The organism is Wolbachia endosymbiont (group B) of Erebia ligea (assembly GCF_947179575.1).
GTDB classification, from domain to species: domain Bacteria; phylum Pseudomonadota; class Alphaproteobacteria; order Rickettsiales; family Anaplasmataceae; genus Wolbachia; species Wolbachia pipientis_C.
In genome coordinates, this window is sequence record NZ_CAMXBW010000004.1 from 115344 (window position 1) to 173014 (window position 57671).

At 34.2% G+C, this 57671-nt stretch carries 53 protein-coding genes, 3 tRNA genes and 2 pseudogenes (2 of these 58 cut by a window edge); 30 read left to right on the forward strand and 28 right to left on the reverse strand.

Annotation, left to right across the window (positions count from 1 at the left end):
- A protein-coding gene (gene recG / locus OM962_RS06835) for an ATP-dependent DNA helicase RecG (protein WP_264331245.1) crosses the window boundary here: on the forward strand, nucleotides 1–913 show its end. It extends 1127 nt beyond the left edge of the window; the window shows 913 of its 2040 coding nt (coding positions 1128–2040); its start codon lies beyond the left edge, outside the window; the stop codon is at nucleotides 911–913.
- Between the two features lie 257 nt (nucleotides 914–1170).
- Here the strand turns inward: recG and tnpC (OM962_RS06840) are convergent, their stop codons facing one another.
- The 6 genes from tnpC (OM962_RS06840) to OM962_RS06865 all read right to left on the reverse strand — a co-directional run bounded on the left by tnpC (OM962_RS06840) (nucleotide 1171) and on the right by OM962_RS06865 (nucleotide 8811).
- Nucleotides 1171–2523 (reverse strand): IS66 family transposase, encoded by a 1353-nt coding sequence (gene tnpC, locus OM962_RS06840; RefSeq protein WP_264330459.1) that lies wholly within the window; start codon nucleotides 2521–2523, stop codon nucleotides 1171–1173.
- 111 nt (nucleotides 2524–2634) lie between these two features.
- Nucleotides 2635–3177 (reverse strand): hypothetical protein, encoded by a 543-nt coding sequence (locus OM962_RS06845; protein ID WP_264331246.1) that lies wholly within the window; start codon nucleotides 3175–3177, stop codon nucleotides 2635–2637.
- A gap of 83 nt (nucleotides 3178–3260) precedes the next feature.
- Nucleotides 3261–3788 (reverse strand): phospholipase D family nuclease, encoded by a 528-nt coding sequence (locus tag OM962_RS06850; RefSeq protein ID WP_264331247.1) that lies wholly within the window; start codon nucleotides 3786–3788, stop codon nucleotides 3261–3263.
- A 40-nt stretch (nucleotides 3789–3828) separates the two neighbouring features.
- On the reverse strand, nucleotides 3829–5316 hold the full coding sequence (locus OM962_RS06855; protein WP_006015485.1) for a UbiD family decarboxylase: 1488 nt from the start codon (nucleotides 5314–5316) through the stop codon (nucleotides 3829–3831).
- Between the two features lie 47 nt (nucleotides 5317–5363).
- Nucleotides 5364–7247 carry a DUF3857 domain-containing protein gene (locus OM962_RS06860; protein WP_264331248.1) on the reverse strand — a complete coding sequence of 628 codons (1884 nt, stop codon included), beginning with the start codon at nucleotides 7245–7247 and terminating at the stop codon, nucleotides 5364–5366.
- A gap of 94 nt (nucleotides 7248–7341) precedes the next feature.
- Nucleotides 7342–8811, reverse strand: a complete 1470-nt coding sequence (locus tag OM962_RS06865; RefSeq protein WP_264331249.1) for an AAA family ATPase — start codon at nucleotides 8809–8811, stop codon at nucleotides 7342–7344.
- Between the two features lie 246 nt (nucleotides 8812–9057).
- On the opposite strand from OM962_RS06865, the gene OM962_RS06870 reads away from it, so the two are divergent.
- The 4 genes from OM962_RS06870 (at nucleotide 9058) to OM962_RS06885 (ending at nucleotide 11990) form a co-directional block, all read left to right on the forward strand.
- A complete protein-coding gene (locus OM962_RS06870; protein WP_264331250.1) occupies nucleotides 9058–9798 on the forward strand; it encodes a DsbA family protein in 741 nt (246 codons plus the stop codon).
- A 268-nt stretch (nucleotides 9799–10066) separates the two neighbouring features.
- Nucleotides 10067–10261 (forward strand): OTU domain-containing protein, encoded by a 195-nt coding sequence (locus OM962_RS06875; protein WP_264331251.1) that lies wholly within the window; start codon nucleotides 10067–10069, stop codon nucleotides 10259–10261.
- 251 nt (nucleotides 10262–10512) lie between these two features.
- Nucleotides 10513–11238 carry an ankyrin repeat domain-containing protein gene (locus OM962_RS06880; protein WP_264331252.1) on the forward strand — a complete coding sequence of 242 codons (726 nt, stop codon included), beginning with the start codon at nucleotides 10513–10515 and terminating at the stop codon, nucleotides 11236–11238.
- Nucleotides 11239–11396: 158 nt separating this feature from the next.
- The gene (locus tag OM962_RS06885) at nucleotides 11397–11990 is read left to right on the forward strand and encodes a TIGR02217 family protein (protein WP_264331253.1); all 594 of its coding nucleotides are present in this window, start codon (nucleotides 11397–11399) and stop codon (nucleotides 11988–11990) included.
- A gap of 73 nt (nucleotides 11991–12063) precedes the next feature.
- On the opposite strand, the gene OM962_RS06890 is transcribed toward OM962_RS06885, so the two are convergent.
- From OM962_RS06890 to OM962_RS06900, 3 genes are all read right to left on the reverse strand, one after another.
- Nucleotides 12064–12852, reverse strand: a complete 789-nt coding sequence (locus OM962_RS06890) for a hypothetical protein (protein WP_264331254.1) — start codon at nucleotides 12850–12852, stop codon at nucleotides 12064–12066.
- A gap of 136 nt (nucleotides 12853–12988) precedes the next feature.
- Nucleotides 12989–13762 carry a hypothetical protein gene (locus OM962_RS06895; RefSeq protein WP_264331255.1) on the reverse strand — a complete coding sequence of 258 codons (774 nt, stop codon included), beginning with the start codon at nucleotides 13760–13762 and terminating at the stop codon, nucleotides 12989–12991.
- Nucleotides 13763–13978: 216 nt separating this feature from the next.
- Nucleotides 13979–16657, reverse strand: coding sequence for a 2-oxoglutarate dehydrogenase E1 component (locus OM962_RS06900; RefSeq protein WP_264331256.1), 2679 nt, complete (start codon nucleotides 16655–16657; stop codon nucleotides 13979–13981).
- A 392-nt stretch (nucleotides 16658–17049) separates the two neighbouring features.
- Here OM962_RS06900 and OM962_RS06905 point away from each other — a divergent pair, with 392 nt between their 5' ends.
- The gene (locus tag OM962_RS06905; RefSeq protein ID WP_264331257.1) at nucleotides 17050–18414 is read left to right on the forward strand and encodes a hypothetical protein; all 1365 of its coding nucleotides are present in this window, start codon (nucleotides 17050–17052) and stop codon (nucleotides 18412–18414) included.
- 7 nt (nucleotides 18415–18421) lie between these two features.
- On the opposite strand, the gene trpS is transcribed toward OM962_RS06905, so the two are convergent.
- The 5 genes from trpS to OM962_RS06930 all read right to left on the reverse strand — a co-directional run bounded on the left by trpS (nucleotide 18422) and on the right by OM962_RS06930 (nucleotide 23304).
- Complete coding sequence (gene trpS, locus OM962_RS06910; protein WP_264331258.1) at nucleotides 18422–19420, reverse strand: tryptophan--tRNA ligase; 999 nt, start codon at nucleotides 19418–19420, stop codon at nucleotides 18422–18424.
- A 15-nt stretch (nucleotides 19421–19435) separates the two neighbouring features.
- Nucleotides 19436–19996, reverse strand: a complete 561-nt coding sequence (locus OM962_RS06915; RefSeq protein WP_010402249.1) for a nucleotide exchange factor GrpE — start codon at nucleotides 19994–19996, stop codon at nucleotides 19436–19438.
- A 62-nt stretch (nucleotides 19997–20058) separates the two neighbouring features.
- On the reverse strand, nucleotides 20059–21045 hold the full coding sequence (locus tag OM962_RS06920) for a polyprenyl synthetase family protein (protein ID WP_264331259.1): 987 nt from the start codon (nucleotides 21043–21045) through the stop codon (nucleotides 20059–20061).
- A gap of 10 nt (nucleotides 21046–21055) precedes the next feature.
- Entirely contained in the window at nucleotides 21056–21370 is a 315-nt protein-coding gene (gene rpsP, locus OM962_RS06925) for a 30S ribosomal protein S16 (RefSeq protein ID WP_006015540.1), read from the reverse strand.
- A gap of 134 nt (nucleotides 21371–21504) precedes the next feature.
- Nucleotides 21505–23304, reverse strand: coding sequence for a peptidylprolyl isomerase (locus OM962_RS06930; protein ID WP_264331260.1), 1800 nt, complete (start codon nucleotides 23302–23304; stop codon nucleotides 21505–21507).
- A 189-nt stretch (nucleotides 23305–23493) separates the two neighbouring features.
- Between OM962_RS06930 and OM962_RS06935 the strand changes: the two are divergent.
- The 3 genes and pseudogenes from OM962_RS06935 (at nucleotide 23494) to rho (ending at nucleotide 26585) form a co-directional block, all read left to right on the forward strand.
- Nucleotides 23494–24264, forward strand: a pseudogene (locus OM962_RS06935) (IS5 family transposase).
- Between the two features lie 114 nt (nucleotides 24265–24378).
- Nucleotides 24379–24984, forward strand: a complete 606-nt coding sequence (locus tag OM962_RS06940; RefSeq protein ID WP_007301964.1) for a cell cycle transcriptional regulator TrcR — start codon at nucleotides 24379–24381, stop codon at nucleotides 24982–24984.
- A 194-nt stretch (nucleotides 24985–25178) separates the two neighbouring features.
- A complete protein-coding gene (rho, locus tag OM962_RS06945) occupies nucleotides 25179–26585 on the forward strand; it encodes a transcription termination factor Rho (RefSeq protein ID WP_264331261.1) in 1407 nt (468 codons plus the stop codon).
- Nucleotides 26586–26673: 88 nt separating this feature from the next.
- Here the strand turns inward: rho and guaB are convergent, their stop codons facing one another.
- Together guaB and rsmA are read right to left on the reverse strand one after the other, a co-directional pair.
- The gene (guaB, locus tag OM962_RS06950; RefSeq protein WP_264331262.1) at nucleotides 26674–28161 is read right to left on the reverse strand and encodes an IMP dehydrogenase; all 1488 of its coding nucleotides are present in this window, start codon (nucleotides 28159–28161) and stop codon (nucleotides 26674–26676) included.
- 123 nt (nucleotides 28162–28284) lie between these two features.
- Complete coding sequence (rsmA, locus tag OM962_RS06955) at nucleotides 28285–29079, reverse strand: 16S rRNA (adenine(1518)-N(6)/adenine(1519)-N(6))-dimethyltransferase RsmA (RefSeq protein WP_264331263.1); 795 nt, start codon at nucleotides 29077–29079, stop codon at nucleotides 28285–28287.
- A 77-nt stretch (nucleotides 29080–29156) separates the two neighbouring features.
- On the opposite strand from rsmA, the gene OM962_RS06960 reads away from it, so the two are divergent.
- From OM962_RS06960 to OM962_RS06975, 4 genes are all read left to right on the forward strand, one after another.
- A tRNA-Thr gene (locus OM962_RS06960) sits at nucleotides 29157–29229 on the forward strand.
- A 24-nt stretch (nucleotides 29230–29253) separates the two neighbouring features.
- Nucleotides 29254–29976, forward strand: coding sequence for a triosephosphate isomerase (locus tag OM962_RS06965; protein WP_264331264.1), 723 nt, complete (start codon nucleotides 29254–29256; stop codon nucleotides 29974–29976).
- Between the two features lie 137 nt (nucleotides 29977–30113).
- Nucleotides 30114–31646 (forward strand): Mur ligase family protein, encoded by a 1533-nt coding sequence (locus tag OM962_RS06970; RefSeq protein WP_264331265.1) that lies wholly within the window; start codon nucleotides 30114–30116, stop codon nucleotides 31644–31646.
- Nucleotides 31647–31664: 18 nt separating this feature from the next.
- On the forward strand, nucleotides 31665–32255 hold the full coding sequence (locus OM962_RS06975) for a COQ9 family protein (RefSeq protein ID WP_264331266.1): 591 nt from the start codon (nucleotides 31665–31667) through the stop codon (nucleotides 32253–32255).
- Nucleotides 32256–32393: 138 nt separating this feature from the next.
- On the opposite strand, the gene OM962_RS06980 is transcribed toward OM962_RS06975, so the two are convergent.
- Entirely contained in the window at nucleotides 32394–32867 is a 474-nt protein-coding gene (locus OM962_RS06980) for a transposase (RefSeq protein ID WP_264331267.1), read from the reverse strand.
- Nucleotides 32813–34165, reverse strand: a complete 1353-nt coding sequence (gene tnpC / locus OM962_RS06985; RefSeq protein ID WP_264330462.1) for an IS66 family transposase — start codon at nucleotides 34163–34165, stop codon at nucleotides 32813–32815. Before tnpC (OM962_RS06985) ends, OM962_RS06980 begins: the two co-directional genes overlap by 55 nt.
- Nucleotides 34166–34542: 377 nt before the next feature.
- On the opposite strand from tnpC (OM962_RS06985), the gene OM962_RS06990 reads away from it, so the two are divergent.
- The 3 genes from OM962_RS06990 to OM962_RS07000 all read left to right on the forward strand — a co-directional run bounded on the left by OM962_RS06990 (nucleotide 34543) and on the right by OM962_RS07000 (nucleotide 37113).
- Nucleotides 34543–35337: a hypothetical protein gene (locus OM962_RS06990; protein ID WP_264330726.1), complete on the forward strand. Its 795-nt coding sequence runs from the start codon at nucleotides 34543–34545 to the stop codon at nucleotides 35335–35337.
- A 77-nt stretch (nucleotides 35338–35414) separates the two neighbouring features.
- Nucleotides 35415–36767, forward strand: coding sequence for an IS66 family transposase (tnpC, locus tag OM962_RS06995; RefSeq protein ID WP_264330459.1), 1353 nt, complete (start codon nucleotides 35415–35417; stop codon nucleotides 36765–36767).
- 85 nt (nucleotides 36768–36852) lie between these two features.
- Nucleotides 36853–37113, forward strand: coding sequence for a hypothetical protein (locus OM962_RS07000; protein WP_264331268.1), 261 nt, complete (start codon nucleotides 36853–36855; stop codon nucleotides 37111–37113).
- A gap of 136 nt (nucleotides 37114–37249) precedes the next feature.
- Here the strand turns inward: OM962_RS07000 and OM962_RS07005 are convergent, their stop codons facing one another.
- The 3 genes from OM962_RS07005 to OM962_RS07015 form a co-directional block, all read right to left on the reverse strand.
- Nucleotides 37250–37621 carry a helix-turn-helix domain-containing protein gene (locus OM962_RS07005; RefSeq protein ID WP_041582616.1) on the reverse strand — a complete coding sequence of 124 codons (372 nt, stop codon included), beginning with the start codon at nucleotides 37619–37621 and terminating at the stop codon, nucleotides 37250–37252.
- A gap of 34 nt (nucleotides 37622–37655) precedes the next feature.
- Nucleotides 37656–37988 (reverse strand): helix-turn-helix domain-containing protein, encoded by a 333-nt coding sequence (locus OM962_RS07010; RefSeq protein WP_041582615.1) that lies wholly within the window; start codon nucleotides 37986–37988, stop codon nucleotides 37656–37658.
- Between the two features lie 103 nt (nucleotides 37989–38091).
- Nucleotides 38092–38751 (reverse strand): JAB domain-containing protein, encoded by a 660-nt coding sequence (locus tag OM962_RS07015; RefSeq protein WP_264331269.1) that lies wholly within the window; start codon nucleotides 38749–38751, stop codon nucleotides 38092–38094.
- Nucleotides 38752–39078: 327 nt separating this feature from the next.
- On the opposite strand from OM962_RS07015, the gene OM962_RS07020 reads away from it, so the two are divergent.
- Together OM962_RS07020 and OM962_RS07025 are read left to right on the forward strand one after the other, a co-directional pair.
- On the forward strand, nucleotides 39079–39915 hold the full coding sequence (locus tag OM962_RS07020) for a polysaccharide deacetylase family protein (RefSeq protein ID WP_319606768.1): 837 nt from the start codon (nucleotides 39079–39081) through the stop codon (nucleotides 39913–39915).
- Complete coding sequence (locus OM962_RS07025; protein WP_264331271.1) at nucleotides 39870–41426, forward strand: penicillin-binding transpeptidase domain-containing protein; 1557 nt, start codon at nucleotides 39870–39872, stop codon at nucleotides 41424–41426. The genes OM962_RS07020 and OM962_RS07025 overlap by 46 nt, the downstream gene beginning before the upstream one ends.
- 99 nt (nucleotides 41427–41525) lie before the next feature.
- Here the strand turns inward: OM962_RS07025 and lon are convergent, their stop codons facing one another.
- The 5 genes from lon to OM962_RS07050 form a co-directional block, all read right to left on the reverse strand.
- A complete protein-coding gene (gene lon / locus OM962_RS07030) occupies nucleotides 41526–43982 on the reverse strand; it encodes an endopeptidase La (RefSeq protein WP_264331272.1) in 2457 nt (818 codons plus the stop codon).
- A 15-nt stretch (nucleotides 43983–43997) separates the two neighbouring features.
- A complete protein-coding gene (gene clpX, locus OM962_RS07035; protein WP_264331273.1) occupies nucleotides 43998–45275 on the reverse strand; it encodes an ATP-dependent Clp protease ATP-binding subunit ClpX in 1278 nt (425 codons plus the stop codon).
- On the reverse strand, nucleotides 45275–45901 hold the full coding sequence (gene clpP, locus OM962_RS07040; RefSeq protein ID WP_039950743.1) for an ATP-dependent Clp endopeptidase proteolytic subunit ClpP: 627 nt from the start codon (nucleotides 45899–45901) through the stop codon (nucleotides 45275–45277). The genes clpX and clpP overlap by 1 nt, the downstream gene beginning before the upstream one ends.
- Nucleotides 45902–45912: 11 nt before the next feature.
- The gene (tig, locus tag OM962_RS07045) at nucleotides 45913–47256 is read right to left on the reverse strand and encodes a trigger factor (protein WP_264331274.1); all 1344 of its coding nucleotides are present in this window, start codon (nucleotides 47254–47256) and stop codon (nucleotides 45913–45915) included.
- A gap of 155 nt (nucleotides 47257–47411) precedes the next feature.
- Nucleotides 47412–47493, reverse strand: a tRNA-Leu gene (locus OM962_RS07050).
- A gap of 256 nt (nucleotides 47494–47749) precedes the next feature.
- Between OM962_RS07050 and OM962_RS07055 the strand changes: the two genes are divergently transcribed.
- Nucleotides 47750–48349, forward strand: a complete 600-nt coding sequence (locus tag OM962_RS07055) for a BON domain-containing protein (protein ID WP_264331275.1) — start codon at nucleotides 47750–47752, stop codon at nucleotides 48347–48349.
- 206 nt (nucleotides 48350–48555) lie between these two features.
- Here OM962_RS07055 and OM962_RS07060 read toward each other — a convergent pair.
- Together OM962_RS07060 and prmC are read right to left on the reverse strand one after the other, a co-directional pair.
- A pseudogene (locus OM962_RS07060) lies at nucleotides 48556–48980 on the reverse strand (transposase); the annotation flags it as partial.
- Nucleotides 48981–49059: 79 nt separating this feature from the next.
- Nucleotides 49060–49911: a peptide chain release factor N(5)-glutamine methyltransferase gene (gene prmC, locus OM962_RS07065; RefSeq protein WP_019236648.1), complete on the reverse strand. Its 852-nt coding sequence runs from the start codon at nucleotides 49909–49911 to the stop codon at nucleotides 49060–49062.
- A gap of 433 nt (nucleotides 49912–50344) precedes the next feature.
- Between prmC and rpsL the strand changes: the two genes are divergently transcribed.
- From rpsL to rplL, 11 genes are all read left to right on the forward strand, one after another.
- A complete protein-coding gene (gene rpsL / locus OM962_RS07070) occupies nucleotides 50345–50719 on the forward strand; it encodes a 30S ribosomal protein S12 (RefSeq protein WP_010406837.1) in 375 nt (124 codons plus the stop codon).
- Between the two features lie 5 nt (nucleotides 50720–50724).
- Nucleotides 50725–51201: a 30S ribosomal protein S7 gene (gene rpsG / locus OM962_RS07075; protein ID WP_264331276.1), complete on the forward strand. Its 477-nt coding sequence runs from the start codon at nucleotides 50725–50727 to the stop codon at nucleotides 51199–51201.
- 21 nt (nucleotides 51202–51222) lie between these two features.
- Nucleotides 51223–53298 carry an elongation factor G gene (gene fusA / locus OM962_RS07080; RefSeq protein ID WP_264331277.1) on the forward strand — a complete coding sequence of 692 codons (2076 nt, stop codon included), beginning with the start codon at nucleotides 51223–51225 and terminating at the stop codon, nucleotides 53296–53298.
- Nucleotides 53299–53310: 12 nt separating this feature from the next.
- Nucleotides 53311–54483: an elongation factor Tu gene (tuf, locus tag OM962_RS07085; RefSeq protein WP_007301992.1), complete on the forward strand. Its 1173-nt coding sequence runs from the start codon at nucleotides 53311–53313 to the stop codon at nucleotides 54481–54483.
- 12 nt (nucleotides 54484–54495) lie between these two features.
- Nucleotides 54496–54568: transfer RNA gene (locus OM962_RS07090), tRNA-Trp, on the forward strand.
- A 19-nt stretch (nucleotides 54569–54587) separates the two neighbouring features.
- Complete coding sequence (secE, locus tag OM962_RS07095; RefSeq protein WP_264331333.1) at nucleotides 54588–54788, forward strand: preprotein translocase subunit SecE; 201 nt, start codon at nucleotides 54588–54590, stop codon at nucleotides 54786–54788.
- A complete protein-coding gene (gene nusG / locus OM962_RS07100; RefSeq protein ID WP_319606769.1) occupies nucleotides 54778–55614 on the forward strand; it encodes a transcription termination/antitermination protein NusG in 837 nt (278 codons plus the stop codon). The genes secE and nusG overlap by 11 nt, the downstream gene beginning before the upstream one ends.
- Before the next feature lie 2 nt (nucleotides 55615–55616).
- Nucleotides 55617–56057, forward strand: coding sequence for a 50S ribosomal protein L11 (locus tag OM962_RS07105; protein WP_143689749.1), 441 nt, complete (start codon nucleotides 55617–55619; stop codon nucleotides 56055–56057).
- A gap of 4 nt (nucleotides 56058–56061) precedes the next feature.
- Nucleotides 56062–56715, forward strand: coding sequence for a 50S ribosomal protein L1 (rplA, locus tag OM962_RS07110; RefSeq protein ID WP_264331279.1), 654 nt, complete (start codon nucleotides 56062–56064; stop codon nucleotides 56713–56715).
- 12 nt (nucleotides 56716–56727) lie between these two features.
- Entirely contained in the window at nucleotides 56728–57246 is a 519-nt protein-coding gene (gene rplJ / locus OM962_RS07115; protein WP_006014692.1) for a 50S ribosomal protein L10, read from the forward strand.
- Nucleotides 57247–57272: 26 nt separating this feature from the next.
- A protein-coding gene (gene rplL / locus OM962_RS07120; protein ID WP_264719581.1) for a 50S ribosomal protein L7/L12 crosses the window boundary here: on the forward strand, nucleotides 57273–57671 show its 5' portion. It continues 3 nt past the right edge of the window; the window shows 399 of its 402 coding nt (coding positions 1–399); its start codon is at nucleotides 57273–57275; the stop codon falls past the right edge of the window.

The window sequence follows — 57671 nt, forward strand, 5'->3', positions numbered from 1 at the left end:
ATTTCAAGCCAACGTTACATTTAAAAATTTAGGACTCGCAGTCATAGACGAACAACAGCGATTTGGAGTGATGCAGAGGAATCGGTTGGTAGGAAAAGGAGAAAATACCGATATACTTTTTGTTACTGCAACTCCCATTCCAAGAACCTTGCAGCAAGCTATGTATGGTGATGTTGAATGTTCTATTTTAAGGGAAAAACCAAAATCTAGATTGCCAATAAAAACCGTTATTATGAACGTTAAAAAAGTACCAGATATTATTCAAAGACTGAAAGATGCTATAAATAGAGGCGAAAAAGCATATTGGATTTGTCCATATATAGAAGAAAACGAAGAACTCAATATTGCCGCAGCAGAAATGCGCTTTCAGGAACTACAAAAGACATTTTTTGATAGAGTTGGAATAATACACGGAAAACTAACTCAAGAGCAGAAAGATCAAGTGATGTTTTCCTTCAAGAGGAATGAATTTTCTCTGCTTGTTGCAACTACTGTGATAGAAGTTGGTATAGATGTACCAGATGCAACTATTATGATTATAGAGAATGCAGAGCAGTTCGGGTTATCGCAATTACATCAGTTAAGAGGTAGAGTAGGACGAGGAAGTAAACCGTCTTTTTGTGTACTGTTATATGACAATCTCAGTAAAAGTTCGTATTCAAAGTTAAAGATTATGTGTGAGTCACAAGATGGATTTTATATTGCTGAAAAGGATATGATGCTGAGGGGTAGCGGAGATATTCTAGGCACAAAACAATCAGGGTGCATGGAGTTTAAATTTGCTGATTTATATGAGGACAGAGAATTGCTCAACCTTGCATATAATAGTGAAAAAGGTACAATAGCTAATTTTGAATTACTGCTTGATATATTTGAATATAGAAGTAGACTACATTTTTCAAAATTTCAGTAATCTTTCAAGCCATAACCCTCATGAGTAGAAATTCCTTGACAGACGGGAGTATTTAACAAACCATATGCGTCAAGTTAAGGAAAAATAAGAGTGAAGAAGAAGTTTTTACCATAAGAATAAATTGTGCAGAGTTAATAGCAGGCCCTGTAAACAAAATGTTAGCAGGTCAAATTAATCAAGGGCAGGAAGTATAAAAATGGAAAAAAAGCGGTAACTTAGCCTAATGACAATAAATAGTATCCGTTCAGAGGTGTGGTTTAAGAAACAACAGCTAGCAGGTTTTGAAAAGGGTTTAATTCCTTTTGTTTCCAAGTCAGATACAACGAAATTATCCGCTCAAGAAATCTATTCCCTCGCTCTGACTGTGCAAAATATGAATTCTTACGATAGACAACATAATGCCGTATCTGTCGCTCAACATGGTTATTCGTTAATGGAATATTCTCTGGGTCATCCAAAAATGTCCACATCATTGACTCGGATTTTATAATACCCTTTACCGTTCGTGAAGCTCCTTTTGCTTCAAGTATATAAGATATTTTTATCATGCAGTACTGTATGTATCTTCGTAATTCTTTAGCTTGCTTAGTGAACTTTGAAATACTAATTTCATTTTCTGACAAAGCGTTTTTTAATACAAACAATCCATTAGCTGCGTCTTTTAAACAATGGCCAAGTCTCATTACTTCACTATTCCAACTATGAGATAACCTCTCGAAATTTCTCAATAAGTGAGCCCAACAAATTTGTCGTTTTTCATCACTGAAGTGGTTGTAAACTGCATATCTGTCAGTAATTACCAGGTTTTTGTAATCACAAAATGCACTATTCTTTAAAAATTTCATTCCTCTTGTATCTGCTAACTTCATAAGACTTGCTTTATTGTTGGCAAACATCCAGCACCATCCCAATTTGCCTTTGTTGTAGTGACTGGTTTCATCAATATGCAAAATTTCGCTTGCTTTTATTTCTTCCTCTATTTGTTCATAGGCTTCTTTACATTTTGACGAAACCCTTGCTTCACTATTGGACACACTACCAACACTTATACTCATGTTAAAGATGTCTTTCATAATATTCGCTATTTCTCGCTTTGAATTCTTATAAAACCCACTTAGTGATGCAACTACTGACTTAACTCTAGGACCAAAGGTATCCGGTGTAACTCCTTCTGGTAATTTGCTACTCCTTCTTTTTCCGCATTTACGACAGCGACCATGTTCTAATTGATACTCAACTACGTAAGGCTTAATTTCTGGTAAATCAACTTTTTGATAGACATATGGTTTTTCCGATATTGCGATTTCTTCACCACACTCGCATCTATTTGGTAACTCTACCTTCACCACCTCATCTGCTTCCATTTTAGCTCGGCAATTCCCCTTATGTCCAACTTGACCACCTATCTTCCTGCCGCCCTCTGACTTATCTTCTGGTGTGTCTTTTTTTATTTTGTACAGCTCTTTTGAACTTGGTAAAGATGAATTCCTTGAGTTTAAGCCGAGTCTCTCTCTTAGTTCAGCATTCTCTATTTCTAAGATTTTATTTTTTTCTTCAATCTTTGCTACTTTCTGCTCTAAGTTTTTACATAACTCTACAATACTGATCAACAATTGAAGCATCTAGCCTTACTTTACTATCAACATTTTGTGTTATTACTACTTTAATATATTATGTCAATTGTTTTTTATCCTTGCCACACCTCTGAACGGATACCTCTATTAAAACATATTTTTAAACTTTTCCCAAAACCCTGGTTTATTATCATTAACCTTTGTGAAGGCTATGTTTAAACTGTATCTCGGATCGTTTGGCACATCATATCTAATATTCAGTATTGAAACTTTGTTTTTATTATGAACAGAAACATCGTCATATGATAACTTTGTCGTGTAGCACTTTATATGCTTTTGCTTGTCATATACTATATTACCTGATTCCCCTTCTAGTTCTACAAATTTAGTTTTTTTCTGACATTCTTTTATTTTTATTAGATCCTCGTTTAGTGATATTGAAACTGGTAGTGTATTCCCAGCATACTCTTTAGCTAAAAGCTCACTTTGAGGATACATTTTTATTTCCCTTCCAAAAGGTGAGTCTATAAAATTATTGCTCCAAAATTTGTCTCCAGAATGTACATATTCGTCAGTAGCATACGGTACACCACCATAATTGCATTGAACTTTGTAATCTCCAACACCATTATTTTGAAAAAAATCATGAATGGCAGCGTAACTATCAGCAGCATCATTTATGTAATCCATTACCTACCCCTTAAAACCTTTTAATTTATTATATCACAAGAAATTACATCTATCAATAAAAAGACTTTTTTGATATCAAGTATCTAGGGAGCATATTGATAGGATTGTGACATTCGTACTTCCCAGTTCTTCACATACTGCTGGACTAATTCAGGATAATTTTCAATAATTAATAAATTTTCAGCGTTTCCCTTTTCAGCTGTCTTACTGAGGTTAAACGATCCTGTGATGACTTTTTGATTATCAACAATTATTACCTTATTATGAGCAATTTTTGGCTTATTATCGATCCAAATCGGTATTCCATTTGAAAACAATTCGCTTATGACACTATATTTTGAATGGAGTTGTGATTTATCTAAGACAACTTTAACATCAACACCACGCTCTTTGGCGTTAATCAAAGATTTTGCAACTGTTCCAAGAGTAAATGTATATTCTTGAACTAAGATAGATTCTTTAGATTGGTCTATCTCGCTGATTATCGGTACAGCACAGTCTTCTTCAGGTGAGAAGCAAACTGTTGCTTTTGGGCAAGACGAGGATATAGGACCCGCATAGTAATACAGAGAAAAACATGCCGACAAAAATAAAAGATATAAAAGCCTCACAAACCACACCTAAATACACGGCGGTAGTCTACATCATAGCTCAATCATCTGTCAACCCATATTCCTTCCACTTCTCTGTAACTTTCTTTATTATTTCCTCGCTCATTTCAATTTTTCTTCCCCATTCTCGTTTGGTTTCAGGTGGAAGTTTGTTTGTTGCATCAAACCCTATTTTACCTCCGAGACCACTTTCAGGGGAAGCAAAATCTAAATAATCAATTGGGGCATTCTCTATCGTAATTGTATCACGCACAGGGTCCATTCTTGTTGACATTGCCCACATCACTTCCTTCCAATCACGTATATTTATATCATCATCAACAACTATGATAAATTTGGTATATAAAAACTGTTTGAGAAAAGAGAGTATGCCCATAACAATTCTTTTTGCATGCCCTGGATAAGCCTTTTTTATCGATACTACCGCTATTCTATATGAACAACCTTCTGGGGGCAGATAAAAATCTACTATCTCCGGAAACTGATTGATGAGAATCGGCACAAAGATTTCGTTGAGTGCTTCACCAAGAATTGATGGTTCATCAGGTGGTTTGCCAGTAAAAGTGCTGAGATAAATTGGATCTTTGCGCATTGTAATTGCAGTGATGTTAAACTCAGGAAACTGTTCAACAGCATTATAGTAACCGGTATGGTCTCCATATGGCCCTTCATCTTGGTAATTATCCAAACTTACATATCCTTCCAAAACAATTTCTGCATGAGCTGGAACCTGAAGAGGAATAGTTTTACAATTTACAAGCTCAAGTGGTTTTTTTCGCAGCAGCCCGGCAAATTGGTATTCTGATAAAGTCTCCGGCACCGGAGTTACTGCAGCAATAATCGTTGCAGGATCGCTACCAATCACAGCAGCCGCAGGAAACTTCATATTTTGCCCCCTCTCCTTCCACCGTTTATGGTGACCTGCACCACCACGATGTGCAAGCCAGCGCATGAGAGTCGTTTTTTTATTCACAACCTGCATACGATATATTCCAAGATTAAAATTATCTTGCTTGTCTGCTGTTGGTCCTTTTGTTACCACAAGTGGCCAAGTGATAATCGGTGCAGGCTCGTTTGGCCAGCATGTCTGAATAGGTAGCAAACTAAGATCCACCTTATCCCCAGTTAGCACCACCTCTTGACATGGAGCTTTGCTTACAACTTTGCTCCGCATCGACAATACAACTTTTAGTAGAGGAAACATTTTCACAGCATCTTTGAAGGTTTTTGGTGGCTCAGGTGATCGCAAAAATGCTAGAAGTTTACCCAGATCCCTTAATTCATCAGAATTTATACCAAGTCCGAATGCAATTCTCTCAATAGTACCAAATAAATTCACTAAAACGGGAATTGAATTTTTGCCATTTTCTGTGACAACATTTTCAAAGATGATAGCTGGTCCCTTGTTTGACAAAACCCTACGATGAATTTCTGTCATTTCAAGAATAGTTGAAACTTCTTTTTTAATTCTAATTAGATCTTTTTTTTCTTCTAATGCTCTGATGAAGTCGCGTAAGTTATTGTACATATTTTAAAAATTTTAAGCCTTTTAAGAAGTGCTTTTCCCAGCACAACTCATTCACTTATTATTATAGAGGCTCTAGAAAAATTATTCTCCAATTCGCTTTTTAAGTTTTTATATTCAGCAGTCTTTAATTCTTCATTGGTAATAAAGCTTTTCTTTATGGTTATTAAATTGCTAAATTCGGTTCCATCATTTTTATATTTACAGAACCTATTTACATATAACCAAGGAGAATCTATTTCAAAATTCAAATTTTCACAGTTTTTAATTTTGATATCTTTTATTATCATATGGCTTTCCTTAGTTTTAGGAACACCAATAAAAAGGTCTGACACTTGGTCAGAAGCTGTATTGACAACATCATTAAGCCAATTATCTCCTAAATTCAAAGCTGGCCCTAAATTTGTCTTAAAAATCTTATTTTTTTGCTGAAACTCATATTTGATTGTAAGATCCTCTACATTACGCAAGGTAAGGTCAGGCAATTCTAAGAACTTCTTTTCTTCTTCATCAAGATATACTCCACTAATCATACGAAAAACAGAATCTCTTAACTGCTCATCTGAATAATATAATCCAACACCTGTTAAGCCTAAGGCTGCTTCCCCTTGCACGGTAAGCTGGCCATATTCATTTACAACGTTATCTTCTATAATTAATTCACTATGGGATATCACTTTTGAATTTTCACCTTGTACAGCAGGAATCTTTATGTAATCTGCTTCCTCAGAATCGAGTACTAGAGCGTTCCTATCAGCAATGTCTGGGAAAATACCCTGTGCCATACTGACAGTGTTAGTTGGATCAATCCAATATATTTTTCCATCTCTATTTATTACTCTGAGCATCACATGATTAAAATTACCCATATTAGGTAATGCTTCAGGATTAGAAGTGCTAGTAGTTCCTCTCATAACTAAAATAGGTTGAACTTTATAACCAAGTTCTTGTAAAATAGCAGCCGTGCTAGCAGAAAAGTCTTTGCAATCCCCAACTTGAGAATCAGCAATTTTCTCCAAATCTCTCGGAAAAAATTTTCCTGACACTGTACGCCAGTCTCCCATGTACTGAACTTTTTCATTCAATAAAGAAGTAACTGCATTAATTTTCTCCTCATCGGTACTCTCATTGTCAGCAAATTCTGCTATAGCTTCAAAAGTTGCAGGAAGCGGCTGATTGATAACGCTATGATATCCAGGAGCTAATTTTTTAGCTAAATCCTCCCATTCAGATAAGCTTGAAAGTGATACCCAAGTGTTGTGTTTTATGTTCAATATTCCATTATGTGGTTCATTTGTTGTGTTTTCATAAACTGCTTTCTTTAAAGCAATGCTTATAGAGTGTATATCATCATTTTTTTCCTCAGCGATTTCTAATACTTCTCTTGGATCATTAACTTTAATCTCCAGGGGTAATTCAGAATTGATTTTAGTATTTTCTGCTTGTAAATAATCCCCATGATAAGAAAAGCTCAAGCCATAAAAATTATCAACAGGAACCTTTTTGTTAACTTGTTTATACCTTAAATATACTTCTGTACCAATTTCTATTTTAGGAAACGATATAGTTACTTGCCTTAGCTGATCGAAGCCTTTACTAGGACTAGCTAGCGGTTTATCCTCTATCATGTCTTCAGTGACTATATATTCCTCTCCGTTATAAGCTGTTTTAGCTTCTAAAACAGTCAAATCTGCACTATCATCATTGTAGATTAAACTATACAGAGAAAATCTATCACGCCCAGACTCCTTGAGTATTTTTGCTTGAAGCTCTACTTCCGTTTCATAGGTACCATCTCTATTAACATTAATGTTAACATTAGAAAACTTAACCTCGACAGAAGCATCTTCGTACTTGCTCCACCTTGCTTCAGCTGTCGAAGCTACAAAAAATGCTAACATTGCTAAGTTAAGGATAGTTTTTAAAAACCTCATTATTATAACCAAATAAAATACCTATATACCGTATTACTAATTTTAACTTAAAATTTGCAATTGCACAAATATTGTAGATGCAATCTAAAATTACTCAAAACAAATCTTCTAGTGTAATCACATGATGTATCGTATCTTTTAGATATTGATTTTCAAGAGCTCCATTTGCAGCAATTAGTACCCAAAATATCTGTTTCCTTGACTTTGTTCTTTCTCTATAAACTGCCTCCTTTCCTTTTAATTGTTCAATAAATTCCTTTGTTATTGGGTAAGGTTTATCGCTATATTTTATTTCACAGAGCATTGTATACCCATCTTCTCGATCAAAAACTAAGTCAATCTGAGCACCACTTTCTTTACTGTTCTTCTCTGGATGATGTTGCCAATCTCCACATATGACTCCTATATGTTCTATATCTAATTTTCTTCTAATCTTATTGGCATGTTTAAAACACACCGCTTCAAATGTTTGCCCTATCCATGTTAGCCAAACTGGTTTCTTTATCGCGAATTCCCAGTAATGAACATCACTTATTATCGCTCTTTTTGTTACTTCTTTAAACGGCTCAATCCATATTAGATAAAATAATATATATTCATCAACTACCCTATAATATACTCCTCTTTTTCCCTTATTCAGTGGCAAAAAACCATCAATAAATCCTGCTTCTTCTAAACTCCTTAATTTAGCAGTTAAGCGACCACCCTCAGTAGTTTTAGTTGCTTTTATAAGTTCTTTTCTACTGATTCCTTTTGGCTTTTTTGCAATTGCGCGAATAATGCTTAGATACGCTTCTGGTTCTTCATATAAAGAATGAAATAGCATATCAAACTCATCAAATAATAAACCATCCTTCTGAAAGCAGATCATATTAATGTTTTGTGTTGCTGATAGCCCCTTACTTACTTCTTTGAGATAATGTGGTATTCCTCCCATAGCCATATAGATCTGTAGTATTTGTTGGTGGTTAAGATTAACCCCTAAATATCTCAGATACTCTTTAGCTTCACGTAAGTTAAAAGGCTGCAAAGGTATCCTTGCAGTAATACGATTATGTAATCCCCCCTTACTATAGATTAAGTTTTCCAACATCCAAGAAGCTGCTGAACCACATACAACCAAGATAAGTTTCTTTCGATATGTCCAACGTGTATTCCAAAAATATTCCAATGCTTTGAGAAAACCAGATTTTCTTGCCGCGAGCCATGGCAACTCATCAAAAAATAAAACAACTTGTTCATCTTCATGCGTATTGTGATCAACAGCAAGTGTGAGTTGTTGTAGGGCATCCATCCAGTTTTTAGGCAAAGCCATCCTTGCACCTTTATAAAAAGTATGTGATAACGACTGTGTAAAAATTGTAAGCTGCTCCTGCAGAGTACCATCATTAAGGCCAGTCTGTTCAAATAAAATATCGGCATGCTTACTGAAAAATTGTTTTATTAGATATGTCTTACCCACACGACGCCGACCGTAAATTGCAATAAACTCAGCAGATTGGGAAAGAAGCTTATTTTCTAGAATGGCTATTTCTTTCTCTCTACCAATTATTGGTTCGCTCATATAATTTACCGCCGTGTTTGTCAGCATTATATGCGGCGGTTATAAAATAATCAACTTTTTTACCGCCGCGGTTACAATTGTTATACGCGGCGGTAAGTAAATTTCTCAAATGCCTTATTCTACACAAGTTTTCGTTACTTAATATCATCAGATTCTCTGATATAACATATATAAAGTTTGCATTTCTTGATAAAAATGTTTTAACATTGAGCATTTCTTTAATATTTGTATTCTTTAAGTAAGTGTATGTCTAAAATACCATTTTTATTGATTTTTATATTTGCAGTAGCAAGTTTACCAGTAATAAACAATTGGCTTTCATACCCCAGTCCAATCTTAAACGATGACCATATAAGTGAGAGATTAGATGACTACATCAGTAAAAATTTTGATAAGATCATAAAAACTCTCCAGGAAGAGTCAGCTAAAAATAGTTATGCTAATGCAACCAAAAATAAAATTTCTCAGCATAAAAATGAAATATTCGACTCCACTTATCCTTACTCAGGAAATGAAAATAGCAATGTCATAGCTGTAGGGTTCTTTGACTATTCTTGTGGCTATTGTAAGGCAATAAAGAATGACATAAAACAGTTGATCAATGATGGCAAAATTAAATATATCTTTAGGGATGCTCCAATACTTGGTAACAACTCCTTAAAGGCAGCAAAAGGTGCTTTAGCAACTTATTTTATCGATAAAGAAAAGTACTTAGATTTTCACTATGCTGCACTAGATCACAGAGGAGAATTTTCAGACAAAACTATATTAGGTATAGTGAAAAATATAGGGGTTAACGAGAACGATTTTAATAACTCTATGAAAAATAATGCAGAAAAAATTGAGCAAATGATAAACAACAGCAAACTTTTAGTAAGGGATTTAGGAGTAGGCGGTACACCTTTTTTGATAATAGGAGATAGTCTTTTTGTAGGAAAAACTGATTTGAATATATTACGCAAAAAAGTGGATGAGTTAAAAGATTAATAAATTTCCTGCTTGACAGCACAAGAGAGTTTAAGTATAATTAAGATATACTAAGTAACAATATGATAGGCTACATATTAGTTCAAGAAAAGTAGGTGATGTTTGCTTGCAACACAGCACGGCCTTAAGTAACTAGCCTTCCTAGGCTGGTTAATCTATTAAAATACAATTATTATTTTGGAGTTATAACACGAGAGATTCTCACTATGTAAGAGAGCCAATTGCTCTTTTTCAAAAAATCAAAGAAAATAAAAAATCAAGTGATTTATTGCATAATCTAAAGAGCGCTTATCCTGAAAAGCTAAAAATCGGGGCTGCTATAAAGACAGGGGATTGCTTTTTTGACTCTGTGGCTCAAGGATTGAACGAGTTAAATATAAAACCAGATCATTATTTTACTGCAAAATCATTGATTATGCTAGAGCAAACAAAAAGTCAGATCAGTGGGTTTATAACGCGGTAATAAGAGATGCTGGAGAGTATTTCGTACCTCAAAAAGATCCGGATGGAGAAGTAATAAGCAAAAATGGACTTAATAAGCAAGACAACGTGAAGTCTTTTTTCAAATATTTAGAGTACATTACTAATACACATACAGCTAATGCACCTATATGGGGTCGTCCAAACGTTGAAGGGAGAATGATATGTGACAAGTATGAATTTGATATAATTTATTATTATTTTTAATAAACTAACCTTACTAAGAAGGACAATATGATGGATAACACAAATTTAAATTCAACAACTCTTGAAATAAAGATTGATAAAAAGATAGCTAAGCGTTTTAAATATGCTTTAGAATGCTCACAAGCTACAGCAAAGGTGGAAGTATATAAAATTCTGCTTCATTTTGTAAAAAATTCTAATAAGCAATCACTAAAAGATGTAATAGAGCATTTAAATGAGACAATACGGAATAAAGGGTCGATAGATCAATATGAAGAACTTGATACACTACTAAATTTTCAAGACAATGAAGGAAATACGTTGTTGCACTACGCAGCTTTGCATAATAAACCTAACGATATACCGACTCTTATGCAGTGTGGTGCAAACTGTCTAATCAAAAATACAGATGGTAAGACTCCATTAGATTTCGCTCAAGGAGATACAAAAACAAAACTAATTGAAAGTATGAAAGACCAAGCTCAATTGAAAGAAGGAAGCTCTATATATGATGCTTTAGGGCGTACATTTGCTGTCAGTCTTCTTGCTTTTATTGCATTTGGATTGTGTGCATGCATTGCAGCAGAGTGTGATGTAGTAAGTTTTCCTAGTGCTATATTAGGTGCAATCATAGCATCTCCTCTTGTTGGCATAGCTGCTGGACTAATTATATATTTCTTAGATCATGATTGTAAACAAGCTGGAGCGATATCAACACTTCTGCAAGAATTTGAAATGTCTGAAAAGACACCATTATTACAACCTTCTGTGTAGTAATAATATTACTGATTTCTTTTTTCACTAACCCTACATTTACTTCATCTTTTAATAGTATCTAGATTTCTAGATACTATTACATGTTTGTTGTAACTTGCATAAATCACACTTTTTTTTAGCTAAAACATCTCAACTTTATTTTTACAGGAGGAAATATGTCATTTACAGAAATTAGATTTCCAGAAAATATATCTTATGGTTCCACTGGAGGACCGGAATTTTCCACTGACATTGTAACAACACATAATGGTTGTGAACAGCGCAATATTAATTGGTCTCGTGCACGTGCCAGGTATAACATAGCTTATGGAGTTAGGTCAAACGAGCAGCTAACAGAACTCATAACATTTTTTCAGGCACGAAAAGGTAAAGCTATAGGGTTTCGCTTTAAGGATTGGTCAGACTTTACAGTTATCAATCAAGAAATTGGCATAGGAGACGATAAAAAAACGATCTTTCAACTGATGAAAACTTACATAAGTGGAAAAGACAAGCATACACGAACTATTAAAAAGCCAGTGCATGATACAATAAAAATTTACCTAAATGGTGTAGAGATAGAAAAATATTCAGTAAATTATTCAACTGGAGAAATAGAATTTATGAAACCACCAGCAAAAGGCACAATAATCACCGCAAGCTTCGAATTTGATGTACCAGTACGCTTTGATACAGATTACCTAAATGCTTCTATTGACAACTACAGCAGTAACAGTTGGAATAATATTCCCTTAGTGGAAGTGAAATAAGTTAAAGTATGCTCCATAAAAGTTAAGCGATACTGAGGCTCATATTTAAATGAACCTCAGCATATTTTAAAGCCTATCGCCCATTACAATGTTGGTGAGTCTTCACACTTGAAATTTCAGGAGATTCTAATTTAGTGCTTTCTTTTTCCTGTAAAACAGAAAGTTTTAATAACTCCTTTAGAGCTAATTTTTCAAGCGTTGTATCATCTTGATTTAAGATTTTATCTAGCATGTTTTTTTCCTGTAAGCGATTAACATAATTTCTAGCTTCCTCATTCAGACCCCCTATTGTGTTGACACAAGATAATACTAAATCTGAATTCTTCATTGCTAAAATTCCATTTAGGAAAATATCTAATTTTGCTTTATCCTTAGTTAAATCTTTAACTAATTTCTTTCTGATATTATCATTACTCATAACAAGTGTGGGATAAGAACGAGATTGATTAGTAAGTATAGAATCCTCCAAAGGTACTCCCTTCATGCCAGGTTGAGAATAGTGAATTATACTACATACAATAACTTCTGAAAAATTATCTATAGTATGATAACCAAAACCCTTGTAACAGCTTGCTAGCAAAGAAAAAAGACGTATTATACTTGTACCTCTATCTTTCATTTCCTCAAAAAGCTTCCCATCTTTTATTAGTTTATGCAAAATGTAATACATAGCTTGACAACCTGAATCGTAAAGACAAAACATACTACTTTTTTCAAAAATAGCCTTAGCTAATTCAATAGATTTTTTATCCTCATCTATAAAAGCTTTTTTATTTCTATTTAACTGTATGATTTCCTCTCTTCTCTCGCTATCTAACTTTATTATTTTCTTTATTAACATTTCAAATGTTTCTGTGTTCATATATATCTTGTATCAATTAATATTAATACTTAATATATCAACTATTTTAAGAAAAGAAAATGAAAATCTTAATAAAGATTATATTTTTTTAATACTGAAGCTCTATACTTAAATGAGCCTCAGCATATTTTAAAACCTATCGCCCATTACAATGTTCCACACTCGAAATTTGAGGAAATTCTAATTTAGTGTTTTCTCTTTCTTGTAAAATAGAAAGTTTTAATAATTCTTTTAGAACTAACTTTACAAGTGTTGTATCATTTTCCTTAAAGAGGTAGTCCATCCTATTGGTTTTCTGTATGTGATTGACAAAATTTCTAGCTTCCTCATTAAAAGCACCCATTGTATTAATACAGGATAATACTAAATCTGAATTCTTCATTGCTAAAATTCCATTTAGGAAAATATCTAATTTTGCTTTATCCTTAGTTAAATCTTTAACTAATCTCTTTCTGATATCATCATTGTCAAACAAAACATACTCTAGGTATGAAGCAGACTCAATAAGTATAAAGTCTTCTAAAGGTAATAGTTCTAAATCGTTTCCAACATAAGTCAATATGTTGAACTCAGTAATACACCCCTTTTTACTCACAACACAGTACTTGGGAAGATTACGATACATTGATAGCAAAGAAATAAGACTTATTATACTTGTACCTCTATCTTTCATTTCCTCTAGAAGCTTTTTATCATTTATTAGTTTGTGCAAAATGTAATCTGTAGCAGAACCTGGTTTGCGAAAACGAAACATATTATTTTCTGCAAAAATAGCCTTAGCCAATTCGATAGACTTTTTATCCTCATCTATAAAAGCCTTTTTGTTTCTATTTAACTTTATGATCTCAGCTTTACTATTTCTGTGTAGTCTAGTTTGCCCTATTAACCTCTCAAATGTTTCTGTCTTCATGTATATCTCATATTAATTAATATTAATATTTACTGTATTAACTACTTTGAGAAAAATAAATGAAAATCTTAATAAATATTATACTTTTATAAAAAAATAAAAGTCTTTTTATATTTGTATGAGTATACAAGCAGTTTGATTGTTGTGATATATTTTCTATCGCACCCGGCTGCAGTGCCAAATATTAAGAACAATGTTCGCTTGCTAGCTTTCGCTTCAATATCTGCAAGATTGTACCTGCACAACTTGCTTCAAAATTTCTGCTTGTTGTTGAGCATGGACATTAGCATAACCGCATGCAGGAGATGCAGCAGCGGGTCTCGCAATACACTTAGGCCTTTTTGCTTGAGTGTCTAGATTAGATAGAACCTCTTCTATTAACGGATTAACAAAAAACCATCCTCCCATATTTTTTGGTTCCTCTTGACACCATATAATTTCAGCGTTCTTATATTTTTCGAGTTCATTGTTTAGTTTATCGGCCGGGAATGGATAGAATTGTTCTAAACGCATTACTGCTATATCGTTTATTTTTTGTGCTTCAAGCATTTCAATTATGTCGTAATAAACTTTACCACTACATATTACGACTTTACGTATTTTATCACTTGCAACTAAACCTGTTCTACACTCTGGAATTACCGTAAGAAATTTTCCTTCAAAGTCAGAAAGGTTAGAAACTGCCATTTTATGACGCAATAGTGACTTAGGTGTAAACACCACTAAAGGCTTACGAAAATCTCGATTAATTTGTCGGCGTAAAACATGAAAATAATTCGCAGGAGTAGAGCAATTAACCACCTGCATATTATCCTCTGCACAGAGTTGCAAAAACCTCTCTATACGAGCAGAACTATGCTCAGGCCCCTGCCCTTCATAACCATGAGGCAAAAGTAAAACTAGACCACTTGATCGCAACCACTTTGTTTCTGCTGATGCAATAAACTGGTCGATCATGATTTGCGCACCATTTGCAAAATCACCAAATTGCCCTTCCCAGAGCACCAGTGAATATGGAGAGTCAAGGCTATATCCATATTCAAAACCCATCACAGCATACTCAGAGAGTGCGCTATCTATAACTTCAAAGCGAGCTTGCTTCTCACTTATGTTGTTTAGCGGAATAAACTCTTCCTCCGTTACTTGATCAACAAGCCTTGAATGACGGTGCGAGAAGGTACCACGACCAGAATCTTGTCCTGACAAGCGCACTCCTATTTCTTCTTTAAGCAATGACGCAAATGCAAGACTTTCACCAGTGGCCCAGTCTATGTTGCTACCGGAATTTATACTGTCTATTCTACCATCAAGTATTCTTCTGACTTTATTATTGAGATTAAAACTACTTGGAATATTGCTATTTATGTGTACACCTAATTTTTTTAGCTCATCTGGTGAAACACCAGAGTCCGTATAATATTCACTCAAATCGTTCAACTTTGCTCTTCTTAATTTCGACCACACTCCATCAAACCAGTCAGCTTTTTTTGGAGTGTAAGCCACTGACTCAGCAAGACTTTTATCCAACCTTACCCTAAATTCGCTGCGCAATTTACTTACTTCATCACTAATTAGGACTTTCTCTGCAGCCAGCTTCTCTTCGTAAATTGTTCCCGGAGTTTTATGCCTTGATATTGCTTTATACATAAGTGGCTGAGTAAAATTTGGTTCATCGCCTTCATTATGGCCATATTTGCGGTAGCATATTATGTCAATCACCACATCCTTTTTAAATTTCTGCACATACTCCATTGCCAAACTCGCGGCAAAACTCACGGCTTCTGGATTATCTCCATTAACATGAAATATTGGAGCTTCTATTGATTTTGCTACATCAGTACAATAAAAAGAAGAGCGTGCACAACGAGGATTCGCAGTAAAACCAACTTGGTTATTGATGACAATATGCACGATACCACCAACTTTATAACCTTCAATGTTGCTCAAAGTCAGAGTTTCAGCAACCACTCCCTGCCCGATAAAAGCTGCATCACCATGAATTGATATTCCAAGCACAGATCTCGTATTTTGTTTTGCCCTTACTCTTCCAGCTAGAACAGGATTTACCGCCTCAAGGTGAGATGGGTTAGGACATAAACTTAAGTGTATTTTTTTACCACCAGCAAGTGCTCGATCAGAAGAGTAACCAAGGTGATATTTGACATCACCAGACACCTCAAGACCACTTGGATATGCAAGGTTGCCTTGAAATTCAGACAGCATTGCCGCATAATCTTTTCCCATCACTTTGGTTAGAACATTGAGCCGTCCTCGGTGGGCCATACCAAGAACTATTTCTTCAATACCAAAAGCTGCAGAATCACTAATAACTCTTTCAATTGCAACAATGGCTGACTCCCCACCTTCGATAGAAAAACGCTTATATCCAGGAAATTTCATATGGAGAAATTGCTCGAACATCTCAGATTCGATCAAGTGCCTCAGTATTTCTTTTTTATCCTGAGGGCTTAGCGTATAGACCTGATTTTCAATTTTCTCCTGCAGCCAAACTCTTTCCTCATAAGAGGAAATATGCATAAATTCAAAACCGATATTCTTGCAGTAAATATCTCTGTAGATTCTAGTGTCACCTGTAGGAGAAAGATTCAAGTATTCTTGATAATCTATTTCCTGATTTACATTCAGTGATAATGGATTTAAGTCTGCAAAAAAGTGACCATAAGATCTGAAAAAATTTGCTAAATCATCAGCATCTACCTTAGCTTCATTCTGTGCTCTGCAGGGTTCTGCTTTATTAACTTCTAAATTGCTCGAAAAAATTCTGTACCAATCTTCTCCAATTGATTTATCGCCTTGCAAGTAACGGCTATAAATTTCTTCCACAAATTCGACATTATCGCCATAAAAACAGGAGTTATTTTTAAAACTGGACATAATCACTACAAAAGTATCAAATACTTATGAGTATAACTTAAGTTTTTTAAAAAAGAACTCCTTTAGTTTCTAATTATTAAGTTATACAAACACTGTAATCTGAGTTTTCCAGAAAGGGTGTCATTCTAGACTGACATCTAATCTTTCCATAAATGCTGTATTTCAACATAAAACAACTATACTCATCAATTTGTGCCCAATCATAATTCCTAGGTTCCAGTGTTAGCTACTTGTTTTTTGGATTTCTATACTATTGCTGATTGAAGATTATTGAAATTTTTTTGCACATTAAGGAACGCAAGCGTTTATGAGTCAGAGGATAAGTCATATAACATTTATTCGGTCTTAATACTTTGAATTTATATTTGAGTAAACGATAAACAGTAATTGGTATGAGTGATCTATTTAAAAGTGACAATTATGATAAAAATCTCAATTCTTTGATAAGAGTCATAAAGCTGAAGGATACAAAAAAAATTAATGAACAATATGATGAAACACTGAAAGATTTATCTCAAGCTCTGAAGAATTTTACAAACAACGCAAAAGATGTAGCTAAGTTTGTTATATATAGTGACTTGAATAATTATGTAGAACCTTTGAGCACAAAGCCACTCGGTTTTATTGGAACATTAAAAGGAATATTAGATAGAGTCTTGGGAAAAGATATTCCAACTAATGATAATGACATAAAAAATTTTGTTGGTGATGAATTATCAGGTTTCACTATAGAAAAAGCAGCCGAGTACTCAAATATTTTAAGTACAATTAATCTATTCAAGAAAGGACTTAAAGAAATTTTAGATTCGAAGCAGAGTGGAAAAAACAATAAAGAACATAAATCATATGAAGTAAGCTCAAAAAATAAAACAACATCAAAGCAGAAGGAAGATACTTTCAAGCTGCAAAAAGGAAAACAGCCGGCAGGAAAATCAGGTATGAAGAAAATAAAACGGCCAACAACGGCACCTCCACCACCTCCTACTGACTCAAAAAAGGTACACTTTAAACCAGAAATAGAGAATGTATCTCCTGAAGATTCAGGCTATGAAAGTTCATTAAGTGAAGAGTCTGGACATGAGGAAATATCAAATTATCAAGAGAAAAAGAGTAAAGCGTCAACGAAAGATTCGCGGCACTCAAAGTTGCCTAAAGAGGAGCCAATTTATGCAACAATACCTAAGGAACATATAGAAGCAAAAAGAGAAAATAGAAAGAAACAGGCTCCAGTGCCAAATGCTACCAATCAAGAAGCTAGGCAAGAAACTAAAAAAGATAAATCTGAAATACTGCCAAAGCCTAAAAACCTAGGCAGTGCTGATCAACAAGTGAGCACGAAAACAAGAATAGTAGGAGTGATTCCCAAAAAATCAGCTAAAAGTAGCCCAACAGTACCGCTAAAAAAAGCTACTGATAAAGCAGTACCAGAAGTAAAAGCGGTTATTATAAAAGAAGAAGTAAATAGCAAGAAGGACGGTAGAGTAAAGTCAATAGTAGAAAAATTTGAGCAAAATCAAGTTGCTAAGAGCAAAGCCACCCCTGCAACACAAGCAGATATCGGTATGAAGAAAGATCCTGCACCATCGCAAAAAACTGCCTCCCAATCTCACTCATTTCCGTTAGGAAATAAAAGATCTAAAATGAACCCCATAACAGCAAAGTCCGATTCTAAACTTCCGGTTAGTAAAAAACCTCTTCTCACTCATGTTAGTGTAAAGAAAATAGCTGCACGATTTGAAAGCCATGGGAAGAAATAGTTGTAACCTATTGAACAAACCCTATAATATCCTTGATCTTTTTTATATTGTTATTTGCAATTTCTGCTGCTTTTTCTGTACCTTGTTTTAATATTTTATGTAAATGAAGCTGATCTTTTAGAAGAATATTCATCTTCTCGCGTATGGGTGATATAACGCTGATGATTAAGTCAGCTAACTCTTTTTTAAAGTTCTTCATGTCATGTTTATTCACTTTTTCACACACTTTTTCTACATTTAAATCACTAAGCACTGAATAAATGTTTACCAAATTGTTTACTTCTGGACGGCACTTTAAAGTAGCAAAATCAAAGCCTAGAATTGAATCTGTTTTTGCTTTTTCTATTTTCTTGACAATTAAGTCATTTGTATCGTTAAGGTTAATGCATGAATATTCTGAAGGATCAGATTTGCTCATCTTGCTTGCTCCATCTCTTAAGCTCATTATCCTTGATGTACAATCCAAAGTTAAGATTTCAGGTATGATGAAATGACTACATTCATAATGATTGTTAAAAGCTGATGCAATATCACGTGCAAGTTCTAAATGCTGTTTTTGATCATCGCCAACAGGAACATATTTAGTTTGATACAGCAATATATCCGCAGCCATAAGTACTGGGTAGCTATATAACCCAAGAGAAGCTTTTTGTTTATCGCTTCCAGCCTTATCTTTAAATTGAGTCATACGATTAAGCCAACCAATTGGTGTATAGCACCCTAGCAGCCAGCCCAATTCTGCATGACCACTAACTGCGGATTGATTGAAAATAATCGACTTTTCCGGATCTATTCCACATGCAATATAAGTTGCTGCTGCTTTAAAAATATTATTTTTTAATTCATTTGCGGGAAGCTTATTTGCTGTGATTGCATGCAGATCAACAACACAAAAAAGAGATTTATATTTATCCTGCAAGCCTATCCACTGCTTAATTGCACCAAGATAATTGCCCAAGTGTAATACTCCACTTGGCTGAATACCTGAGAAGACAACTTCTGTCATACCTTGAGTGTTTTATTAGTTACTTTCGCAATCAGCAGATTTTTTAGAAAGAATAACCATTGCAGGACGAAGCAACCTATTTTTAATGGTATAACCAGTTTGTAGTACTTCTACAATAGTGCCAGGCTCTTTTTCATTATCTTCTCTTTCCACAACAGCTTGATGTAAATTGCTGTCAAAAGAGTTACCTATTGGATCTATTTCTTCTATTCCATGTTTTTTTAGATCACTCACAATCTTTTGGTGCGCCACTTTTATTCCTTCATGAATAGGATCATCATCTTTCAAGTTTTCCATTGCTTTTTTTAAATTGTCACAAGAGTCGATCATATCACGTGCAAATTTCGTGACTGCATAATCACTTGCATCGCTAATTTGCTTTTGCATTATACGTTTAACGTTTTCATTATCCGCAACAGCGCGACGTAAATGATCTTCAAGCTGAACTGCACGTTCTTTTAATATATTAAGCTCTTCACTTAAATCACCTGTTTGCTGATCTTCTTGATCATCCCCTTTTCGTTTACTGACCATATCGGCAAATTTCTTTTTTTTCTCTTTATTACTATCTGACATATCATTCACCCTTACAAACTTAATAAATATATAACAATCAATCTAAAAATATCAAGCGTTAGCTATCCTTGTCTTTCTATGCTTGCATTTAAAAAGTCAATCAAAGCAGTTTTATAAAGAGAATCAGAAAAAGTATCAATATTACTTTGCGCCATATTAATATAGTGTTTAGCTTCTTCCATAGAAACATGAATGGCATTATGATGATTAATATATTGTAATGCTTGGTCAAAATTGTGTCTAGCTGAAGAAAAAGATTTCTCCCAGAATTTTTGTTCTGATGGGCTGCCTTTTTCATATGCTATAATAGAAGGTAAAGTAACTTTACCTTCAAAGAAATCTTTTCCAAGTTGCTTTCCTAAAGTGCCTTGATTAGCAGTATAATCTAGCACGTCATCAATTATTTGGAATGCCATACCAAAATTAAACCCGAAATTCCTTAGCCTCTCTATTTCGTCACTTGTGGCTCCAGATACTACTGATGCAGCCTCGCAGCATGCAGAAAATAAAGATGCTGTCTTTTCTGCAATGATATTAAAATAATTTTTCCTAATTGTGTTAGGGTCAAAACGTGTTGTCATCTGCTTTATCTCACCCTTGACAAGCAAATTAGATGCCTTAGATAAAATAGAGAGAACACTTAAATTCCCACATTCTATAAGCCATCTAAATGCTAAGGTCAATAATAGATCACCAACTAAAATGCTTGATTTATTCCCCCAAATTTTATTTGCTGTTGCAACTCCATGTCGTGCCTTACTTTCATCAAGCACATCATCATGAAGTAAAGTAGCGTTGTGTATAAATTCTACCGATGCAGCAATGTTGACCCTACTCTCTCCAGAGTAATTCAGCATTTTACACACAATAAAAACGAGCTTAGGCCTTATCTTTTTTCCTCCTGAATTAATAAGATGAGATGTAACATCGGTAGCAAGCTTAGTACCTTCATCATTGACATTTTTGAAGATAAAGTCATTCATAGCCAATAAATCAGAAGATACAATATCATCTAATTTACTACTTTTTGTTAAATCAGTGTTTAGCATTTAAGAGGACTTATGCTTCTTGCCCTTGTACTTTCTCAACTTTTTTCTTTTCTATTTTTTTCGATTCTGTTTCTAAATCTACTATGCCTTTTTTAATGAACCACATTACCCTTTCAGTTGCTTGCGCTCCTACACTTAGCCAATGTTTTAATCTATCAGCTTTTACCACAACACGATTTTTATTGTCTTTTGGCAACATTGGATCATATTGTCCTATTCTCTCAATAAAGCGCCCATCTCTTGGTGCTCGTGAGTCGGCTACAACTATCCTATAAAAAGGACGTTTCTTTGCCCCAAACCTTGCTAACCTTATTTTAACTGCCATGTCAACCTTTATTCATATATTAATTACAATTTAAATACAATAAACAGCTCAAGTCAAACTAATTGTACCTCTTTTACCTAAAAATACAATATAGCCCCCTCCAATCACTCATAAAAGGAAGATAATAAACTTTTTTATATATCATCAATCATAGCATGATTAACTTCTACTCTATACTTTGATTTTAGATAGCTAATTAACTGTTCCTTTAGCGATATCATCACACGTTTTCCGGTACCAAGCATGTTTAATTTACCATTTGATGAATGCATTTGTTTTAGAACGCCTATTATAATTTCATTATTGTATTGAATAGGATCTGTTACCGAATTAGTTGTTTTCATATTGAAAATCTCTTCTATGAAAGAAAAAGGGTAGTTTTGTTCATTGCGTTGTATTTGCTGGCCTTTAACCAATTTTATACCTTGCATTTCTTCCAAATCTGTCTTTTCTCTTAGTTGAACTGCTACTTCTTGTCCCATTTTAAACATTCTTTCTTTTATAAATTCACTACGCCAAAGCTTTATGGCTGATTCCCTACTTTCTTCAAAATTTTGTAATTTAGGAGGAACGATATCACTGATTTTTACACCAACAACAGTATCTCCAACACCCTTAAAATAACTCTTCTGATCTTTCTCGCGTGAAAAAATGAAAGAAATGAAATCACTGGAATTTCCTACTTCATTACCACTTTGGTCTTTTCCACTAGCATCTACTGGACCAATGGTTTGTATAGGTAAATTGTAATTATTGGAGATTTCTTCAATCGTTGCACCATTGTATATCTTATAATTCACTTGATTTATGAAATCATTGACTTTTTCAAAAGACTTTTGATTGGTTAAAACTGACCTTATGTCTTTTTTTAAATCAACCAAGTCTTCATCAGAGATTTGATGTATGCTTTCTACCTTTATTACGTGCCATCCAAAATTGCTTGTTAAAACTTCACTTACTTCACCTGTTTTGAGAGCAAATACCTTTTCTCTCATATTTTCAGGTAAGAAATCCTTAGTTATATTATTTACTCTGGTTTCATCGAGTTTCACTTTATTAAACTCTTCTATTATTTGTTCAAAGCTTGCTTTACTTTCTTCAAGTGCTCTTCTTGCTATTTCAGCTTTTTCTTTGGTAGGAAATATCACATTGAATATGTCTCTTTGATTTTTAAGTTCCTGATGTTCTATTATACTATCAACCTCTTCATCTGAAATTCTGATTTGATCTTCAAAATATTTTTGATCCAGAGAAATGTATTGCGCAGTTCGATACTCAGGGTAATAAAAATTGGACTTATTTCTTTCATACAAATCAAGTAAGGCTTGATCATCTGGTTCAGGAACGTCTGTAATTGCATCCTCAGTTATTTTAACAATATCAACTACTCTAGTTTGGTAGCGATTTTTGTATATCTGCTCATCAACACTCTCACCAAAAGTTACCGGATAATTATCTTTAAATAACGAAGTCATGAACATCATTGCAGGCAGGATTTTCTCTAATTTTTCTATATATTCCTTTTCTGTTATATGCAGGCTATTTAGAGTTTGATGGAATTTATTATGGTCAAATTCTCCTTTATCGTCCTGAAAGTACTTGGTATTTTTTATATGGCTTTTGATAGATTCTTCTCCAACTTTTAATCCAAGTTCGCTAATTAGGTTAAACAATAGTTTTTGCTCTATAAGTGCGTTAAGTAAATCATATTTCAGCTTTTTTACTTGTTCTTTACTTACATCAGATCCAGAAATTTGCTTTTCATAATTTTGATATAGTAATTTATATTCATCTGATGTTATAACTTCCTTTCCTACTTTAGCTAATTCTTTCCTTTCATCATCATTTGATAAAAGATTGCCAATCCCCATAAAGATTAATAAGCAAACTAAAAGGAGAACGATTGCCTTGGTAAAAAAATTTCTAATACTCATTGTAAACTCAGTTAACTAACACTTAAATTTAGAATAGCAATAATTTAATCTTTGTAAATCTATTAACAAATTAGCTAATATATGTAATATTGTAGTGTATTAAATTGAATGGAAGCTTATATTAACCTAAGAGCCTGTAAGTGATCTCTGAATATGGTAAGATGAGGTATAGTTGACATGAGGTAAAGTATGAGGAATACATATCCAAGTGACATAAGTTGTGAAAAATTCGAAAAGATTAGACTAATTTTAGAAAGCGTGCGAAAGAAAACAAAGCCAAGAAGATTAGGTTTATATGAGTTATTTTGTGGTGTGCTTTATGTACTAAAAAGTGGCTGTCAATGGCGAATGCTTCCAAAAGAGTTTCCAAGATGGCGAAATTGTTACGATTACTTCAAGAAATGGAGTAAAAAAACGAATGAAGATAGAGAAAGTGTTCTAGAAATTGTCTTAAAAAAAATTGGTTGGAGAGAACAGTGGTCGGAATACCAAAACAAGCTTCTGCATCATTGATGCCCAAAGTGTAAAAAATACCGATACTGCTGAAAAAAAAGGTTATGATGATGGCAAGAAAATTTCAGTAATAAAGCGTCATATCGCAGTTGATACAAAAGGTTTGACACACGCAATTCATATAACAACGGCAGAAATAACCGATCGTAGCAGTGCTTTGACAATGGTTAAAAATGCTAAAGAAAGTCTCTCTGAAGTTAAAAACATACTGGTTGATGCAGGCTACACTGGAGAAAATTTTGCAACACAGATGAAAGTAACTATTGGTGCAACTGTTGAGGTGAAGCGAATTACACACCTTTGCTGTATTGCCAAAAAGATGGGTTGTTGAGAGATCTTCTTTTGCCTGGTTGGAAAAATGTAGGCGACTTTGGAAAAATTGCGAGCGTAAACTTAATACTAGCCTACAAATTTGCTTTTGCTTCTTTCCTCCTCAAAAGATTATGAACAGGTTCTAAGAGATAAGAAATATAAACTAAAAAGCCATTGGATGACAAAGTTAATGCTTTTTTAGTTTTAATGGTTTATATTTTATTTCTATAACAGTAAAGGAATATTAAAATGGGAGATGTTTTTTCGATGTCAATGGAATCTTCTAAAGACAATAAAGATAGAAATGAACAATTTCTCATGCAAGTAGCTGCTTGGTTGGTTGATAACACTAGCTTAACTTTTGATCAAATAGCACAATGTTGCAAGTTATCCCTTGAAAAAGTACAAGACATAGCTGATGAGGAAATAGAAGTTGAAAAGTATGACCCTATTATTTCTGAAATAATTACTGAAAAAGAAATCGATAATTGCAAAAAAAATCCAAATCGTGTACCAAATTTGATTATAAAAAATATGAAAAAAAGGGCAAAGACGATTAGCTTTCTTGCCTTTGCTTCCACAGCAAGGCGTAGAGATAAACCTAATGCGATTTATTATTTGGTAAAAAAATTTCCTATCTTGAACAATAATGTAATAGCTAAGCTAGTTGGTACAACAAATTACACAGTTGAGCAGGTAAGAGATAGATCTCATCATAACATACTCAATATCAAACCTCAAGATCCTGTACTACTTGGTTTATGTAGCCAGGAAAATTTAGAAGCGGAAGTAGAAAAAGCGAAAGTAGAAGAAGAGAAGAAACAAAGATTAAAAAATATAAATAATAGCTATTGATGATTCTCAAATTCTTGTACTTTGTTAATATTAAATTGACTTGACTTGTTAGTTTTTATCAGTATAATGTAAGTAAAGTATCTAGTTTAATAATAATTAAGTCTAAATACGCACTAAAAACTAGCTCAGCCTAATTTATTGTTTTATATTCACATTTTAGGTTAGTAAGCATCAATTAAAATTTTTGGAGGATTATGACAACAATCAATGAAGATGTCTTAGCAAAAGGAGGGGTTGTAGGTCAACCTGAAAAAAGCGAACAAATTCATAATGCTGACGCAGTAAAACAAATGACCAGTGAAGGTGCTGAAAAAAACAAGAAAACATTGGACCTGAGCGAATTGAAAGAGAAAACAGCAGAAGAATTGTTAGAGCTAGCTGAAGAAAGAAAAATTTCAACTAGTGGTAAAGGCAATGGCAGGATGCTAAAACAGGAAATGATATTCAGTTTAATGAAGAAAATGAGTGAAGAAGGAGGCATAACCACAGGAAGTGGAGTAGTGGAAATATTGCCTGATGGTTTTGGTTTCTTACGTTCATCAAGTGCAAATTATGCTCCAAGTACCGATGATGTTTATATTTCCAATGGCCAAATAAAGAAGTTTAATTTACGTACAGGAGATATGGCATGTGGAGAAATAAGGCCACCTGGTGATAAAGAAAGATATTTTACTTTAACTAAGGTTCAAAGTATAAACTCTACTGAAATCAGTGAATTAAGAAAGTACGTCCATTTTGATAATTTGCTTCCGCTTTATCCTGAAAAAAGCCTCTTCCTTGAAAACAACAGTAGCGGAGATAATAAAAAAGATATAAACATGCGTGCTGTAGATATAGTTACACCTCTTGGAAAAGGACAAAGAGCATTGATAGTTGCTCCACCTCGTACAGGAAAAACGATATTGCTTCAGCAAATGGCTCACTCTATAGCTACAAATCATCCTGAAATAGAACTAATAGTATTACTTATAGATGAAAGACCCGAAGAGGTGACAGATATGATACGCTCTGTAAAGGGTGAAGTGGTAAGCTCTACATTTGATGAACCTGCCTACCGTCATGTCCAACTTGCTGAAATAGTAATAGAAAAAGCTAAAAGAATGGTTGAACACAAAAAAGATGTAGTGATTTTGCTTGATTCTATAACTCGCCTTGCACGTGCTTATAATGCAGTCATTCCTTCGTCTGGAAAGGTTCTAACCGGCGGTGTAGATTCAAATGCGCTGCAAAGACCAAAACGCTTTTTTGGAGCAGCTCGTAATATTGAAAATGGTGGTTCTTTGACAATCATCGCTACAGCCCTTATAGAAACTGGTTCAAAAATGGATGATGTTATTTTTGAAGAGTTTAAAGGCACAGGTAATGCTGAAATTATACTAGATAGAAAACTTGCTGATAAACGTATATTCCCTGCTATTGATATTACAAAATCCGGAACAAGGAAGGAAGAGCTATTAGTTGATAAGGCCATACTAAATAAAATATGGGTATTGCGTAGGATACTTAATCCTATGGGGTCTGTTGAAGCAATGGAGTTTTTACGTGACAAACTACTTTTAACAAAGAGCAATGCTGACTTTTTTAACTCCATGAATCACTAAAAGTAAGCCAATTCTGATGGAGCAAAAAAGCTATGTTTATACAATTGTGTACCAGTGTTGAAATGACACCCTCAAAAGGGGATTGTATCTACTCTGAATCAGATGATAAATTAGATGCTTGGTAAGCGTAATTTGGAGCTTCCTGTGTAATGATTATATCATGAGCATGACTTTCTCTTAATCCTGATGAAGTAATAGTGATAAATTTGCAGTTTTTTTTCATCTCTTCTATATTACGGTTGCCAGTGTAGCCCATTGCAGCTTGCAACCCACCAATTAACTGACAGATCACTCCTGAAGCTGGACCTTTAAAAGGAACTCTTGCTTCTACTCCTTGTGGGACTAAATCAAGTTTTGAATCTTGAAAATAACGGCTAGCTGACCCTCGTTTCATTGCACTAATAGATCCCATTCCTCGATATTCCTTATATGCTCTACCCTTATACATGATAATCTCACCTGGGCTTTCCTCAGTACCAGCAAAGATTGAACCTATCATCACAGTATCAGCACCAGCTGCAATAGCTTTTGCAACATCTCCCGAATATTTTATTCCACCATCAGCAATTAGTCTGACGTTTTTTGTTTTACAAACCTCTGCAATATTCTTGATCGCAGAGAATTGTGGCATACCAACGCCTGTAACTATTCTGGTAGTACAAATTGATCCTGGCCCTATTCCAACTTTCACTGCATCAACACCAGCATCAATCAACGCTTCAGCAGCCTCTGTTGTTGTGATATTTCCGCCGATTAATTGAGTATTCGGGTACATCTTTTTTATTTCCTTAATAGTGCTGATAACGTTCTGGGAATGACCGTGAGCGGTATCTACAATAACCACATCAACTTCTTCTTCGACCAAAGCTTCACATCTTTCTATACCATCTTTTTTACCAGTACCAATTGCAGCGGCAACTCTGAGTCGACCTTTACTGTCTTTACATGAATTTGGATATCTATTGTATTTTTCGATGTCTTTAACTGTGATTAGACCTATGCAACAAGAATTTTCATCAACAACCAAAAGCTTCTCTATTCTATTTGCATGCAACAATTTCATTGCTGAGGCGCTGTTTACTGCCTGCTCTCGAACTGTTACTAACTTATCTTTTGTCATTACCTCGGAAACTTTTATATTCATGTTCTGGTCTTCAATAAACCTCACATCTCGATTAGTTAAAATTCCCACTAACTTGCGTTGATCAACTACAGGAATTCCGGAATAATTATACTCTCTCATTAATGAAACTGCTTCTGCAACCGTTTTATCTGGGGAAATTGTAATTGGGTTATACACGATCCAGCTTTCATATTTTTTCACCCTTCTTACTTCTAACACTTGTTCATCTATTGATAAATTCTTATGTATGCAACCTATTCCACCATGTTGGGCAATAGCTATTGCAAAACCTGATTCAGTGACAGTGTCCATTGCAGAGGATATGAGAGGGATATTTAGTTCTATATTATTTGTTAGATAAGTTCTTGTGTCTGCATCACGAGGCAATACATCAGAATAGGCCGGTAAGAGAAGTACATCGTCAAACGAATAACAAGCTTCCATTTTTTTCATATGCTTTATTTAAAGCTTATACGCCAATTAATGAAATTGCAATAGAGCTTTTGCAAAATTAGCCTGGCTACAGCTATTTTTAGATCAAAATAGGATAGAAGAGGGATGTAGCTCCTAATATATTTATCGCAAAATTACATTATTTGCTAGCAAACAGAACTGCTCAATAGTTAAGCTTTCTGGACGTTCGTCTCCACTCAGTTTAGCATTCTCAAGAGTAGTTGAGACATCACTAGTTATACTTTGCAAGCTATTTCTCAGCATCTTTCTTCTTTGAGCGAACACAGCACGTGTTAGCTTTGTTAAGGTTTCTAAATTTACTGCAAATCTTGGAGTGGGTAAAGGTTTTACTGTAATTACTGAAGAATATACTTTTGGTCTTGGAAAAAATTCCTTAGGTTCAATATCAAATTCCTTTTTTATGTCGCATAGTAACTGGCTTAGCACTGATAGGGAACCATAATCTTTAGAACTAGGTTCTGCTGTAATACGCTCTGCTACCTCCTTTTGGAACATTAACGTCAAACTCGTAAAAAATTTTATATTATTTAACCACTTTAAAAATAACGCTACTGAGATATTGTAAGGCAAGTTAGCAATGACTTTGACTGGACATTCTACCAGCTCTTTTTCTACAACATTAAGTGCATCTGCTTCTATAATTCTATATTTTCCCTGATGCTCATTTAGCAATTGTTCGTGATGTTTCACTAAACTACTATCTTTTTCTATAGAAAGTAGAAACTTTGGATTATACGCCAATATTTCTCTTGTTAACGCACCATACCCAGGACCAATTTCAATAACATTAAAATCTTTCAGGCTACCAGCTAAGGCAACTATTCTTTTTGTTATCTCATTCGATAAAATAAAATTTTGCCCTAGACTCTTTTTTGGCTTCAGTGAAAATTTTTTCATATGATCTTAGTATGCAGTATTTTAAAAATTAGTTGACGAAAATTCATCAATAATTGTATATTGTTAGTGTATTTAATGCCGGCTTAGCTCAATTGGTAGAGCAACTGACTTGTAATCAGTAGGTTGTCAGTTCAAGTCCGACAGCCGGCACTCTTATCCATACAAGTAAAGTTGATGTCCTTTTTAATAGTAGCAAATTGGAAAATGAATGGAACACGTTCTTCATTTGTTGACTTTATAGGCAAACTTAACAACAAGAGCAACGAAATTACCTCTAAATTAGTAATTTGCCCTCCTTTTACATCATTTCCAAGCAGTATAGGGTTGAACAATAATATTAAAATAGGAGGACAGAATTGCCATCATAAAGAGTTCGGTTCTTACACAGGTGAAATTAGTGCAGGAATGTTGAAGGAACTAGGATGTAGTTACGTAATACTTGGACATTCTGAAAGGGCTCATGAAAAAGATAGTGAAATAAAACTTAAATCGAAAACAGCAATAGAATCAGGATTACACCCAATCATCTGTGTAGGTGAAAATTCAGAAGATTATAAAAATAAAAAAACAAAAGAAGTAATAGAATATCAATGCAAAAACCGTTTGCCAACACAAGGTGAATATACCATAGCATACGAACCAATATGGGCAATAGGAACAGGAAATGTGCCAAATAATGACGCAATTGCTGAGGTGATAGAGATAATAAAATTGTGTACTGGTAAAAAACACATTATATATGGTGGCTCAGTCAACTCAGAAAATATAGGAAACTTGCTCAGTATTCCAAATCTATTGGGAGTTTTAATTGGTAGTGCAAGCTTAGATTTTGATCACTTTTATCAAATTATACAAGAAGTCGAGAAAAATTTTCTCTTAATTAATTCTAAAGGATAAATACTCTTATTGTCATGGCAAGGGAGTTGGCAAAATGTGTCAAGGAGTTTTCTATTGGCTAAGGTTGTGACAATAAAGTTAAGCACTGCCAAAAACTATGGAAGAAGTCATTATAATTTGTATTATATCTTTATAAAATGGTTCGCATAAGTTATCTAGAAGTGCAACTAAACAAATACAAAAATCAAAGTGTTGCGGTTTTCGGCCTTGGTAAAACTGGTTTGTCCGTTATTAATGCTCTAACAAAAAGCAGTGCAAAAATATATGCATGGGATGATAATAAAGAGCAAATAGCAAATGCAAAAAAGATATATAAAGAGTGTAACTATACTCATCCCAATGAGTATAATTGGCATGAGATAAGCACACTAATTTTGAGCCCTGGAGTGCCAATACCAGCGCATTGGGTAGTAAAACTTGCAAGAAGCTTTGACTGCAAAATAAAATCAGACATTGAGCTATTTCTTGAAACTAAAACTACAAGCCAGAAGGTTGTAGGCATCACTGGAACAAATGGCAAATCAACCACCACGTCACTAATAGGGCACATATTAAAATCCACAGGGAAAAAAGTAGCTATTGGCGGGAATTTAGGTGTGCCTATTTTGGATTTAGAAAGAGATGCAGAAATTTATGTAATTGAATTCTCCTCTTTTCAATTGGAGCTAATAAATAAAATTAATGTAGACATTTCTGTATTGCTCAACATCACACCAGACCACATAGATAGACATGGAAGTATGAATAACTACATAGCAACTAAATTAAAACTGATAAACAGTAGCAAGATTGCCGTGATAGGATGTGATAACAAAATTACCGCTGATGTATTCAATAAATTCACTGGGAACAAAATTCCAATTTCAGTAACATATTCCCTGGTGTCATTCCAGCGCGTGACCAGAAAAGAAAAACCATTGCCAACTACTCAGATGACAGAGGGTAGTGCAAGAGATCTAATATCATTGGCAGATAACAATTTGCTTGATTATAGTGAACAGATTACTGGTATAGATCGAAATTATCTGGATCCCAGTGTCAGCTACTTGGATGACAAAAGGAGTGCTGAGATTCAGGAGATCTCGCTAAAACTAGAGAATCACAACTTATCAATGAGTGATATGAAAGTAAACCTAGTATCCAATGTAGAAAATATAGTAGCTGCACACGCTGTGTGCAAGTTACTTGGAGTAGATAGCAGCACTATTGTCAATGAAATCAAATCCTTTCCAGGGCTAAGACACAGAAATGAATTTCTTGGCAAAATACATAATGTACTTTTTATCAACGATAGCAAAGCAACCAATGCAGAATCGACCGAAAAGGCAATTTTATCTTATAAAAACATATATTGGATTGTTGGCGGAAAAAGCAAAAAAGGCGGAATAGAATCATTAAGCAAGCATTTCACCAAGATTAGAAAAGCTTTTCTTATTGGAGAATCAACTGAAGTTTTTGCAAACATTATGGAGAACAAAATAGATTATATGAAGTGCTATAATCTAGAAAACGCATTTAAACTGGCTTTTGAAGAGGCCATAAATAGCAAAGAAGAAGTAGCGATATTACTTTCTCCTGCATGTTCTTCTTTTGATCAGTGGAAAAATTTTGAAGAGCGCGGTGAAGCATTTTGCAGAATGTTTGAAAATCTCAGGTATAATTATATGTGATGTTTAGTATAATATTGTATGGAACAAAAGTTAATAGTAGATGAGCTGATTAAGGTTATTCCATTTGAAGGAATAAGTGATGCAACCTTATTGAAAGTGTGCACGAACCTTAACCTAGCCAATAGTTTTTGTAAATTTCAAAATGGAATATATAGTGCTTTGGAGTACATAGCAGAGGACTTAAATAGCTCAATGGAAACTGAACTTTGGAATTCCAATTTAGAAGATATGAAGGTAAGAGAGCGGATAAAGTTAGCTGTCCAAATACGCCTTTCAAACTATGCTAAGTTACAAAATTACAGAGAGTTTTTAAAAAATGTTTTATCATTCTCTATATTACCCCAAAATACATATTTTTCTAGTAAACTCTTGTACAGAACTGTTAGCGCGATTTGGTATGGCATTCATGATCAATCAACAGATTTTAACTACTATACAAAAAGAGCAATATTAGCTGGAGTGTACTTAAGTACGATACTTTTTTTTATCAATGATTATTCAGAAGATTTTGTAGATACCCTGTCGTTTCTTGACAAACGTATCAACAATGTCATGACATTTCAAAAGTTTAAAACCCGTTTGAATAGAATGGTAAGAAACTTCTTATAGCCTCTTTACTTATACGAGTTACTCGTATTTATACCTAAAGCTGCCTTGATTTTTATGTTAAGATAATTGAACATCCACTAACAGTGAGCTTAACAAAGAACTTGATTGAAAGCAATACATTAGAAAGTATAGTATTTTCTAAAATGGATGATAAAGTTCCATTATGGTATTACCAACCAAAAGCTGTAAGTCTGTATATTTATACATGAGAGGTCTGAGGCGGCTTTTGATGGTATGCCAACAGTATTCTATAGGATTCAAATCTGGTGAATATGTTGGAAGATACAGCAAATGACAGCCAAAAGACTCTATTAATGATTTTGTTTTAGTGGTCTTATGAAATGTAGCATTATCCATAACTATAGTTGTGCCAAGTGGCAATTTAGGTAATAACATCTTCTCCAACCATGTATTGAATACCTCTTTGTCACACCCACCTTTGAAAGTCATTGGTGCAATAAATCTCTTTCCAATCCACCCGGCTACTATACTGATTCTCTCTCGAGTTCTCCCTGGAATATCTGCATAAATTTTCTGTATCCGTTCAGAGGTGTGGTTTAAGAAACAACAGCTAGCAGGTTTTGAAAAGGGTTTAATTCCTTTTGTTTCCAAGTCAGATACAACGAAATTATCCGCTCAAGAAATCTATTCCCTCGCTCTGACTGTGCAAAATATGAATTCTTACGATAGACAACATAATGCCGTATCTGTCGCTCAACATGGTTATTCGTTAATGGAATATTCTCTGGGTCATCCAAAAATGTCCACATCATTGACTCGGATTTTATAATACCCTTTACCGTTCGTGAAGCTCCTTTTGCTTCAAGTATATAAGATATTTTTATCATGCAGTACTGTATGTATCTTCGTAATTCTTTAGCTTGCTTAGTGAACTTTGAAATACTAATTTCATTTTCTGACAAAGCGTTTTTTAATACAAACAATCCATTAGCTGCGTCTTTTAAACAATGGCCAAGTCTCATTACTTCACTATTCCAACTATGAGATAACCTCTCGAAATTTCTCAATAAGTGAGCCCAACAAATTTGTCGTTTTTCATCACTGAAGTGGTTGTAAACTGCATATCTGTCAGTAATTACCAGGTTTTTGTAATCACAAAATGCACTATTCTTTAAAAATTTCATTCCTCTTGTATCTGCTAACTTCATAAGACTTGCTTTATTGTTGGCAAACATCCAGCACCATCCCAATTTGCCTTTGTTGTAGTGACTGGTTTCATCAATATGCAAAATTTCGCTTGCTTTTATTTCTTCCTCTATTTGTTCATAGGCTTCTTTACATTTTGACGAAACCCTTGCTTCACTATTGGACACACTACCAACACTTATACTCATGTTAAAGATGTCTTTCATAATATTCGCTATTTCTCGCTTTGAATTCTTATAAAACCCACTTAGTGATGCAACTACTGACTTAACTCTAGGACCAAAGGTATCCGGTGTAACTCCTTCTGGTAATTTGCTACTCCTTCTTTTTCCGCATTTACGACAGCGACCATGTTCTAATTGATACTCAACTACGTAAGGCTTAATTTCTGGTAAATCAACTTTTTGATAGACATATGGTTTTTCCGATATTGCGATTTCTTCACCACACTCGCATCTATTTGGTAACTCTACCTTCACCACCTCATCTGCTTCCATTTTAGCTCGGCAATTCCCCTTATGTCCAACTTGACCACCTATCTTCCTGCCGCCCTCTGACTTATCTTCTGGTGTGTCTTTTTTTATTTTGTACAGCTCTTTTGAACTTGGTAAAGATGAATTCCTTGAGTTTAAGCCGAGTCTCTCTCTTAGTTCAGCATTCTCTATTTCTAAGATTTTATTTTTTTCTTCAAGCTTTGCTACTTTCTGCTCTAAGTTTTTACATAACTCTACAATACTGATCAACAATTGAAGCATCTAGCCTTACTTTACTATCAACATTTTGTGTTATTACTACTTTAATATATTATGTCAATTGTTTTTTATCCTTGCCACACCTCTGAACGGATACCTATTTTTTCTTCATCATCAAGTAGCTGACAATGCTTTTTCAGCTTTTCAGTAGAGTAAGATAGGATATCCATTTTTTTCAATTTTACGATTACGATACCCCATTTTTGTTGAAACTGAAATAATTTTTATAGGATGTGTTTTTCTAGTGTAGATGCCCGCAAAACTTGTTATTATAATATACAGTAAATCAATAAGTCGTATAATATTAACAATTAAATAATATTTATCACGATATGATCGAATAGTAATGAAATTAAGTGAGGGTTACAATGAAAAAAATAAATGGTAAAAAATTGTCTAGTAAAATGTTAAAAGCGGTAGAGCGAATAGCAAAAGAAGGGTTATTACCTAATTTTATAAAAGCTGCTCCAACAGCAAATAAAAAGATTAGTAAATTACCTGTCTTAACATATCCTGAGGAGCTCAATCCATTTCGATCAGCTTTATGCAAGATAAGGCTAAGTGAATATGAAAATGTGAAATTAAATGAATTCTTGGAAAAAGCTATTGCAGCTGAAAATCTAGACAAATTAAGTAAAATCGTCGATGAAGCTTTGGATTTAGGAATAAGAGTAAACGCTCGCAACGAAGATGGCTTTAGCTTCACTAACGTTACAATGTTTAAGATGTATCGTGATGAATTCAAAGAAAATAAACAAGAAGATATAATCAGAAAGTTAGCCTTACATGGAGCAGATTTTAATGTACAAGTTGATAAGAAAATAGCTGAAATGTATCAAAAAGTGCAAAAAGAAATTGAGCCACAAATATATAGTAGGCTCAAGAAACTTAGGGAAGTTGGAGAAGACGCTACTATAGAAGGAACTGTTGAAGATGTAGAAATCGATAATAAGACCTTCTATATTGAATTTTCACATAGCTGCATAGTTGATGTTGCCAAAGTTGTAGAAGGTGCAAAAAATTTGGGCTTAAGTAAAGGAGACTTAAACCTTGGCGGTAGTATCATAAAAATAGGTGATGGTGAAGTTGAGGTCAAAACTGGGAAAGACGGTAAAAGAAATTACGTAGATATATGTATCCGTTCAGAGGTGTGGCAAGGATAAAAAACAATTGACATAATATATTAAAGTAGTAATAACACAAAATGTTGATAGTAAAGTAAGGCTAGATGCTTCAATTGTTGATCAGTATTGTAGAGTTATGTAAAAACTTAGAGCAGAAAGTAGCAAAGATTGAAGAAAAAAATAAAATCTTAGAAATAGAGAATGCTGAACTAAGAGAGAGACTCGGCTTAAACTCAAGGAATTCATCTTTACCAAGTTCAAAAGAGCTGTACAAAATAAAAAAAGACACACCAGAAGATAAGTCAGAGGGCGGCAGGAAGATAGGTGGTCAAGTTGGACATAAGGGGAATTGCCGAGCTAAAATGGAAGCAGATGAGGTGGTGAAGGTAGAGTTACCAAATAGATGCGAGTGTGGTGAAGAAATCGCAATATCGGAAAAACCATATGTCTATCAAAAAGTTGATTTACCAGAAATTAAGCCTTACGTAGTTGAGTATCAATTAGAACATGGTCGCTGTCGTAAATGCGGAAAAAGAAGGAGTAGCAAATTACCAGAAGGAGTTACACCGGATACCTTTGGTCCTAGAGTTAAGTCAGTAGTTGCATCACTAAGTGGGTTTTATAAGAATTCAAAGCGAGAAATAGCGAATATTATGAAAGACATCTTTAACATGAGTATAAGTGTTGGTAGTGTGTCCAATAGTGAAGCAAGGGTTTCGTCAAAATGTAAAGAAGCCTATGAACAAATAGAGGAAGAAATAAAAGCAAGCGAAATTTTGCATATTGATGAAACCAGTCACTACAACAAAGGCAAATTGGGATGGTGCTGGATGTTTGCCAACAATAAAGCAAGTCTTATGAAGTTAGCAGATACAAGAGGAATGAAATTTTTAAAGAATAGTGCATTTTGTGATTACAAAAACCTGGTAATTACTGACAGATATGCAGTTTACAACCACTTCAGTGATGAAAAACGACAAATTTGTTGGGCTCACTTATTGAGAAATTTCGAGAGGTTATCTCATAGTTGGAATAGTGAAGTAATGAGACTTGGCCATTGTTTAAAAGACGCAGCTAATGGATTGTTTGTATTAAAAAACGCTTTGTCAGAAAATGAAATTAGTATTTCAAAGTTCACTAAGCAAGCTAAAGAATTACGAAGATACATACAGTACTGCATGATAAAAATATCTTATATACTTGAAGCAAAAGGAGCTTCACGAACGGTAAAGGGTATTATAAAATCCGAGTCAATGATGTGGACATTTTTGGATGACCCAGAGAATATTCCATTAACGAATAACCATGTTGAGCGACAGATACGGCATTATGTTGTCTATCGTAAGAATTCATATTTTGCACAGTCAGAGCGAGGGAATAGATTTCTTGAGCGGATAATTTCGTTGTATCTGACTTGGAAACAAAAGGAATTAAACCCTTTTCAAAACCTGCTAGCTGTTGTTTCTTAAACCACACCTCTGAACGGATACAGATATATCCGATAACAGCGCTTTTACAGTAACACTTTGCACTAGCCTAGGAGAGCTAAATTTAATGGTATATCATGACACAGAAGACTATCATCAAGTACAAGTTGAGGTAGAAGATGAAGAAATGTGGAACGAGTTGCAAGAAATAGGAGAAATCGTAGGAAAGGGTTGTTTATTTGGTGGAATGTCTGTTAAAGAAGTAGTGGAAAAAGGCAGCTTTACTAGATGTGGAAGGTGGGGCGACCAAAATTCTAAAAGTAGTGAGACCTTTTCTTGGGTGAGCAAATTAAAAGATACCAAAACGACATCTGTAGGACGTTCTTGATTGGTGGCTATGTTTTTACATAGCCATAATTATTGCAAAGTAAAGTAGTTCTTGAAATTTAATCAAAATTACCATAAAAAATTTACCTTAACTAGCATTGCTTGTAGAAGTGGATTGAAGATATATTCAGGCAATATTATTTATTGGCAAGCGCTTTTATCACTGAATGCACAATATCACGCAACGTTTCATCCTTAATTTTCCTGTATTCCCTCACTAGCCTTGATATTTCTTCACTACCCACATCGCTACAAAAGGCCTTATCGTGTAAGTCTTCAGAAGCTTTGGTAAAAAAATATGACATATCAACGGACAAAGCTTCTGCCAAATTATACAATCTATCAATTACAAGCCTTACCTCTCCAGTTTCATATCCTTGTATATGCTGAAATGAAATTCCGAGCTTTTTTCCTAAGTCTCTTTGGCTAAAACCGCATATTAACCTTCTCTTCCTTATTCTTTCACCTATTTGTTTATCAATAGGATGTTGTTCATCTTGTACAATCATTTATTAATATATTAACTGAGGTATTGAAGCAATACTAACTCTCATTGTAACTTTGAGAAAAAGATTTTACCAATATATAAACTACGCTACGTAACCTTTTGCTTTTAATTTCATTATATCCTTTGACTAATTTTAGTATTTCTTCATCATAAGTTTCATGTGAGTCGACATGCACATCAGTAAAAAAATCAGCCACATTAATCGATAGTGCTTTTGCTAAGTCGTATAGCCTACTGGCCAAAATTTGGTTTGAACTATTTTCGTACCTTTGTATTTGTCTATACGAAACGCCTATTTTCTTTCCCAACTCAGTTTGTGTTAAACCACAGTATAATCTAAGTTCTTTTATTTTTTTGCCTAATTCCACCTTTCATTACTAATTTTAGCTGCTCAAGCTTATATTGAATTTTTTAATTTATGAAGTAGAAAAAAAGAAGGAAAGTTGGAGAACTTTCCTTCCGGTCTACAGATTACAATAAACCACTATCATAAAAACTAAAGTGGCTCTTCTGTGTTACGATTATGTGATCTATTAATTTCATTCCTACATTTTCGCAGGTTGCAGCTAATGTAAGTGTGTTATCCTCATCCTCCTTTGATGGTTCTGTATCTCCACTTGGATGATTATGTGAAATTGCAATAGATGATGCATCGATCAGTAATCCCTGTTTGATTATTTCTCTCACATATAGAGGTACTCTGTCTATAGTTCCACAGTCTTGAATATACTCGTATATCAAATGACCACTTCGATCTAAGTATATTACTCGCAAGCTTTCCTTTCGTGACTGCCCTATTGCTGTTTTAAAGTATTTTAGTAGCTCTTCTCTGTTATCAAGAATCGACAGCTTTTTTAACTTACCTTTCAGTATCCTATCGAAAATCTCTTTCAGACAAAAGATACTTGCTATTGCTCCATCATTCATTCCTGTAACATTTTTTAGCTCATAAAAGTCAGCGTTAATTACCCTTCCTAAACTACTAAAGAGCTCTATTAGCTTTTTGGCCACTTCTCTTCCTTCTTCACATTCAGATAGAGTACGTTCCAGTAGCTCATGGTCAAGTAAAGACCTGCCTCTACTTGATAAAATGCGAGTTTCCAATTTTTCTTTTCTCTCACTATTATTCATAAAAACCTCCAAGGTCAACATTATATACAAATTCAACGCCAGCTTTCTGACGCAGTAGTTCTCGAGGAATAACCCTTTTGAACTCTAAATTTGCAATGTTGTCCTTGTTGCTTTAAAAGCTGGAATACCATTTGCCATGTGAATTTGTGCATTAACATTTACTGTGCTGGTTCCCTGAAGTGCAACGGTATTTATATTTGCAATCATACTATATTATATAAAGTTATTAATATAATATATTGACAAAGTAACGAAGTAAACAGTAGCTGTTAAAAGTGGTTTAATTTAGCAAAAAAGTGTAGTACTCTATCACTTTGCTGATTATATATGTTTATAAGAATAATCGCTTTTCTTTTGCTATATTCAAGCGCAGTTTTCTGTAGTGATTGTAACTTTAACTTACCATATCGTGGGCTCAGTTGTGATTTGGATCTATCATATAGAAATTTAAGTAATATAAAGAAATTATTGAATAACAAAGATAAGTTCGTTGCACTTACGTTTGATGATGGACCGTCTTATAATAGAGCAGGAGATATTATTAATATTCTGGAGAGCAATAAAACAAAAGCGACATTTTTTGTGCTTGGTGAGCGTATAAATAAAAAAACATCTGAAATAGTAAAAAAAATCTATCAAGCAGGTCATGAATTAGGTAATCATTCTTGGTCGCATAGGAAGTTAACATCACTTTCAAGTGAGGAGCAATTGCAAGAACTGGAAAAGACAAATGTGGCAATTAAAAATGCAACAGAACAGAATGTAAAATGGTTTCGTCCACCATATGGATGTCACAATGATAATTTGATCGAAAATACTAATCGATTAAATATGTATTCCATATTATGGACTGTTGATTCTCTGGATTGGCAAGGTGATAAATCAGAGATTCTGGTTGAAAGAGTTTTAAGCAATGTACATAATGGAGCGATTATATTGTTCCATGATCACGATAACAAATCAAATACAGTTGAAGCTTTACCTCAGATTATTGAAATACTAAAAAAATCGGGTTACAAACTTGTTACCTTAAGTGAGTGGGAAGAAAGTGTTTGTGATGTAGTGAAAGCTAGAAATGTGCCAGTAAAAGGAGAAGGAGTGCATTCTAAAGGAATTCTATGTGGACAAAAAACAAGGTCTTCAACCGCAGGGCATTCATATTAGGTGGTATTCAGCTTACTATTTCTGCTATTTTTAGTTATAGGTTGTATACTTTACAAGTACGAGATAGACAAAAATATGAAGTGCTATCCAATAATAATAGGATAAAAGTTGTTACTATTGTGCCTAAACGAGGCAGGATTTTGGATAGGAATAGCGTTGAACTCGCAGTAAACAAAATTTCATATATTGTTTTATTTGATGGGCAAAAAACCTTTACTAGGGAAGTTGATTTGCAGATGTTATCAGAAATTAAACCTGATGCAACAAAATCATCAGATACAAAAATAACTGCTCTTTATAAACGTTATTACCCGTTTGGTTCGATATGTTCTCATATAATCGGATATACAAAAAGACAGCAAGACATAAATGAAGCAGGGGTTAGTGGAATTGAATATACATATAATCATGTATTAAAAGGCAAGCCGGGAAAGTCCGAGCAGGAAATAAATTCTAAGAAGCATATCACGAGAGAGTTGTCTAGTATACCGCAGCAAGACGGACAAGATATACAACTGACAATTGATGTTGATTTACAGAAGAAAATTGCAGAGATATTTAAAGACCACCAAGGTTCCACAGTGGTAATTGATGTAAATAACGGAGAAATTTTAGCATTATATAATTCACCTTCTTACGATAATAATCTTTTCACTAGCAGATTATCAAATGAAACTTGGAAAAATTTAAACAATCCTTCATTACCGCTTGTAAACCGTGCATTATCATATCAAATTCCACCTGGTTCAATATTTAAAATAATAGATGCGCTTGCGGGTTTAAAAGATGGAATAATAACACCAGAAGAAAAGTTCTCGTGTAGGGGATATATGAAAATAGGTGAACGAAAATTTCGTTGCCTAAAAAGCAAAGTCCATGGATATGTATCTTTAAACGAGGCAATGGCCTTCTCATGCAACACTTACTTTTATAATATAGGAAAAAAAATAAATGTAGATTCTCTACTAGAAATGGCTAGCAAATTTGGTATTGGAAGAGGACCATTAATTGGAATGTTTAAGGAAGAAGCTCCAGGATTGTTGCCTGATGTGGATTGGCGTGCACGCAAGCTGTATTCAGAGTGGTATTTAGGTGATACCATTAACTTAGTTATAGGACAAGGGTATTTACTTACAACGCCATTACAGCTTGCGGTTCTTGCAGCGAGGGTTGCAACAGGAAAGGAGGTAATTCCCCACATTGAGATGAGTAAACCAGGGCAAGACTTTCTTGATATTGATGTGAATCGTGAGCATCTTAGTGTGGTTCAAAAAGCTATGTTTGACGTGGTGAATTCTAACTATAGAAAAGGGCTAGGCAGTATACAAATTGCTGGCAAAACCGGTACACCAGAGATAAACTCTAAAGGTGAAAGTCATAAATTGTTTATCGCTTATGGCCCCTACCATGATCCGCGCTATGCAATCTCAGTGTTTATAGAACACGGCAAAACCCCACGCCAAGATGTTGCAATTGCTAGTGAGATATTGCAATATATGCTTGAAAAATGAACTTATGAAATTGCCATATATGTTACTTGTAATTTATATATTCAAATCAGAGCTTTGAAATTAAAAAAAAGAAACGAAAATTGCATAAACCTTTTCAATTTAGTGCTTTAATGTTTCTAACGCAGAGAAGGTACTATCTTTATTTTCTATAGAGGAAGGTAGACTATTTTGATTATCACCATCAATTGAAGTAATAGGGCGAGTTAAAGCAATTTTTATAACTTCATCAATATTCTTAGCAAAAATTACGTTGATCCCTTTTTTAATATTTGCGGGAATCTCTTGCATATCTTTCTCATTTTCACTTGGTATAATCACAGTTTTGATTGATCCTCTGAGCGCTGCAAGCAATTTTTCTCTTAAGCCCCCAATAGCTAAAACTCTACCACGCAATGTCACTTCGCCTGTCATAGCAACATTTTTGTTAACTGGTATATTCGTCATAAGAGAAACAATAGACGTACATACCGCGCTGCCAGCAGAAGGGCCATCTTTTGGCACAGCACCTTCAGGTACATGCAAATGTATATCATTATTTTGGAATTTTTCGGGCTTTATACCGAAAAATAAACAATTTGATCGCACATAACTATACGCAGCTCTTATAGACTCTTGCATAACTTCTCCAAGCTTTCCTGTATATTTTATCTCCCCCTTACCAGGAATTAGGACTGACTCTATCATCAAAATATCACCACCTGTTTCAGTATAGGCAAGACCAGTTACTATCCCTACCAAACTCTCATTTTCTGCAATGCCAAAGGTATACTTACGTACCCCTAGATAATCTTGTAAATTACCAACCTCTACGGATATTTTCTTATTTTTATCAGTTAATATTGCTTTAACTGCTTTTCTCATGAGTTTTGCAAGTTCCCTTTCCATGCTTCGCACGCCGCTTTCACGTGTATATAAACGTATCAACTCGTATAATGCTTCATTGCTTATTTCCCACTCCTTCTGATGCAAACCATGCTCTTTTTTTAATTTTGGAATAAGGTGATGTGTAGCAATACTGATCTTCTTGTCTTCGGTATAGCCAGATAATTGTATAATTTCCATCCTATCACGCAAAGGATGCGGTAAATTTAAGCTATTTGCTGTGGCTACAAACATTACACTTGAAAGATCAAACTCAACTTCCAAGTAATGATCTGTAAAATGTTTATTGTGCTCAGTATCCAAAACCTCAAGTAATGCAGATGCAGGATCACCACGCGAATCAGAACCCATCTTATCTATTTCATCAAGCAGGAAAAGCGGGTTGCATGAATTAGCTTTTTTCATGTGTTGAATGATTTTACCAGGCATTGAGCCAATATAAGTTTTTCTGTGTCCTCGTATTTCAGATTCATCATGTATACCACCAAGGGATATGCGAACAAAATCTCTCCCTACTGCTTTTGCCATAGACTTAGCTAAAGAAGTTTTACCAACACCAGGTGGTCCAACTAAGCAAAGTATAGGACCCTTTATCTCTTTTACTCTCTTTAATACTGCTAAAAATTCTATTATTCTATCTTTTACTTTCTCTATGCCATGATGATTTTCATCTAAGATTTTTTTAGCCGCATTTAAGTTAATTTTTGCATCTTTGTACTTTCCCCATGGCAAATCAAGCAACCAATGCAAGTAACTAGATATAACTGTTGCTTCAGGAGAAATGGGATTCATTTTCTTATATCTCTTTAAGTCAGTTATGGCTTTCTCTTTTGCTTCCTCAGAAAGCTTTGTTTCATTTATCTTTTTTTCAAATTCATTGAGTATATTCCCTTCATCTCCATTTTCAAACTCACCTAATTCTTTCTGTATAGCTTTTAATTGCTCATTAAGGTAGTAAACTTTTTGAGTACTTTCAACCTGTGATTTAATTGTCTTATACAAGCGGTTTTGTGCACTCAAAATACTTATTTCTCTCTCAATAAGAACAAAAACTTTTTTTAAACGCTCTTTTGGGTTATAAACTTCAAGTATGTTTTGCTTATCTGATACCTTTATATTTAAGTGCGAAGCTATCATATCTACAATTTGATTAACCTCTTTAACTTGATCAATGGGGTCAATAATAATCTCGGGTCGACTTTTCTTGCTTAGTTTACACCAATTGTCGAATGCATCTATAACAGAACGCCTTAAAGCTTCTAAATCAATATTATCTTCATTTTCTCCATACTCATAATGACCATCCAACTCTACTCTGGCCTGTAACAAAGTGTGAGAGCTAATATATTCTATAACTCTTCCCCTTCTTACCCCATGAATCATGACTTTTATTGCATTGTCAGGCAGTTTTATTAATGGTTGTATAATATTTGCTAACACGCCTACTTCATAAAGATTCTCTGGCTCTGGATTATCAATAGAACCATCTTTTTGTGCTATGAGAAAAATCTCGTTTTGGTGACTACTGCTACTTATTGCATACTCTAGTGCATGAACAGATTTTTCTCTACCTACGAATAAAGGCAACATTATATTTGGAAAAATTACTACATCTCTTAGAGGTAATACTGGTAATACAGTAGAATTAAAGTTTATAGCACGTCCAATACTCATAATATATGCCTCAAATTAATCATTAACCGTTATAACACTACCCTTATTATTATGATTAATCGTTGCTTTGCCTAATTCTACCATTTTCTTAGTAACCGTTATAGTGCTACCTTCAAAACCTCCGTTGCCGGATATATACATAACATCAAGCAAAAGTGACCCTAAGATAGTACGTAATATTCTTGCGCCTATTTTATAGCTCATAGCTTTTTTAGCAATAGCTGATATTGCTTCATCTGAAAACTCAAGGGTTACTTTGCTAAATGCAAGTAATGCTTTATATTGTTTTATTAGCGCATTTCTTGGTTCCGTTAACACATGTATTAAATCCTCATGATTCAGCTCATCTAAAACAGCAATTATCGGAACCCGTCCTACAAATTCGGGTATTAAACCGAATTTGATTAAGTCCTCAGGTTGAGCATCGCGTAAAGCATTTTTTTTCTTTTGTGCTTTAGACTGACTTATATCCGCTCCAAAGCCAACTGATGTTCCCTTTTTTCTTGCCTCAATAATTTTATTTAGGCCTTCAAAAGCTCCTCCACAAATAAATAGTATGTTACTAGTGTCTACTTGTATAAACTCTTGTTGCGGGTGTTTTCGCCCTCCTTGTGGAGGAACATAAGCAACCGTACCTTCCATGATTTTTAGTAGAGCTTGTTGGACCCCTTCACCTGAAACATCACGGGTTATTGAAGCGCTTTCAGACTTTCTTGTGATCTTGTCTATTTCATCGATAAACACTATACCATGCTGCGCCTTTGCAACATCATAATTTGCAGCTTGTAATAGACGTGATAACACGCTTTCTACATCATCACCTACATAACCTGCTTCAGTCAAAGTTGTTGCATCAGCCATAGCAAATGGTACATCTGAAACTTTGGCAAGTGTTTTTGCTAGCAAAGTCTTACCAGAACCCGTAGGGCCAATAAGCATTATATTTGACTTCTCGATTTCAACATCACTTATAGAATGAAGTTGCACCATGGATTGACAATGATTATACATAGCTACAGATAAAACATGTTGCGCATGTTCCTGACCTACAACATGCTTGCTAAGAAAATTTTTTATATCTTCGGGTTTCTTTATTGATAGCTTCATATCAGATATACGATCTGAATTAAAAGCCCTCTCTTTCTTTTGACTTATTGCTTTATGGGATAACTCTATGCATTCATTACAAATGAACACCTTTAAACCATCTGAAGAGTTAGTAATCAATTTATCTACTTCGTTTTGTGCCTTGTTACAAAAAGAACAGTAGTGTAAATCATTATTGTTCTCCATTAAACTACCTTTTGTTTAACTTTAATATTTTCAATCTTCATATCTTTACGCTCAGCTATTACTCTGTCAATTAAGCCAATTTTCATTGCTTCTTCAGGATCCATGAATTTATCTCTTTCCATCATTCCTTCAATTTTCTTTAGTGAATTTCCAGTATGTTTTTCATAAATTTGATTTAGTTTTTTCTTAACTCGCAAAATTTCATTAGCATGTATCTCTATGTCAGTTGCTTGACCTCGATAACCACCAGATGGCTGATGTATCATAATTCTTGAATGAGGTAGCGAGTAACGTTTACCCTCCGCACCAGCTGTAAGCAACAAAGAACCCATAGATGCAGCTTGACCTATACACAAAGTTGAAACGTCTGGATTTATATACTGCATTGTATCGTAGATCGACAAACCAGCAGTTACAACACCACCTGGTGAGTTAATATACATACAAATGTCTTTATCGGGATTTTCCGATTCTAAAAATAAAAGCTGTGCTACTATTACGCTGGCCATGTTGTCTTCAATAGGGCCAGTTACGAAAATTATTCTTTCTTTTACTAGCCTTGAATATATGTCATAAGCCCGCTCACCGCGACTAGTTTGTTCAACTACAATTGGTATAAGAGTCATACCTTTTCCTATCAAATATTATCAAATAATTCCTTTAATTCTTTCACAGAAACAATCTGTTCTTCTTTACTAACTTTTTCTATCATATAATCTGTCACTTTATACTCAAGCGCTTGCCCTCTAACTAATTCCTGAAATTGTCTATCTGATTTAAAATGTTTAAATACTCTTTCAAATGATACATCTTTACTGACATATTGATTTACAATAACGTTCATAACATCATTTTGAGTTAATGATATTTCATGTTCTTTACTGAACTCCATAAATAGCATTGCAAGCTTTACACGTCTTTCAGCTTCTTTACAAGAATCACCTTGAGCATTCAACTCTCTTTCCACTCTCTGCTGTTCCTGTTTTACTACTTCTATAGGCAAATCAAAACTATAACTAGCATCCAAACAATCAAATAGCTCTTTCTTAATTAAGAGATCTTCCATTTCTTTACACTGATTATCAATTACTTCTTTTACATGATTTATTAGCGAAGAATGATCTTCAAAACCAATTCTCCTAGCTATTTCATTATCACTTTGCAAATCTTTGGCAATCTGAATATCATTAACTCGAACAGAAAAAGCAGCCTCCTGCCCCGCAAGGGAAATTACCTGGTAATCTTCAGGAAATCTCAACTTAAAGCTTTTTGTTTCCCCTTTTTTCATGCCAATTAATTGATCTTCAAAACCATTTATAAATGTTCCAGATCCTAAATTAACAGTAAAATTTTTGCCACTTCCACCTTGAAAGAGCTTATTTCTAATTCGCCCTTCAAAGTCAATTATCAGTTTATCCTCGTTTTTTGCTTGATAAGAAGCATCATCAACAGAGACAAAGTTAGGAAATTTTGTTTTTATAGAATCAATAAATTCTTTTATGTCTCCCTCTTTGATTTTTGCCTTAACTTTCTTCAAATTTATTTTATCAAGATCTATTACTGGCACTTTTGGCATCGATTCAAAAGATAATTTGTACAGAAAGTCACCTTTTTCATCCTTTTTATCCAGGTTTGGTAATGACATAATATCAACCTTAGGATGGATGTGAGACTTAACTTCGATTTTTTTCATTAAATCACTTGAGCAATAGTCAATCGTATCGTTTATCACATATTCCAAAGCTTCGTTTTTATAATTTGTAACAACAAGATCGTAAGGCATCTTTCCTGATCTAAATCCAGGCAATCTTGCATTCTTCGCTATTTCTTGTAATCTAGAGTTTATCTTTTGTTCTATATAATCACTACTAACTGTGATTTCATACTCATACTTTAGTTTATCTACACTAAGTTCCTTATAGGTATATATATTACTTAATGCATCTGCTTCGACTGCATTTTGAGGTATATTACTAGACATTACAACCTGTTATCAATATTTTATTTATGTTTTAATAAAGCCATTTTATCAGAATTTAAGTTAAATACAATCCTTAAGAACAGGTTCTTATACAAACAAAAGTGTACTTAGTGATTATAAATTTTCTCTTAAAACCTGAGTTACATGACTTTAAGTACGGATAGAGGGACTTGAACCCCCACGAGCAAGCTCACCAGGACCTAAACCTGGCACGTCTACCAATTTCGCCATATCCGCAAGAGCCCTTCATTAACTTATAGATAACCACTTCTGTCATCTTATGCAATTTAAAGATTAGATTTTAGTACCACAGACTGAACTTATAATACTGGTTAACTCCACTATGAATCTAAGCCTGAATTACTTTAACTAACACTATTAAGATAAGTACTGTCTTAGAAATATTCAAGGCTTATTCAATTTATAGTATTTACACAATAAAAAAAGCTTATTAATATTCTTTAATTAAGGCTCTAAACTCTGGAAATTAATAATGAGATTAATAGCAAGCTTCTTACTCGCAATTTTTCTGATTACACAGAGTGGCTGTACGACTCTTGTAAGTGGTATAGTGTTAACAGCAACTGCAGCGGCTACAGCAATAACAATGCAAGATAAATCCTTGGGAAACATTATTGATGATACAACTATAGTAATAAGAATCAATAAGGGACTCTTAAAACACGGACTGTTCTCATCTATAAAAGTTAAAGTGAGTGAAGGAAGAGTATTACTCATTGGAAATGTTGATAATCATGAAAAGCAACTCACAGCAGAGAAAATAGCTTGGCAGCAAAAAGAGATTAAAGAAGTGATAAATGAAATAAGAGTCACACCAATTAAAATGGCTTCTATGCTAGATGTTACTGTAGATGGTATGATAACAGCAGAGATAAGCACAAGGCTTTTGGGAAAAAGAAATATTAAATCAATTAATTATAGCGTTAATACAGTTGATAGAGTCGTTTATTTGATGGGCATAGCTCAAAATAAGGCAGAATTAAAAGCTGTAATAGCAATTGCAAGAAAAGTAAAAGGAGTAAAGCAAGTTGTAAGTTATGTGAGATATAGACATAGCAAATTGCGTCATTGATGAAAATTTACTTGAGTGTTAGTATCATGTAGCTAAGCCATAAAGCTACTTTACAAATTTCGTCAGTTCACTCTTATGGTATGTATAACAATGCTACAAAAAATAATATCATAGAATTCAATAGAATAATTTCTAGAAAATCTCTGCATACTAAAAAAAGTAAAATGCTATTTAAATAAGCTTAAGAATAAATAGCAAACATCTATATCTTGTGCGATATGGCGTTTTATTCCTGAGATTTTTTTACCAGCGTCATAGCCTTTTTCTTCATCAGTGTCTGCGTTCTTTACACTCTGAGCGTCAATTATGCAAAAGCTGTTTTTTCTTTCCACACATTGTTTTGTCGGACCACACTAACTATTTTTTTTAACATGCACTCCAAAATACTTTTTTTTTATTTCCTTTTACTTTTTCACTCCATTTTTGAAATAATCATAACAATTGCGCCGTTTTGGGAAACCCTTTTGGTAGCATCCTCCACTGATAACCACTTTTTAGGGCGTACAACACTCCGCAAAATATATCATACAAATCAAGTTTTCTTGGTTTTGTTTTTTCCACAAGACTCCAGATCTGGTGAAATAATCTCAAACTTCTCTCGACTTATGTCACTTGGGTATACACTCCTCATATGTCCTAATTTATACACTCTTTCTTACTTTATGCCTTTCTTGAGATTATGAACAGGTTCTTAGAAAGCTAGCGTTCTACTAGTCATGTTCTTTATCTTGCTTTACAACAATGCATCTTTTCATTCCAGCCAAGTCGTATACGTATTCCTGAAAAGCCAGTCCATATAAGGGTATTATTTTGTCAATATTGCTTTGATCTTCGCCTATTTCCAGTATCGCAAACCCATCTTTTTTAAGGCACTTTTTCAATATTGGAAAAATACTCAGGTAACAGCTCAATCCATCGATACCACCATCAAGAGCAATTCTTGGCTCTTTTTGCACTTCAGCTTGCAGATTTTTTAACTTACTTCTTTTAATATATGGAGGATTGCTTATTATGAGATCAAATAAATCTCTACATTCTGTCCACGAATTTGGAAATATTTTAGCTCTGTTGAGAAGATTATGTTTCTTTGTGTTCTGGCAGGTAATTTTGTATGCTTCCAGGCTTTTTTCAAAACCAACTCCAATAGCATATTCATACTCACTAAGTATGGAGATCAACAAACAGCCTGTGCCTGTGCCAAAATCTGCAATTTTTATTTTTTGCTTCTTATTTTGGTAATATTTTAACACTGTTGAAATTACTGTCTCACTATCTGGTCTTGGATCTAGAACATGTTGGTTAACTATAAAATTTTTACTCCAGAATTCACGATTACCTATTATTTGCGATATTGGATATCTTTCTGCTCTTTTTTTTGTTAATTTCCAGAATAGAAGCTCTTTGTTTCTTGGTACCTGATTGGTGTGATTCATGATTGTGAATGATCTTTCTACTCCAAGTACGTACTGCATGATGATTTCACAATCCAAATGTGGTGATTCAATTCTATGTGATGATAGTAGCTTTGACCCTTCTTTAATTAAAGCGCTGATTGTTTTCATTATTCTAAAAACGTGTTCCTTGTATGCAAGAACAGCAAAATTGAGTATAGAATTTTGAACTTAGGGTAGCTGCATTAAATCTAAGTGTCAAGAGTAGGATTGTAAAAATCATCTGGCTTTACTGGTAATTCGGTTAGTATTTTTGCATTAATGTTAGAAACTCTTGGCTCTATTATAAGGATTATTTTCTGCATATTCTTTGATAGCCATCACAGTATATTACTTGTTCCATATCTATATTAATTCGACCACAGCAAGTGATAATTTCTTAATATTAAAACCAATATGCGCTTTAGCATATAATTATCAGTAGCTTTCAAAGCAATTAGGTTGAGATTATTAGAGTAATAATGTTTATTTTTATATTGACTATTGAGGTTTATTATTTTATAACTAAGACTTAGTTATTTTCAGAGTTTTAAATTTACAGTATATGCCTACGATAAATCAATTAATATGTAAGGGTAGATCAGGGTTAACTCGCAAGAAGAAGGTGCCAGCTTTGGGAAAATGCAATCCTCAAAGAAGGGGTGTTTGCACTAAGGTATATACTACAACTCCTAGAAAGCCTAATTCAGCACTACGTAAGGTAGCTAGAGTAAAGATTAGTGGATACGGTGAAGTGACGGCTTATATACCTGGCGAAGGTCATAATTTACAAGAGCATTCCGTTGTTTTAATACGTGGTGGGCGAGTTAAGGATTTGCCGGGTGTACGTTATCACATAATAAGAGGTGCTCTTGATCTACGTGGTGTGCAAAATCGAAAGAAAGCCCGTTCAAAATATGGTGTAAAGAAATCTGGTTAAAATTTATGGCACGTCGTAATAAAGCAAAAAAAAGAACAAGCCCTGACTCTCGTTATGGTAGTGTCTTGCTTATGCGTTTTATTAATATAATTATGAAATGTGGTAAAAAATCTATTGCAGAAAAGATTGCTTATAGTGCTTTGTCCTTATCTGAAAAGAAAATAGGCAAAGATGCCTTATCAATTTTTGAAACAGCAGTAGAAAATGTTACCCCTTCTATAGAAGTACGCTCTCGGCGTATTGGTGGTGCAACTTATCAAGTCCCTGTTGAAATTCGTCAAGATAGAGCAATTTCTTTGGCATTAAGGTGGATTGCTAGAGCAACTTCTGCTGCTCGAAAAAAGAGTGGTAGAACTACTGTTTATTGTTTGCAGTCTGAAATATTAGATGCTTATAATAAATGTGGTGGTGCATTTAAGATGTGTGAAGAAAAGTATAAAATGGCTGAAGCTAATAAGGCATTTTCTCATCTTCGTTTTTAATATTAGCTGATTGATTGTGGTATGGAAGTTTTAATATCTAGGTATAGAAATATAGGAATAATGGCTCATATAGATGCTGGCAAGACCACCACAACAGAGCGTATTTTATTTTATACTGGTAAACAAAATAGGATTGGTGAAGTGCACGATGGTGCGGCTTCTATGGATTGGATGGAGCAAGAGAAGGAGCGTGGCATTACAATTACCTCTGCTGCAACAACATGTTTTTGGAATGATCATAGGATTAATATAATAGATACTCCTGGTCATGTTGATTTCACTATTGAGGTTGAGAGATCTTTGAGGATTTTGGATGGTGCAGTTGCTGTATTTGATGGAGTTGCTGGAGTTGAGCCTCAGTCTGAGACGGTTTGGCGTCAAGCTGATAAATATACCGTTCCTCGTATCTGCTTTGTTAATAAAATGGATAGAATAGGAGCAAATTTTTATCGATGTGTCGATATGATAAAAACGAAGCTCGGCGCATCACCTTTAGTTATTCAGTTGCCAATAGGAAGTGAGAAAGATTTTAAAGGCATAATCGATCTTATTTCTATGAAAGCTATTATATGGCAAGAAGAAACATTAGGCGCTAAATTTTCTTATGAAGATATTCCTTCTGATTTGCTTGATAAGGCTCAAGAGTATCGAAATCTTTTATTAGATGCTGCAGCTGAAATGGATGATGAGGCGATAAATACTTACTTTGAATCTAACGATCTGCCAACTGATTTATTGAAAAAGTGTGTGAGAAGAGGGACCATTAAAGGAAAATTTGTCCCTGTATTATGTGGGTCAGCTTTTAAAAACAAAGGCGTGCAATCACTTTTAGATGGTGTGGTTGATTTTTTACCCTCTCCTATTGATGTTGATGTAATTATTGGAACTGATCCTAAAGATTCAGAAAAGAAAATTGAGATCAAACCTTCAGAAAAAGAGAAATTCGTTGCTCTTGCGTTTAAAGTGATGACGGATAAATTTGTAGGTAGCTTGACGTTTATTCGTATTTATTCCGGTAAGTTAAAATCTAAATCTGCTGTGTTAAATGCTGGAAAGAATGAGACTGAAGGAATTGGTAGAATGTTACTTATGCATGCAAATAACAGAGAAGATATAAACGAAGCTAAAGTTGGTGATATAGTTGCCTTAGTTGGATTAAAGAAAACAATTACTGGTGATACTTTGTGTTCATCTGATTTTCCTATACTATTAGAGCGTATGGAATTTCCTGATCCTGTTATTGAAACTGCTATAGAACCGAAAACTACCTCAGATCAGGAAAAATTAGGTGTTGCTTTGAATAGATTAGTTGCAGAAGATCCTTCTTTGAGGATGTCAGTAAATGCGGAGAGTGGGCAGACTATATTGAAAGGTATGGGTGAGCTGCATCTTGAGATTATTATTGATAGAATGAAGCGCGAGTTTAATGTTGAAGCTAACGTTGGTGCGCCTCAAGTTGCATATCGTGAAACTATCACTAAATCTGTTGAAATTGATTACACTCATAAAAAACAATCAGGTGGTGCTGGTCAGTTTGCTAAAGTTAAAATAAAATTCGAACCTCTTGAGCCTGGTTTTGGCTTTCAGTTTGAAAGTAAAATTGTAGGCGGTGCTATTCCAAAAGAGTATATACCTGGAGTGCAAAATGGCTTAGAGTTGATAAAAGAAGGTGGTATAATTTCTGGCTTTCCATTGATTGATTTTAAGGCTACTCTTCTTGATGGTGCTTTTCATGATGTTGATTCTAGTCCTTTGGCTTTTGAACTTGCTGCTAAAGGTGCTTTTAAGGAAATGGCAAATAAAGCTGGTCCAAAAATGCTAGAACCTATAATGAAAGTGGAAATCATTACTCCTGAAGAATATATGGGTGATGTTATGGGTGATATAAATGGTAGAAGAGGCAGTGTTGTTGATATGCTGGATTTAGGTAATAATAGCAAAATAATTACTGCTTCGGTTCCTCTTGCAAATATGTTTGGTTATATAAATGTTTTGCGTTCTATATCTCAGGGAAGAGCTCAGTATAGTATGCATTTTTCTTGTTATGAACAAGTGCCACAATATGTGGTTGATGAGTTAAAGTTAAAGTATAATTAAAGGTTAGTAATTATGACAGCGATAGTAGAAGCATTTGGAAAGCCGCATGTAAACGTGGGAACGATAGGACATGTGGATCATGGGAAGACAACGTTAACAGCGGCGATAACAAAGCATTATGGTAATTTTGTAGCATATGATCAAATAGATAAAGCGCCAGAAGAAAGAAAGAGAGGGATAACAATAGCAACAGCGCATGTTGAATATCAAACAGAAAAGAGACACTATGCACACGTTGATTGCCCTGGACATGCTGATTATGTAAAGAATATGATAGTAGGTGCAGCACAGATGGATGCAGCGATATTGGTAGTGTCAGGGGTTGATGGGCCGATGCCACAAACGAGAGAGCATATATTGCTGGCAAAACAGGTGGGTGTTGGATATATCGTGGTATATATAAATAAAGCTGATGTTGCTGATGCTGATATGATAGATTTGGTAGAAATGGAAGTGAGAGAGCTGCTGAGTAAGTATGGATTTCCAGGTGATGAAGTGCCTATGATAGTTGGGTCTGCGTTAAAAGCATTAGAGGATGATAGTAGTGAGTATGGAAAGAAATCAATAGATAAATTGATGGAGAAGTTAGATGAGTATGTGGCAGTACCTCCAAGGCCTATAGATTTGCCGTTTTTGTTGCCAATAGAAGATGTATTTTCAATATCGGGCCGAGGGACGGTAGTAACAGGAAGAATAGAGAAGGGGGAGATAAAGACAGGGGATGAGATAGAGATAATAGGTCTGAAAGCGACGCAAAAGACGATATGTACTGGTGTTGAGATGTTTAAGAAGTTGCTAGATAAGGGAAGTGCAGGACTCAATGTAGGAATACTACTAAGAGGAACAAAGAGAGAAGAAGTGGAGAGAGGGCAAGTATTGGCAAAACCAGGGACAATAACCCCGCATAAGAAATTTAATGCGGAGGTGTATATATTGAAGAAAGAAGAAGGAGGAAGGCATACACCATTTTTTGGAAATTATCAGCCACAGTTTTATTTAAGGACAACGGATGTAACTGGGAGCATAAAATTGCTAGATGGAAAGGAGATGGTAATGCCAGGGGACAATGTAAGTATAGAAGTGGAGTTGCAAGTACCAATAGCAATGGATAAAGGATTGCGTTTTGCGATAAGAGAAGGTGGTAGAACTGTTGGTTCTGGCGTTGTTTCGGAAATTTTAGAGTAAACTTTAAATTATAGGAGTGTAGCTCAATTGGTAGAGCGCTGGTCTCCAAAACCAGAGGTTGTAGGTTCAATTCCTATCGCTCCTGCATTAATATTATGGTAGAAATGTTAAAAAACCTGTATGTTTTTTTTTGCGATATAAAGCAAGAAATAAGGAGAATTGCTTGGATAAAAAAACAGCAGGTATTGTCATCTTTGTTTATTGTAATAACTGTTATATTATGCTTTTCGATTTTCTTTTGCTTCGTAGATTTTATGTCTCTTTACATAATTAAGACTTTATTTGGAATTATTTATGGAATATAAGTATAAATGGTATATCATTAAAGTCGATTACGGGTATGAGAAGGATATATGCGAGTTGGCAACCAATACTGTTTACTTTAAGGAGGTGTTTATTCCTTATCAGACAGTATGTGATGTAAAATCTGATATAAAAGAGTTATGTGAAGTATATATATGTATGCATCTGTGTGATGAAAGCAAAAATATTTTGAATCAAATGACTGGGTTTTGTGGTGATGAGTCTGGTCATTTTGAGATGATTTCAGATGATGAGGTAATTTTAAAACGTAAGGAATTTAATAGATATAAGTGGTACATTTTAAGAGTTGCCTCTAATTATGAAGAGAAAGTGCGCCAATATATATTAGAAAATTCTATGAGATTGAATATTAATAATTATTTTAATAGGGTTTTTATTCCTTGTGAAGAATTAAGTGAGATGGATTTAAAATCTAAAAAAAATGCTAAACGAAGGAAGTCCTTTCCTGGTTATGTCTTTTTATACATGAATTTATGCGATGAGGTATTAAATTTTATTAATAATATACCAAAATCTCTTAAGGTTTATGGATTTTTGAAAAATGGTAATGTTCCAAAGGTGATTGAGGATAATGAGATTCGCTTAATGTGTAGTGCGCTTTACAATGCTCAAGAAACGAAAAAGTTGAGTTATGGTTATGAGAAAGGTGAAAAAGTAAAAATTAATGATGGTCTTTTTCAAAATTTTACTGGTAAGGTAGATATGGTAAATGACGAGAAAAAAATTATTAATGTTGAAGTATCAATCTTAGGTAAGCCAACAATAATAGAGCTTGATTTGGCTCAAGTAGAGAAAATAGAGGATTAATTATGAGTAATATAGTTGCTAAGATTAACTTACTTATGGAAGCTGGGAAAGCAGTTCCAGGACCGAAAATTGCTTCAGTACTTGGCCCGCGTGGTATACCTGTTCCTAAATTTTGTGAAGCTTTTAATAAAGCTACTAGCGCTGCTAACGCTAGTTATAAAGTAGGTGATTTAGTAACGGTGAGAATTTCCATAAAGGATGATCGCTCTCATGATTTTACTGTCAGCGGTCCGCCTGTGGCTTATTTGCTTAAGCAGGAAGCTAAATTAAGTAAAGGTTCTGGTAATTCTGGTAAAGAATTAGTGGCTAAATTATCTATGTCTGCTATCATTAAAGTGGCAAAGTGTAAGATGGTTGATATGAAAGTGGATAATGAAGATTCAGCAGTGAAGATGGTTATAGGCACTGCAAAATCTATGGGTATAGAAGTTGTGGAAGGTTAGGTAAATGAGTACATATAATGATAATTCTAAGCAGTGTTTGGAGAAGATTGTTGAGTCTGCTTCAGCAAAATTTAATGAATCAGTTGATATCGCAGTCAATTTAGGTGTAGATTCACGTAAATCTGAAGAGCAGGTGCGTGGTACAGTAGTTTTGCCTAAAGGTATCGGGAAGAATATTAAAGTAGCTGTTTTTGCTCAAGATAAACATTTATTAGAAGCTGAAAAAGCTGGTGCTGATATTACAGGAGGAGAAGATTTAGTTGAAGAGATAAAAAAAGGTAGAAAGTTGAATGTTGATTGGTGCATCACTACTCCTGATTTCATGGCAAAAATCACTCCTATTGCAAAAGTATTGGGTGCTAAAGGGCTGATGCCTAACCCTAAATTTGGTACTGTGACTTCTAACATTGCGGAAGCTACTAAAACCATTAAGTCTGGTCAAATAAAATTCAGGACGGATAAAAATGGGGTTATTCATGGTAAATTAGGAAGTATTAAATTTGATATTGATGATTTGCTGGAAAATTTAAAAGCCTTTCTTAAAGTAATTAGAGACAATAAACCTGCTTCTATGAAAGGAGTTTACTTTAAAAGCGTTTTTTTAAATTCAACTATGGGTAAAGCTCATAAAATAAACAAAGTAGAAGATATAATTTAAGGGAGCGAAGTTGTGAAGCGTAAAGATAAGGATGAATTTATACAAAACATAATGAATGTGTTTGTAAATAATGATTTCTTAATATTGGTAAATTTCAAGTCTATGAATGTTAGCAATTCATTAATTCTTAGGAATAGTCTAAAATCTGTAATGGGTGGGATGTTAGTAGTTAAAAATACTCTAGCTTGCTTGGCTTTGGAAAGGACTGGTAAATTTTCTTATTTATCAGATAAATTTTCTGGTTCTGTTGCTATTATATACTCTAGCGCTATAGTAGAAGCTGCAAAGTTAATAGTTGATTTTATTAATGCTAACAAAGAAAAAATGTCTGTGATTTGTGCGGCTCATATAAATGAATTGTTAACAGTGGAAGATGTTAACAAATTGGCTAAGCTTCCCTCTTTGGATGAATTGCGTGTTAAAATTATGCGTTTAATATCTTATGATATTCCTGCTAGGTTAGCATTGTCTATTAATTCATCTTCTATGAGGCTTATGAGAGTTTTGGATTACTGTAGTTCTAAAAAATAAATTTGTTGTTAAATAAGGTGGTAAGTATGAATAATGTAACAAGTGATTTGGTTGATAAAATATTATCTTTAAATCTATTAGAGGCTTCTGAACTTGTAAAGGTTCTAGAAGAAAAAATAGGGTTGCCTAGTGGTTCTTTTCTTGGTGGAGCTGTTGGTGCTGGGGTGCCTATTAGTGATAATGCTACTGCTCCTGTTGCTCAAGAAAAAGCTGAATATAAAGTTGTAATCAAAGAGATTGATGCAAGCAAAAAAATAGGAGTGATTAAAGCTATTAGAGAAGTTAATTCTACATTGAATTTAAAAGAAGCGAAAGAATTAGTTGAGTCTTTACCCAAAGATTTGACTGCTAATGTTTCTAAAGACGAAGCAGAAAAAATAAAGCAAAAACTTATTGAAGCAGGAGCAACTAAAGTTGAGCTTGAA

What these genes read in the sequence shown, in the direction of transcription:
- OM962_RS06940 (WP_007301964.1), top strand. Translation starts at nt 24,379, where the DNA reads ATGGGAGATGTTTTTTCGATGTCAATGGAATCTTCTAAAGACAATAAA.
- rho (WP_264331261.1), top strand. Translation starts at nt 25,179, where the DNA reads ATGACAACAATCAATGAAGATGTCTTAGCAAAAGGAGGGGTTGTAGGT.
- fusA (WP_264331277.1), top strand. Translation starts at nt 51,223, where the DNA reads ATGGAAGTTTTAATATCTAGGTATAGAAATATAGGAATAATGGCTCAT.
- OM962_RS06890 (WP_264331254.1), bottom strand. Translation starts at nt 12,852, where the DNA reads ATGAACACAGAAACATTTGAAATGTTAATAAAGAAAATAATAAAGTTA.
- OM962_RS06900 (WP_264331256.1), bottom strand. Translation starts at nt 16,657, where the DNA reads ATGTCCAGTTTTAAAAATAACTCCTGTTTTTATGGCGATAATGTCGAA.
- OM962_RS06885 (WP_264331253.1), top strand. Translation starts at nt 11,397, where the DNA reads ATGTCATTTACAGAAATTAGATTTCCAGAAAATATATCTTATGGTTCC.
- OM962_RS07005 (WP_041582616.1), bottom strand. Translation starts at nt 37,621, where the DNA reads ATGATTGTACAAGATGAACAACATCCTATTGATAAACAAATAGGTGAA.
- rplA (WP_264331279.1), top strand. Translation starts at nt 56,062, where the DNA reads ATGAGTACATATAATGATAATTCTAAGCAGTGTTTGGAGAAGATTGTT.
- OM962_RS06990 (WP_264330726.1), top strand. Translation starts at nt 34,543, where the DNA reads ATGAAAAAAATAAATGGTAAAAAATTGTCTAGTAAAATGTTAAAAGCG.
- OM962_RS06880 (WP_264331252.1), top strand. Translation starts at nt 10,513, where the DNA reads ATGATGGATAACACAAATTTAAATTCAACAACTCTTGAAATAAAGATT.
- OM962_RS06870 (WP_264331250.1), top strand. Translation starts at nt 9,058, where the DNA reads ATGTCTAAAATACCATTTTTATTGATTTTTATATTTGCAGTAGCAAGT.
- guaB (WP_264331262.1), bottom strand. Translation starts at nt 28,161, where the DNA reads ATGAAAAAAATGGAAGCTTGTTATTCGTTTGACGATGTACTTCTCTTA.
- trpS (WP_264331258.1), bottom strand. Translation starts at nt 19,420, where the DNA reads ATGACAGAAGTTGTCTTCTCAGGTATTCAGCCAAGTGGAGTATTACAC.
- tig (WP_264331274.1), bottom strand. Translation starts at nt 47,256, where the DNA reads ATGTCTAGTAATATACCTCAAAATGCAGTCGAAGCAGATGCATTAAGT.
- OM962_RS06930 (WP_264331260.1), bottom strand. Translation starts at nt 23,304, where the DNA reads ATGAGTATTAGAAATTTTTTTACCAAGGCAATCGTTCTCCTTTTAGTT.
- tuf (WP_007301992.1), top strand. Translation starts at nt 53,311, where the DNA reads ATGACAGCGATAGTAGAAGCATTTGGAAAGCCGCATGTAAACGTGGGA.
- lon (WP_264331272.1), bottom strand. Translation starts at nt 43,982, where the DNA reads ATGAGTATTGGACGTGCTATAAACTTTAATTCTACTGTATTACCAGTA.
- OM962_RS06905 (WP_264331257.1), top strand. Translation starts at nt 17,050, where the DNA reads ATGAGTGATCTATTTAAAAGTGACAATTATGATAAAAATCTCAATTCT.
- rpsL (WP_010406837.1), top strand. Translation starts at nt 50,345, where the DNA reads ATGCCTACGATAAATCAATTAATATGTAAGGGTAGATCAGGGTTAACT.
- OM962_RS06965 (WP_264331264.1), top strand. Translation starts at nt 29,254, where the DNA reads ATGTCCTTTTTAATAGTAGCAAATTGGAAAATGAATGGAACACGTTCT.
- clpP (WP_039950743.1), bottom strand. Translation starts at nt 45,901, where the DNA reads ATGACTCTTATACCAATTGTAGTTGAACAAACTAGTCGCGGTGAGCGG.
- rsmA (WP_264331263.1), bottom strand. Translation starts at nt 29,079, where the DNA reads ATGAAAAAATTTTCACTGAAGCCAAAAAAGAGTCTAGGGCAAAATTTT.
- secE (WP_264331333.1), top strand. Translation starts at nt 54,588, where the DNA reads ATGTTAAAAAACCTGTATGTTTTTTTTTGCGATATAAAGCAAGAAATA.
- rpsP (WP_006015540.1), bottom strand. Translation starts at nt 21,370, where the DNA reads ATGGCAGTTAAAATAAGGTTAGCAAGGTTTGGGGCAAAGAAACGTCCT.
- rpsG (WP_264331276.1), top strand. Translation starts at nt 50,725, where the DNA reads ATGGCACGTCGTAATAAAGCAAAAAAAAGAACAAGCCCTGACTCTCGT.
- OM962_RS07105 (WP_143689749.1), top strand. Translation starts at nt 55,617, where the DNA reads ATGAGTAATATAGTTGCTAAGATTAACTTACTTATGGAAGCTGGGAAA.
- OM962_RS06865 (WP_264331249.1), bottom strand. Translation starts at nt 8,811, where the DNA reads ATGAGCGAACCAATAATTGGTAGAGAGAAAGAAATAGCCATTCTAGAA.
- prmC (WP_019236648.1), bottom strand. Translation starts at nt 49,911, where the DNA reads ATGAAAACAATCAGCGCTTTAATTAAAGAAGGGTCAAAGCTACTATCA.
- OM962_RS06975 (WP_264331266.1), top strand. Translation starts at nt 31,665, where the DNA reads ATGGAACAAAAGTTAATAGTAGATGAGCTGATTAAGGTTATTCCATTT.
- OM962_RS06920 (WP_264331259.1), bottom strand. Translation starts at nt 21,045, where the DNA reads ATGCTAAACACTGATTTAACAAAAAGTAGTAAATTAGATGATATTGTA.
- OM962_RS06895 (WP_264331255.1), bottom strand. Translation starts at nt 13,762, where the DNA reads ATGAAGACAGAAACATTTGAGAGGTTAATAGGGCAAACTAGACTACAC.
- OM962_RS07015 (WP_264331269.1), bottom strand. Translation starts at nt 38,751, where the DNA reads ATGAATAATAGTGAGAGAAAAGAAAAATTGGAAACTCGCATTTTATCA.
- OM962_RS06855 (WP_006015485.1), bottom strand. Translation starts at nt 5,316, where the DNA reads ATGTACAATAACTTACGCGACTTCATCAGAGCATTAGAAGAAAAAAAA.
- OM962_RS07025 (WP_264331271.1), top strand. Translation starts at nt 39,870, where the DNA reads ATGTGGACAAAAAACAAGGTCTTCAACCGCAGGGCATTCATATTAGGT.
- OM962_RS07055 (WP_264331275.1), top strand. Translation starts at nt 47,750, where the DNA reads ATGAGATTAATAGCAAGCTTCTTACTCGCAATTTTTCTGATTACACAG.
- OM962_RS06915 (WP_010402249.1), bottom strand. Translation starts at nt 19,996, where the DNA reads ATGTCAGATAGTAATAAAGAGAAAAAAAAGAAATTTGCCGATATGGTC.
- OM962_RS06860 (WP_264331248.1), bottom strand. Translation starts at nt 7,247, where the DNA reads ATGAGGTTTTTAAAAACTATCCTTAACTTAGCAATGTTAGCATTTTTT.
- nusG (WP_319606769.1), top strand. Translation starts at nt 54,778, where the DNA reads ATGGAATATAAGTATAAATGGTATATCATTAAAGTCGATTACGGGTAT.
- clpX (WP_264331273.1), bottom strand. Translation starts at nt 45,275, where the DNA reads ATGGAGAACAATAATGATTTACACTACTGTTCTTTTTGTAACAAGGCA.
- OM962_RS06970 (WP_264331265.1), top strand. Translation starts at nt 30,114, where the DNA reads ATGGTTCGCATAAGTTATCTAGAAGTGCAACTAAACAAATACAAAAAT.
- OM962_RS07000 (WP_264331268.1), top strand. Translation starts at nt 36,853, where the DNA reads ATGGTATATCATGACACAGAAGACTATCATCAAGTACAAGTTGAGGTA.
- OM962_RS07020 (WP_319606768.1), top strand. Translation starts at nt 39,079, where the DNA reads ATGTTTATAAGAATAATCGCTTTTCTTTTGCTATATTCAAGCGCAGTT.
- OM962_RS06845 (WP_264331246.1), bottom strand. Translation starts at nt 3,177, where the DNA reads ATGGATTACATAAATGATGCTGCTGATAGTTACGCTGCCATTCATGAT.